This is a genomic window from Granulicatella sp. 20925_1_28 (assembly GCF_041433575.1).
Classification (GTDB): Bacteria; Bacillota; Bacilli; order Lactobacillales; family Aerococcaceae; genus Granulicatella.
Window position 1 is genome coordinate 1 of record NZ_JAPWBS010000008.1, and the last position, 57,671, is coordinate 57,671.

At 39.6% G+C, this 57,671-nt stretch carries 52 protein-coding genes, 4 pseudogenes and 1 other annotated feature (1 of these 57 running past the window's edge); of the genes and pseudogenes, 41 read left to right on the forward strand and 15 right to left on the reverse strand.

The genetic code is table 11. From position 1 onward, the window contains the following. From O3793_RS05240 to O3793_RS05250, 3 genes are all read left to right on the forward strand, one after another. Positions 1-1,512 (forward strand): Ig-like domain-containing protein (locus O3793_RS05240; protein ID WP_371446147.1); only part of this gene is annotated, 1,512 nt, incomplete at its 5' end. 145 nt (positions 1,513-1,657) lie between these two features. Continuing rightward, on the forward strand, positions 1,658-5,884 hold the full coding sequence (locus O3793_RS05245) for a GEVED domain-containing protein (RefSeq protein ID WP_371446148.1): 4,227 nt from the start codon (positions 1,658-1,660) through the stop codon (positions 5,882-5,884). Positions 5,885-6,001: 117 nt separating this feature from the next. Next, positions 6,002-7,951 carry an alpha/beta fold hydrolase gene (locus O3793_RS05250; protein ID WP_371446149.1) on the forward strand — a complete coding sequence of 650 codons (1,950 nt, stop codon included), beginning with the start codon at positions 6,002-6,004 and terminating at the stop codon, positions 7,949-7,951. A 125-nt stretch (positions 7,952-8,076) separates the two neighbouring features. Here the strand turns inward: O3793_RS05250 and O3793_RS05255 are convergent, their stop codons facing one another. Further along, positions 8,077-8,574 (reverse strand): hypothetical protein, encoded by a 498-nt coding sequence (locus O3793_RS05255; RefSeq protein WP_371446150.1) that lies wholly within the window; start codon positions 8,572-8,574, stop codon positions 8,077-8,079. 192 nt (positions 8,575-8,766) lie between these two features. Next, positions 8,767-8,895 (forward strand) — a sequence feature (ribosomal protein L20 leader region). A 44-nt stretch (positions 8,896-8,939) separates the two neighbouring features. On the opposite strand from O3793_RS05255, the gene infC reads away from it, so the two are divergent. From infC to O3793_RS05300, 9 genes are all read left to right on the forward strand, one after another. Beyond that, positions 8,940-9,443 (forward strand): translation initiation factor IF-3, encoded by a 504-nt coding sequence (gene infC, locus O3793_RS05260; RefSeq protein ID WP_005605919.1) that lies wholly within the window; start codon positions 8,940-8,942, stop codon positions 9,441-9,443. A gap of 23 nt (positions 9,444-9,466) precedes the next feature. Beyond that, positions 9,467-9,667: a 50S ribosomal protein L35 gene (gene rpmI, locus O3793_RS05265; RefSeq protein WP_005605917.1), complete on the forward strand. Its 201-nt coding sequence runs from the start codon at positions 9,467-9,469 to the stop codon at positions 9,665-9,667. Positions 9,668-9,734: 67 nt separating this feature from the next. Then, on the forward strand, positions 9,735-10,094 hold the full coding sequence (rplT, locus tag O3793_RS05270; protein ID WP_005605911.1) for a 50S ribosomal protein L20: 360 nt from the start codon (positions 9,735-9,737) through the stop codon (positions 10,092-10,094). 86 nt (positions 10,095-10,180) lie between these two features. Beyond that, the gene (rplM, locus tag O3793_RS05275; protein WP_371446151.1) at positions 10,181-10,624 is read left to right on the forward strand and encodes a 50S ribosomal protein L13; all 444 of its coding nucleotides are present in this window, start codon (positions 10,181-10,183) and stop codon (positions 10,622-10,624) included. 13 nt (positions 10,625-10,637) lie between these two features. Continuing rightward, positions 10,638-11,030 carry a 30S ribosomal protein S9 gene (rpsI, locus tag O3793_RS05280; protein ID WP_005605904.1) on the forward strand — a complete coding sequence of 131 codons (393 nt, stop codon included), beginning with the start codon at positions 10,638-10,640 and terminating at the stop codon, positions 11,028-11,030. A 353-nt stretch (positions 11,031-11,383) separates the two neighbouring features. Next, positions 11,384-11,686, forward strand: coding sequence for a TMEM175 family protein (locus O3793_RS05285; protein ID WP_006151097.1), 303 nt, complete (start codon positions 11,384-11,386; stop codon positions 11,684-11,686). 280 nt (positions 11,687-11,966) lie between these two features. Further along, positions 11,967-12,290, forward strand: a complete 324-nt coding sequence (locus O3793_RS05290) for a potassium channel family protein (RefSeq protein WP_004250850.1) — start codon at positions 11,967-11,969, stop codon at positions 12,288-12,290. Then, the gene (locus tag O3793_RS05295; RefSeq protein ID WP_371446152.1) at positions 12,287-13,336 is read left to right on the forward strand and encodes a DUF389 domain-containing protein; all 1,050 of its coding nucleotides are present in this window, start codon (positions 12,287-12,289) and stop codon (positions 13,334-13,336) included. Before O3793_RS05290 ends, O3793_RS05295 begins: the two co-directional genes overlap by 4 nt. Before the next feature lie 218 nt (positions 13,337-13,554). Then, entirely contained in the window at positions 13,555-14,631 is a 1,077-nt protein-coding gene (locus O3793_RS05300) for a VanZ family protein (RefSeq protein WP_371446153.1), read from the forward strand. 160 nt (positions 14,632-14,791) lie between these two features. On the opposite strand, the gene O3793_RS05305 is transcribed toward O3793_RS05300, so the two are convergent. Further along, on the reverse strand, positions 14,792-15,055 hold the full coding sequence (locus O3793_RS05305; RefSeq protein WP_048709611.1) for a SemiSWEET family transporter: 264 nt from the start codon (positions 15,053-15,055) through the stop codon (positions 14,792-14,794). 206 nt (positions 15,056-15,261) lie between these two features. On the opposite strand from O3793_RS05305, the gene O3793_RS05310 reads away from it, so the two are divergent. The 3 genes from O3793_RS05310 to O3793_RS05320 are packed head-to-tail and all read left to right on the forward strand — an operon-like array spanning position 15,262 to position 16,410. After that, positions 15,262-15,603, forward strand: a complete 342-nt coding sequence (locus O3793_RS05310; protein WP_371446154.1) for a hypothetical protein — start codon at positions 15,262-15,264, stop codon at positions 15,601-15,603. Next, positions 15,600-16,007: a hypothetical protein gene (locus O3793_RS05315; RefSeq protein ID WP_371446155.1), complete on the forward strand. Its 408-nt coding sequence runs from the start codon at positions 15,600-15,602 to the stop codon at positions 16,005-16,007. Before O3793_RS05310 ends, O3793_RS05315 begins: the two co-directional genes overlap by 4 nt. Positions 16,008-16,038: 31 nt before the next feature. Continuing rightward, positions 16,039-16,410 carry a PH domain-containing protein gene (locus O3793_RS05320; RefSeq protein WP_371446156.1) on the forward strand — a complete coding sequence of 124 codons (372 nt, stop codon included), beginning with the start codon at positions 16,039-16,041 and terminating at the stop codon, positions 16,408-16,410. Between the two features lie 53 nt (positions 16,411-16,463). On the opposite strand, the gene O3793_RS05325 is transcribed toward O3793_RS05320, so the two are convergent. Then, positions 16,464-16,658: a CsbD family protein gene (locus O3793_RS05325; protein ID WP_371446157.1), complete on the reverse strand. Its 195-nt coding sequence runs from the start codon at positions 16,656-16,658 to the stop codon at positions 16,464-16,466. A 156-nt stretch (positions 16,659-16,814) separates the two neighbouring features. Between O3793_RS05325 and yghU the strand changes: the two genes are divergently transcribed. Genes yghU through O3793_RS05340 form a run of 3 tightly spaced genes read left to right on the forward strand, consistent with a single transcriptional unit; the run spans position 16,815 to position 19,860 of the window. Next, positions 16,815-17,606, forward strand: coding sequence for a glutathione-dependent disulfide-bond oxidoreductase (gene yghU / locus O3793_RS05330; RefSeq protein WP_371446158.1), 792 nt, complete (start codon positions 16,815-16,817; stop codon positions 17,604-17,606). 12 nt (positions 17,607-17,618) lie between these two features. Then, complete coding sequence (locus tag O3793_RS05335) at positions 17,619-18,350, forward strand: ABC transporter ATP-binding protein (RefSeq protein WP_371446159.1); 732 nt, start codon at positions 17,619-17,621, stop codon at positions 18,348-18,350. Beyond that, the gene (locus O3793_RS05340; protein WP_371446160.1) at positions 18,343-19,860 is read left to right on the forward strand and encodes an ABC transporter permease/substrate-binding protein; all 1,518 of its coding nucleotides are present in this window, start codon (positions 18,343-18,345) and stop codon (positions 19,858-19,860) included. The genes O3793_RS05335 and O3793_RS05340 overlap by 8 nt, the downstream gene beginning before the upstream one ends. Before the next feature lie 366 nt (positions 19,861-20,226). On the opposite strand, the pseudogene O3793_RS05345 reads toward O3793_RS05340, so the two are convergent. Next, positions 20,227-20,292 (reverse strand): annotated as a pseudogene (locus O3793_RS05345) (IS3 family transposase); the annotation flags it as partial. A gap of 3 nt (positions 20,293-20,295) precedes the next feature. Continuing rightward, a pseudogene (locus tag O3793_RS05350) lies at positions 20,296-20,712 on the reverse strand (helix-turn-helix domain-containing protein); the annotation flags it as partial. 191 nt (positions 20,713-20,903) lie between these two features. On the opposite strand from O3793_RS05350, the gene abpA reads away from it, so the two are divergent. Both abpA and srtB read left to right on the forward strand, forming a co-directional pair. After that, on the forward strand, positions 20,904-21,530 hold the full coding sequence (gene abpA / locus O3793_RS05355; protein ID WP_371446161.1) for an amylase-binding adhesin AbpA: 627 nt from the start codon (positions 20,904-20,906) through the stop codon (positions 21,528-21,530). A gap of 74 nt (positions 21,531-21,604) precedes the next feature. After that, a complete protein-coding gene (gene srtB / locus O3793_RS05360) occupies positions 21,605-22,480 on the forward strand; it encodes a class B sortase, LPKTxAVK-specific (protein WP_371446162.1) in 876 nt (291 codons plus the stop codon). Between the two features lie 194 nt (positions 22,481-22,674). Here the strand turns inward: srtB and O3793_RS05365 are convergent, their stop codons facing one another. From O3793_RS05365 to O3793_RS05405, 9 genes are all read right to left on the reverse strand, one after another. After that, complete coding sequence (locus O3793_RS05365) at positions 22,675-23,733, reverse strand: DUF6287 domain-containing protein (protein ID WP_371446163.1); 1,059 nt, start codon at positions 23,731-23,733, stop codon at positions 22,675-22,677. A 172-nt stretch (positions 23,734-23,905) separates the two neighbouring features. Then, entirely contained in the window at positions 23,906-24,619 is a 714-nt protein-coding gene (locus O3793_RS05370; protein WP_371446164.1) for a hypothetical protein, read from the reverse strand. 15 nt (positions 24,620-24,634) lie between these two features. Further along, a complete protein-coding gene (locus tag O3793_RS05375; RefSeq protein WP_371446165.1) occupies positions 24,635-25,357 on the reverse strand; it encodes a hypothetical protein in 723 nt (240 codons plus the stop codon). Positions 25,358-25,657: 300 nt separating this feature from the next. Continuing rightward, positions 25,658-26,953: a hypothetical protein gene (locus O3793_RS05380; RefSeq protein WP_371446166.1), complete on the reverse strand. Its 1,296-nt coding sequence runs from the start codon at positions 26,951-26,953 to the stop codon at positions 25,658-25,660. Between the two features lie 573 nt (positions 26,954-27,526). Further along, positions 27,527-28,219 (reverse strand): hypothetical protein, encoded by a 693-nt coding sequence (locus O3793_RS05385; protein WP_371446167.1) that lies wholly within the window; start codon positions 28,217-28,219, stop codon positions 27,527-27,529. Between the two features lie 16 nt (positions 28,220-28,235). Then, a complete protein-coding gene (locus O3793_RS05390) occupies positions 28,236-28,898 on the reverse strand; it encodes a hypothetical protein (RefSeq protein WP_371446168.1) in 663 nt (220 codons plus the stop codon). Positions 28,899-29,376: 478 nt separating this feature from the next. Further along, complete coding sequence (locus O3793_RS05395; RefSeq protein ID WP_371446169.1) at positions 29,377-30,060, reverse strand: hypothetical protein; 684 nt, start codon at positions 30,058-30,060, stop codon at positions 29,377-29,379. A gap of 15 nt (positions 30,061-30,075) precedes the next feature. Then, positions 30,076-30,753 carry a hypothetical protein gene (locus tag O3793_RS05400; RefSeq protein ID WP_371446170.1) on the reverse strand — a complete coding sequence of 226 codons (678 nt, stop codon included), beginning with the start codon at positions 30,751-30,753 and terminating at the stop codon, positions 30,076-30,078. A 530-nt stretch (positions 30,754-31,283) separates the two neighbouring features. Further along, positions 31,284-33,299 carry a GH25 family lysozyme gene (locus O3793_RS05405; protein ID WP_371446171.1) on the reverse strand — a complete coding sequence of 672 codons (2,016 nt, stop codon included), beginning with the start codon at positions 33,297-33,299 and terminating at the stop codon, positions 31,284-31,286. Positions 33,300-33,526: 227 nt separating this feature from the next. Here O3793_RS05405 and O3793_RS05410 point away from each other — a divergent pair, with 227 nt between their 5' ends. From O3793_RS05410 to O3793_RS05510, 21 genes and pseudogenes are all read left to right on the forward strand, one after another. Then, positions 33,527-34,480 carry a DMT family transporter gene (locus O3793_RS05410; protein WP_371446172.1) on the forward strand — a complete coding sequence of 318 codons (954 nt, stop codon included), beginning with the start codon at positions 33,527-33,529 and terminating at the stop codon, positions 34,478-34,480. 165 nt (positions 34,481-34,645) lie between these two features. Next, entirely contained in the window at positions 34,646-35,287 is a 642-nt protein-coding gene (locus O3793_RS05415; protein WP_371446173.1) for an amino acid ABC transporter permease, read from the forward strand. A gap of 12 nt (positions 35,288-35,299) precedes the next feature. Further along, positions 35,300-35,929: an amino acid ABC transporter ATP-binding protein gene (locus O3793_RS05420; RefSeq protein ID WP_371446174.1), complete on the forward strand. Its 630-nt coding sequence runs from the start codon at positions 35,300-35,302 to the stop codon at positions 35,927-35,929. A 9-nt stretch (positions 35,930-35,938) separates the two neighbouring features. Continuing rightward, entirely contained in the window at positions 35,939-36,787 is an 849-nt protein-coding gene (locus O3793_RS05425) for an amino acid ABC transporter substrate-binding protein (protein ID WP_371446175.1), read from the forward strand. Positions 36,788-36,823: 36 nt separating this feature from the next. Next, positions 36,824-36,961, forward strand: a pseudogene (locus O3793_RS05430) (EamA family transporter); the annotation flags it as partial. Positions 36,962-37,272: 311 nt separating this feature from the next. Continuing rightward, positions 37,273-39,033, forward strand: a complete 1,761-nt coding sequence (locus O3793_RS05435) for a PTS mannitol transporter subunit IICB (protein WP_371446176.1) — start codon at positions 37,273-37,275, stop codon at positions 39,031-39,033. Positions 39,034-39,048: 15 nt separating this feature from the next. Then, a complete protein-coding gene (locus tag O3793_RS05440) occupies positions 39,049-41,025 on the forward strand; it encodes a BglG family transcription antiterminator (protein ID WP_371446213.1) in 1,977 nt (658 codons plus the stop codon). Positions 41,026-41,027: 2 nt separating this feature from the next. Beyond that, complete coding sequence (locus O3793_RS05445; RefSeq protein WP_371446177.1) at positions 41,028-41,465, forward strand: PTS sugar transporter subunit IIA; 438 nt, start codon at positions 41,028-41,030, stop codon at positions 41,463-41,465. Positions 41,466-41,478: 13 nt separating this feature from the next. Continuing rightward, complete coding sequence (locus O3793_RS05450; RefSeq protein ID WP_371446178.1) at positions 41,479-42,633, forward strand: mannitol-1-phosphate 5-dehydrogenase; 1,155 nt, start codon at positions 41,479-41,481, stop codon at positions 42,631-42,633. A 547-nt stretch (positions 42,634-43,180) separates the two neighbouring features. Then, positions 43,181-44,590: an APC family permease gene (locus tag O3793_RS05455; protein WP_371446179.1), complete on the forward strand. Its 1,410-nt coding sequence runs from the start codon at positions 43,181-43,183 to the stop codon at positions 44,588-44,590. 13 nt (positions 44,591-44,603) lie between these two features. Next, positions 44,604-45,401 (forward strand): SDR family oxidoreductase UcpA, encoded by a 798-nt coding sequence (ucpA, locus tag O3793_RS05460; protein WP_371446180.1) that lies wholly within the window; start codon positions 44,604-44,606, stop codon positions 45,399-45,401. A gap of 112 nt (positions 45,402-45,513) precedes the next feature. Further along, the gene (locus O3793_RS05465; protein WP_371446181.1) at positions 45,514-47,004 is read left to right on the forward strand and encodes a Sau3AI family type II restriction endonuclease; all 1,491 of its coding nucleotides are present in this window, start codon (positions 45,514-45,516) and stop codon (positions 47,002-47,004) included. Between the two features lie 74 nt (positions 47,005-47,078). Then, complete coding sequence (gene dcm, locus O3793_RS05470) at positions 47,079-48,413, forward strand: DNA (cytosine-5-)-methyltransferase (RefSeq protein WP_371446182.1); 1,335 nt, start codon at positions 47,079-47,081, stop codon at positions 48,411-48,413. A gap of 73 nt (positions 48,414-48,486) precedes the next feature. After that, the gene (locus tag O3793_RS05475; RefSeq protein ID WP_371446183.1) at positions 48,487-48,933 is read left to right on the forward strand and encodes a hypothetical protein; all 447 of its coding nucleotides are present in this window, start codon (positions 48,487-48,489) and stop codon (positions 48,931-48,933) included. A gap of 597 nt (positions 48,934-49,530) precedes the next feature. Then, positions 49,531-49,767: a hypothetical protein gene (locus tag O3793_RS05480; protein ID WP_371446184.1), complete on the forward strand. Its 237-nt coding sequence runs from the start codon at positions 49,531-49,533 to the stop codon at positions 49,765-49,767. Between the two features lie 111 nt (positions 49,768-49,878). After that, a complete protein-coding gene (locus tag O3793_RS05485; protein WP_371446185.1) occupies positions 49,879-51,840 on the forward strand; it encodes a hypothetical protein in 1,962 nt (653 codons plus the stop codon). Then, positions 51,824-52,690 (forward strand): hypothetical protein, encoded by an 867-nt coding sequence (locus O3793_RS05490; RefSeq protein WP_371446186.1) that lies wholly within the window; start codon positions 51,824-51,826, stop codon positions 52,688-52,690. Before O3793_RS05485 ends, O3793_RS05490 begins: the two co-directional genes overlap by 17 nt. Further along, entirely contained in the window at positions 52,687-53,463 is a 777-nt protein-coding gene (locus O3793_RS05495; RefSeq protein ID WP_371446187.1) for a DUF6339 family protein, read from the forward strand. Before O3793_RS05490 ends, O3793_RS05495 begins: the two co-directional genes overlap by 4 nt. A gap of 391 nt (positions 53,464-53,854) precedes the next feature. Continuing rightward, positions 53,855-54,112 carry a tryptophan synthase alpha chain gene (locus O3793_RS05500; protein WP_371446188.1) on the forward strand — a complete coding sequence of 86 codons (258 nt, stop codon included), beginning with the start codon at positions 53,855-53,857 and terminating at the stop codon, positions 54,110-54,112. 100 nt (positions 54,113-54,212) lie between these two features. Continuing rightward, positions 54,213-54,350, forward strand: a pseudogene (locus O3793_RS05505) (XRE family transcriptional regulator); the annotation flags it as partial. Positions 54,351-54,532: 182 nt separating this feature from the next. Further along, a complete protein-coding gene (locus tag O3793_RS05510; protein ID WP_371446189.1) occupies positions 54,533-57,454 on the forward strand; it encodes an insulinase family protein in 2,922 nt (973 codons plus the stop codon). A gap of 60 nt (positions 57,455-57,514) precedes the next feature. On the opposite strand, the gene O3793_RS05515 is transcribed toward O3793_RS05510, so the two are convergent. Next, positions 57,515-57,671 carry the 3' portion of an O-antigen ligase family protein gene (locus O3793_RS05515; RefSeq protein ID WP_371446190.1) on the reverse strand. It continues 1,040 nt past the right edge of the window, so only the last 157 of its 1,197 coding nucleotides appear in the window; its start codon lies off the right edge, out of view; it ends in the stop codon at positions 57,515-57,517.

Below are 57,671 nucleotides of genomic sequence, written 5' to 3' on the forward strand. Positions count from 1 at the left end.
ACAGGTGAACCAACTGACGCTACAGAATTACCAGCAATGAAAGATGGTAAACAAGTGGGTACTTACACAATCAATCCAACTACTGGTGAAGTAACATTTACACCAAACAAAGACTTCGTTGGAACTCCAGATGGAATTTCAGTACAAGCGAAAGATGCGAATGGTACACCAGTAACAGCTAAGTACACACCAACAGTTACACCAGTAACTCCAACTGCTGAAGATGTGACATCAACAGGTAAACAAGGTCAAGAACAAAAACAAACACCTAAGTTTACTGAAGGTGAAGAAGTAGCGCCGATTACAATTAACGCTGAACAACCAGCTAAATTCATCGATCCAGCTACAGGTGAACCAACAGATGCGACTGAATTACCAGCGATGAAAGATGGTAAACAAGTGGGTACTTACACAATCGACCCATTAACAGGTGAAGTAACATTCAAACCTAACAAAGACTTTGTTGGAACTCCAGATGGAATTACTGTTCAAGCAAAAGATGCGAACGGAACTCCAGCGACAGCTAAGTACACACCAACTGTAACTCCAGTAACTCCAACTTCAGAAGATGTAGAGTCAACTGGTAAACAAGGACAAAAACAAAAACAAACACCTAAGTTCACTGAAGGTGACCCAGTAGCACCAATCACAATTAACGCTGAACAACCAGCTAAATTCATTGATCCTTCAACTGGCGAACCAACAGATGCGACTGAATTACCAGCGATGAAAGATGGTAAACAAGTGGGTACTTACACAATCGATCCAACAACTGGTGAAGTAACATTTACACCGAATAAAGACTTTGTTGGAACTCCAGATGGAATTACTGTTCAAGCAAAAGACGCAAACGGAACTCCTGTAACAGCTAAGTACACACCAACAGTTACTCCAGTAACTCCAACTGCAGAAGATGCAGAAACAACTGATGTTCAAGGTAAGACACAAACAGCGAAACCTAAATTCACTGAAGGTGACTCTGATGTGCCACTTGATGACACAGTACCTGCAACATTCGAAGATGGATCAACTACGAAAGTAATTCCTGGTGTAGGAACATTTACAGTAGCTCCAGACGGAACTATTACATTCGTTCCAGAACCAAACTTTACTGGTGTTGCTCCAGCTGTAACAATTCAACGTGTTGACAAGAATGGTACAGTTGTGAAAGCAAACTATGTTGCAACAGTTACACCAGCTCCAGTGGAACCTGCTAAACCAGTGGAACCTGCTAAACCAGAGGAACCAACGAAGCCTGAAAAACCAGCGCAACCTGAGAAACCTGCTAAACCAGTTGAACCAGCAGAGCCTGCTAAACCAGCGGAGCCAAAACAAGAAGCTCCACAGCAAACGGTTGTAGCACCAGCTGTTGAGAAAACAACTCAAACAGAATTACCAAATACTGGTACAAGCGATGAATACGGAGTATTTAGTGCAGCAGCATTAAGTATCCTAGCATCAGTAGGTTTAGTAGCTACATCTCGTAAAAAAGATGAAGAGCAAGAAGCTTAATTTAAAACATTAAGAACAGCATGGGACTAGGGCAACCTAGCCCCATGTTTTTTTAGTAAAATAAATTGTAGAAATGCGTTGAATACGATAAAATTAAGAGATTAAGTCACTCAAATTTGAAAGAATAAAAAGGAAGGAGGTAGCTATGTTTAGTTCGAAAAACACTCAGATGAATGAGCGTAAAAATCGTTCGAAAGTAACGCGTTATGCGATTAAAAAACTCAGCATGGGAACAGCTTCTGTGGCGGTCGCATTAGGCTTTTTATTGGTGCAAGGACAAAGCGTTGTTTTAGCCGATACCGTTGAAACGACTCAAAGTACTACTGAGACTAAAGCAGAGGAAACATCTGAAAAAGTAGAAGCAACCACTGAAGAAACAACGACTACCTCTGAGGAACAAGCGCCTCGTACTCGTACAAGACGCGAAGCTGGGGACGCTCCAGCAGCAACATCTTCAGTCGGCTCGGATGTTGAAGATGCTACGGCTACTCCTAAAGTTACAAAACCTGGATTTACTAAGGAATTATCGCAAGAAGAATTGCTTAGCCAGGCAAGTTGGATTGATTTTGGTGACGTGGCGAACTGGAGTGGAACTACGACTACTTCAACAGGGCAATTAGCCTTACAAGAAGGGTCAACGTATACAAAAGAAATTAGTCCAGGCTATGTCGTGACGGTTCGCGTGAAGTCTCTGAAACCATTTAACGCAACGGAAATCTACAAGAAGAGACTTGAAGCACAAGGAGCAACGGTGGCTGAAAAGAACACTTATGATCCAAACGCGAAAAATGGATATATGAATAGCGCGGAAAGTGCAGACGGAAAACGTGAATATGGCGCAGGGAAAGAAGCGCTAATTGTCGGCGAACCACAAGACGCGTGGAGTGAAATTTATAATTCAGGAATCGATACTGGTGAAAAGAGAACAACGATTACGACGCAATATGAGGGCGGAAATGTCGGAGTTCAATTTGAAATCACTGGAACGTATAAAGGGAAAACGGTCAAACCAACTGTTCTTATGACAGAAGGAGATTCGTCTAATCTAGGGGAGTTGTCTCTCTATACAACTAACGGAACAGGCTGGCAGCATTTTGCAGAATGGTATAAATACGATAGCCCTTATACGCTGAATTATTTCCCACAAGATACAAAAGACTTATTCGATCCGAATAAAAAAGTTATTGGATTCAGACCGCTTCCGATTAATGGAGTGAACTACCACAGTGGAGAGTTGGCAGCGATTCGTGAGGCTACGCAGGTCGGGCCCGATAAGAAACCTGTGGCGTGGAAATACTACGGAAGTGCTGACCAGAAAACAGGCGGACTTGGAACGGGTGTATTTGGACCAAACCTTTCTGCCGGAATGGTGGCTGTACCGATTGTCATGACGCAAGGAGCTACAGAAGTGAGTCTGTATATGGCTTCGGCAAGTAAGCAGTCTGCCATGATTGGATTCTTACCATTTGACGAAAGTGATGCTCCGGAAAGTTACGGAAAAGCGACGCATAGTATTAACCAAGTTCACAATGTGACAGGGGAAGATGTAAAGCAACCGTATCTTGGAGATACACGTCCAGATGTCGATGAAAATGTGGACCGTACGAACTGGAAAGGCGACGATGCAGAAGGTTCTGCCGATGAAGGCATTGACCAAATCCTTCCAGCGGACCTTAAAGGGAAAACAAACGGTATTTTAGTGTTAGACCGTACGAATACAGGCGATTTAACCTTATCCGTTGAGGCGCATACAGGTGGAGCGGACGAAGCAACACTTTATGGATGGGTAGATTTTAACGGAAATGGAACTTTTGATGAGGACGAGCGCTCGGAAAAACTAACGATTACTGCAGACGGCACGGCTACTCTTGTCTTCAAAGATGCTTTCAAAAAAGTAAATGTTTCACTGAGTGAGCTTGGTGCGCGAGTGCGTATCGCAAAAAACGCCACTCAAATTGAGAAGCCAACAGGGATGGCCTTGTCAGGTGAAGTGGAAGATTTCGAAGTACATTTAACATTCTTGCCAAGAGGAAGTAAGACCGAAACGGACGGACTACAAGGAATTCCACAAACGGGAACAGTGGTCTTTACGCCAAGCGGAAAACAACGCTATTCACTAACAGACGATGCGGTGATTGACGAAGCCATCGAACCGGTTATCGTTGATAAGACGGGTGCCAAAGTGGCGCTTGACGCTGAAGGGTACTATGTGGTGGCAGGCGAAGGGAAATATAAAGTCACGGGAGCAGGAAAAGATGTGACCGTTACATTTATTCCAGAAGCTGGATTTGTCGGGACAGGCAAAGGAATCACGATTCGTCGAACGGACGATAATGGAAATGATACCGGATGGAAGCCAGTGAGCGCGAATGAGACGATCGTAAGCGACCAAACAGGGACCATGGACGGACGCTATATTCCAACGGTTGTCCCAATGTCAAAAGAACTCACAAGTACAAAAGTACAAGGGCTCGTCCACGTGGAAACACCGAAGTTCGAAGGAAAGGATGGAGCTGTTACACCTTCAAGCGAGAAGCCAATGGTCTTAGTTGATCCAAAGACTGGCAAGGCACTTGGTGCGAGTGCTCCAGCGATGAAAGATGGAAAAGAGGTTGGAACGTACACGGTCGATGAAACGACGGGGAAAGTAACGTTCACACCGAATAAAGACTTCACCGGAACGGCAGACGCAATCGTTCTTCAAGTGATTGAAAAAGCAACAGGAAAAGCAATTGCTGGCTTGAAATATACGCCGACAGTTACTCCAGTCACTCCAACCGGAGAAGATGTGACAACGACTGGTAAACAAGGGAAAGTTCAAACCGGAACACCGAAGTTTACCGAGGGAGATGCGGAAGTTCCATTGAAGGTCGATGCAGACCAACCAGCGAAATTTGTCGTAAATGGAACTGCAGTAGAAGACACAACGATTGACGCTATGAAGGATGGCGCAAAAGTTGGAACGTATACTCTTGATTCACTAACAGGTGAAGTGACATTTACGCCAAATAAAGATTTCGTAGGAACACCAGATGCGGCTACCGTTCAAGTCAAAGATGAGAATGGAACTACGGCAACTGCGAAGTATACGCCAAATGTGACGGCAGTCACTCCAACGGGAGAAGACGTAACATCTACTGGTAAACAAGGGAAAGTTCAAACCGGAACACCGAAGTTTACCGAGGGAGATGCGGAAGTTCCGTTGAAAGTAGACACAGACCAACCTGCAAAATTCGTAGTGAATGGAACTGCAGTAGAAGAAACAACGATCGACGCTGTAAAAGACGGCGCAAAAGTTGGAACTTACGCAATTGATCCATTAACAGGTGAAGTGACATTTACACCAAATAAAGATTTTGTAGGAACGCCAGACGCGGCAACTGTTCAAGTGAAAGACGAGAATGGCACTAGTGTAACGGCGAAGTACACACCAACTGTAACGGCAGTGACACCAACGGGAGAAGAAGCGACTTCGACTGGTAAACAAGGGAAAGTCCAAACAGGAACACCGAAGTTTACTGAGGGAGATGCGGAAGTTTCGTTGAAAGTAGACGCAGACCAACCAGCGAAATTTATCGTCAATGGAACTGCAGTAGAAGACACAACGATTGACGCTATGAAAGATGGCGCAAAAGTTGGTACTTATACGATTAATCCATTAACAGGCGAAGTTACGTTCACACCAAATAAAGATTTCGTAGGTACACCGGATGCGGCTATCATTCAAGTCAAAGACGAGAATGGAACTAGCGCAACGGCGAAGTATACGCCAAATGTGACGGCAGTAACGCCAACCGGAGAAGACGTAACTTCAACGGACGTTCAAGGAAAGACACAAACTGCTAAGCCAATCTTTACAGAAGGCGACGAAGAAGTGCCACTAGATGATAGCGTACCAGCTACCTTCGAAGATGGAACGACTGAGAAAGTCACTGCAGGTGTGGGAACATTTACCGTAGCAGCGGACGGAACGATTACCTTTGTTCCAGAAGCAAGCTTTACAGGAGAAGCTCCAGCGGTCACAATCCAACGAGTGGATATGAATGGGACCGTTGCAAAAGCAAGCTACACAGCAACAGTGACGCCGACTCCAGTGGATCCCGTTAAACCTGAGAAACCGACGAAGCCTGAAAATCCTGCGCAACCTGAAGAACCTACTAAACCAGCTGAACCTGCTAAACCATCGGAGCCAGAACCAGAAGCTCACAAGCAAACCGTTGTAGCACCAGCTGTTGAAAAAATAACTCAAACAGAATTACCAAATACGGGGACAACGGATGAGTTTGCAATTTTCAATGCAGCAGCTCTTAGCATTTTAGCTTCATTAGGCCTTATAGCGACTTCTCGTAAAAAAGAAGAGCAGGAAGCATAACCGATAAAAAACATAAAGCGTGAGACTAGAATTCCTAGTGTCACGCTTTTTTGACGTTGCAAAACTTTCATTATGAGAGTAGACTAGAAAGGTACACACTGAAAAGGAGTGATTTGAATGAAGAAAATCGAACAAAAAGATTTATTCGAGTTGAAAAATGTAGGGCAACCTGTTGTGTCAGGAGATGCTTTCTTTTTTACAGAAACAAAAATGAATGAAAAGAAAAATACGTACGAGACAGCCATCTATAAGTACACCGCTGACGGCAACGTGGCGTATGGAGACGAAGGGACAGTGAATTCATCGCTGAAAGTCTCTCCAGATGGGAAATGGATCAGCTTCATCAGCAATGCAGGAGAAGAAAAAACGCCTCAACTAAAAATCCAATCGGTTCAAGGTGGGAAAGCTATTGCCTTAACAGAAGAGAAAAAAGGTGTGTCTAGCTACGTGTGGGCAAAAGATAGCAAGTCTATCGTCTTTCAAACTACAAAACCAGAGGAAGAAGAGAAGAAAGAAGAATTCCCTCAACCAATCGTCGTTGAAAAAACAACGTATCGTTTTGACGGCGGAACATTCTTACCAAACGACGAAGTGACACAAATCAAAAAAGTGGACGTTGCTACAAAAGAAGTAACAACACTATTCGAATCAAAAGAATCTATCGGACTTCGCGATGTATTGCATAATGAAACAACACTTGTAGTGGACCGCGATTTATCAAATGTTCGCTGGACATTAGACAGTGCAGAAGCGTGCTACGTGGACGTTACAACAGGCGACATTCATCCGATTCTTGAAGCAGGAACAGATGAGTCTTATCGCTATGTGTTAGATGCAAAAGGCGGAGCAGTCTTGCAATATAGTTCAGGAGAGCACGGATTTGTAACGCAAGCAGACTTAATCGTGAACTTCGACAGCAAACCAGATGCGGAAGGCCATATTTTAAACTTAACAGCCGACCTTGATGTGGAATGGGGCGACTGGCTCGTGGCGGATTTCCAACAAGCCGTGACAGGAGTTGAGCCACAATGGTTTGACGAAGAAAGCTTCTTAGCGTGCGCAAGCGTTGAAGGTAGAACTGTTCTTTACCGTTTGTATTTAGACGGACGAGTGGAAAAAATCTTCGATGAACTCTTACACCTAACAGGAGCAACGATCATCTCTGAAGACGAGTTATTCATCACGTACTCAACCACAACGGTACCAAGCGTATTAGCGCGCTTAAATTTAACAACAGGAGAAATCACAGACCTATACAATCCAAACGAAGCGTACTTAGCCGAGCATATCGTTACAACGCCTGAACGCTTCACTTATAAAGGATACGACAACTGGGATATCCACGGATGGTACATGCCGCCAGTAGAAAAAGCAGACAAGCACGCGGCAATCCTCTATGTTCATGGGGGACCACAAGTGGCGTACGGCGAAAGTTTCTTCCATGAAATGCAAGCCCTTGCTGCAAAAGGTTACGGCGTGATTATGATTAACCCTCGCGGAAGTAACACATACGGACAAGACTTCGTGAAGAGTATTCTCGGCGATTACGGTAACCACGATTTCGACGACTTAATGTTGGGGGTAGACTACATCTTAAAAACACACCCTGAAGTTGACGCGGACCAATTATACGTTGCCGGAGGAAGCTATGGAGGATTCATGACAAACTGGATTGTAACGCATACCGATCGCTTCCGTGCTGCCGTGACACAACGCTCTATCAGTAACTGGATTAGCTTCTACGGTACAAGCGACATCGGCCCATTCTTCGTAGAAAAACAATTACTGGATGATATTAACCACACTAAACGCTTATGGGAAATGTCACCTGTAGCTCATGCGAAAAACGCGAAGACGCCATTACTGGTCTTACACGGACAAAGTGACTTACGTTGCCCACAAGAACAAGGGGAGCAAATGTATATGGCCATGCGTAAAAACAATGTGCCAACAAAAATGATTTTATTCCCTCAGTCTAGCCACGGACTATCTCGTCAAGGATTACCAAACCTTCGTCAAGTACGTCTAAAAGCAATTACAGACTGGTTTGAAGAATATTCAAAATAACAGCGTCCTCTCTCAGATAGCAGAGGTTGACGCACATACGAAATCAAATCAAATTAAATAGGGTGAGTCGATATCGGCTCACCCATGTTGCTTAATTAGAATAATAAAGAGTAGAGTTTATTAGCCTAATTGAACAAATTTAAATGGCGTTGCATTGTCTCCACATTAGACTGCAACTGTTGAAGAGAAGTATTAAAGTCGTTCATCCACTCGGTTGAAACGACGGATATCTTTAACCGCGCTTCGTTTGTCATGCGAAGCAATGTTTCAAGCGACTGCAAAATGTCGTCTGATTCCTTGCCGACAAGTTCCGTTCGGTAAGTTGCAATCAGCATTTCACGGTCCGTTTGAAATTGTTCATACAGTAAATTGTCACAAGACGCAGCCAAAAAGCAAGTACGAGCAGTCAGGTTTTCCGTATTACAAATCATGATAATGTTCTCTGCATTCTGAAATCGTTGTTGATGTGGATCTTGATTTTTCGGATTGTCACATAACTCCATGGTTTGTGCCTGAACTCGAAACCACTTTAAGCATTTCTCTTCGGGTATACCAAAGCGTTCGAAGGCTCGTTGTTTAAAGTGTTTTGTGAGAGAATACTGTTGAAAATTCGCAAGTCCCATAACGTACACCTCCTTTCTCAAATTTTCACCTATATTATACTCCTCACGCTAGAGAAAAACACGAAAAGAAGAGTAGATTTGTTGACGAATGTGAGGGAATACTGTATTCTACTAAAAGGAAAAATTAATAGTGACCTGTAAAGGGATATGTGTTGACAGATTCTCTATTATTTGGTAGACTATTGAAGTTGAGAAAACAAGCAGAAGCATCCCGCTTCTCGCCTAAGTTGACAAGAGTCCTTGGGCTGATAGGAAATGTTCAAGTTTTAAAAAGACATTGGCAGCGGGAGTATTCTACTACTTCCGTTGCTTTTTTGCTTTTTTTCTCTCAAAAATTCTTGGAGGTGAATATCATAGCAAAAGATATGATGGTCAATGATGGAATTCGCGCTCGTGAGTTACGTGTTATTGACAATAACGGTGAACAAATTGGTGTTCAAACGAAAAACGATGCTTTACGTTTAGCAGAACAAGCTGGACTTGATCTAGTATTAGTTTCGCCAAACGCAAAACCGCCAGTTGCCAGAATTATGGATTATGGTAAATATCGCTTTGAACAACAGAAAAAAGAACGAGAAGCTCGCAAAAACCAAAAAGTCATCAATATCAAAGAAGTGCGTTTAAGCCCTACAATTGATGAGAACGACTTTAATACGAAGTTAAAAGCGGCGATCAAGTTCCTTGAAAAAGGCGATAAAGTCAAAGCAAGCATTCGATTCAAAGGTCGTGCCATTACTCATAAAGAGATTGGTCAAAAAGTTCTCGAGCGTTTAGCAGAACAAGTTTCTGAAATCGCGACAGTTGAACAAAAGGCTAAAATGGACGGACGAAGCATGTTCTTGATGTTAGCACCTAAGAATGATAAGTAAAAAAGTAACAGGAGGAAAGTCTCATGCCAAAACAAAAAACACACCGTGGTTCAGCTAAACGTTTCAAACGTACAGGTGGTGGAGGATTAAAACGTTCTCAAGCCTTCACAAGCCACCGTTTCCATGGCAAAACTAAAAAACAACGTCGTCACTTGCGTAAACAAACAATGGTTCACGCTACTGACATCAAACGTATTAAACAACAATTAAGTCAAATGCGTTAATTCAGCACGCAAACTATTACATTTTCGAACAGTCGCAAGAGACTGATAGACCAAGGAGGAATTAATTATGCCACGTGTTAAAGGTGGAACAGTTACTCGTCGTCGTCGTAACCGCGTTTTAAAATTAGCAAAAGGTTACTACGGAGCGAAATCAAAATTATTTAAAACAGCTAAACAAGCAGTCATGAAATCATATATGTATGCTTACCGTGACCGTCGTCAAAAGAAACGTGACTTCCGTAAATTATGGATCGCACGTATCAATGCGGCAGCTCGTTTAAACGGATTAAGCTACAGCAAATTAATGCACGGCTTAAAATTAGCTGGTATCGAAATGAACCGCAAAATGTTAGCTGACTTAGCAGTTAACGATGCAGCTGCTTTCACAGTATTAGCAGACAAAGCTAAAGAAGCATTAGCAAAATAATTTTATTTTCTAGATAATAGATCCACATTTGAGCCCCGTTAAACTCAATGTGAAGAATACCAAGAAAGAAATTGGAGGAAACAATCGTGCGTACAACATACATGGCTAAAGCTAGCACTACAGAACGTAACTGGGTTGTTATCGACGCTACTGATGTGCCATTAGGACGTCTTTCAGCTGTTGCAGCAAGCATTTTACGTGGAAAAAACAAACCAACATTTACACCTAACGTTGATACAGGTGATTTCGTAATCATCATCAACGCTGACAAAGTTGCCTTAACAGGTAAAAAAGCAACTGATAAAGTTTACTATCACCACTCAAACCACCCTGGTGGATTGACAGCTCGTACAGCTGGTGAATTACGTGCTAACAACTCTCGTAAATTAGTTGAATTATCAATCAAAGGCATGTTACCTAAGAACTCATTAGGTCGTCGTCAATTTACTAAATTACATGTTTACGGTGGAGCTGAACATCCACATGCTGCACAACAAGCAGCAGTAGTAGACATCCAATCACTAATCTAAGGAGGAAAAAGCATTGGCTCAAGCACAATACCGCGGCACTGGACGCCGTAAAAACTCAACTGCCCGTGTTATCTTAGTACCAGGGACAGGAAACATTACAATTAACAAAAAATCAATCGAAGAATACATCCCATTTGCTTACTTACACGAAGTAATCAAACAACCTTTAAACTTAACTGAAACTTTAGGTTCATACGACGTTTTAGTTAACGTTAACGGTGGTGGATTCACAGGTCAATCAGGAGCTATCCGTCACGGAATCGCTCGTGCATTATTAACAGTTGACCCTGACTTCCGTGGAGTGTTAAAAGCTGCTGGCTTATTAACACGTGACCCACGTATGAAAGAACGTAAAAAACCAGGCTTGAAAAAAGCTCGTAAAGCATCACAATTTAGTAAACGTTAAAACTTATTTAAACTTATTGAAAGCATTTCGTATCAAAAATACGGGATGCTTTTTCTGTTCACCCCAAATTTTTGTAACTAGGTGATACTTGAAATTAATACAAATTTGGTTGTTTTTGATAAATCTAAGCAACACTACATGATGAAGTGAAAGGGGATGAATCTTTGATAGTATTCACTTATTGTGAAATATGATATATTTATTAATTAGATGGATGAATACTTCTAGAGTTAAATATAGTATAATAGGGACATACTTTTTGGTTTATTTTTGTTTGTAGTCGGATTATGAAAGAATATCCAATATTATGCGATAAGATAGAATGTTACAAAAAAGAAAGGGGATGCAATCCGATGAAGAAAGACAGATTAATTGTATTGACAGATGCTGTTCTAGCAATTATTATGACCATCTTGGTTTTAGAGTTAGAAAAACCAACAACACCAAGTCTTGAAGCTTTTTGGGATTTACGGCAAAATTTCTTTGCTTGTTTTCTTTCCTTTTTCTGGTTGGGATCGTTATGGATGGCACTAAACACATTATGGGAAAAGGTTGAGAAAATTTCCTCAGAAATTATTTGGTGGAATTTGTTTCTACTCTTGGAGCGGCAGGAGTTCTCTTTGGAGAATTTCATGCCATCCAAGATACCAGTCTGAATGATGTGGTGGACCGGATCTATATAAATGTCAAGGATTTACCGTTTCAGTCCTTGGGAGCTTTAGCTAATATCCTGTCTGATATTAAGAAGGGACTGATTCAAGACAGTCATATCTGGTCTTTCTTCCAGTCATTTTTCAAACAATATCAGTTGATAATCAGCTTAAATCAGATCTATCAGTTTGTCTATCTTTCTCTGATGGAGATCATGTCCTATCTTCACTTTGATTATTGGAAAAAAACGGCTCGGTCAGGAGCTAGTATGAATAAGGAGAACAAATGAAACGTTTAAAAATGTTATGGCATATTATGCAGGTTACGGGTTTTACTCGGTTTGCTCTGAGTTTTGTGACCTTTGTTTTTGGGTCAGGAGGCGTGCTTTTCCTAGTTGAACCTGCTATCACAAATTACGGAGACGGTCTTTGGTATGCTTTTGTGACTTCGACGACTGTCGGCTACGGGGATCTCCTAGCTGTGACCTTGATTGGAAGGATTACCAGTGTCTTCTTGACGCTTTATGGGCTCATATTTTTTGGCTGTTTATCAGCTGTTATTTTTAATTATTATACCAATTTAAATAAGGAAAGAGGAGAGGACAAATGACTGCCAATTATTCAACACGGGAATACCGTGAGAAATTATACGATGACCTTCATGTTCGATTGAGAGATACAGCGATTTTGATGTGTGCAATTTTTATTGCCTCTATCGGACTAAATATGAATTCAACAGCTGTCATTATAGGAGCCATGTTGATTTCACCTCTCATGACACCGATTGTTGGACTGGGATTCGGTTTAGCTATTTTTGATACGCGTTTAATCAAGCAATCTCTAGAGGTTTTATTGACTCAAGTGTTGGTCAGTTTGCTTGTCTCGACTCTGTATTTCTGGATTTCTCCCTTGTCTTATGCAAGTAGCGAGTTGATTGCACGAACCTCTCCAACCATTTGGGATGTCCTCATTGCTATTGCTGGTGGGATTGCTGGTGTGATCGGTTCAAGGAAAAAAGAAGCAAACAATATCGTGCCAGGAGTAGCCATTGCTACAGCTCTGATGCCACCTATCTGCACTGCAGGCTATGGTTTAGCTAATGGGAATGTACGATTTTTATTTGGGGCCCTTTATCTTTTCTTGATCAACTGTGTCTTTATCATGCTAATCAACATTGTTGGAACAAGAATTATGATGAGAAAGTCTCCCTTAAGTTCATTTAATGAGCTAAGCATTAAAATGAGAATTGGGTTGATATCCTTGATTGTATTATTGGTCCTTCCAGCCAGCTATTCAGCAGTCACTCTGACGATGGATCAAGCGCGAAAAGAAGGAATCAAACAGTTTGTAGGAAATGAGTTTGCCAATCATACGGTCATTAATCAAGTCTACAAGTCAAGTAATAATGAATTGGTCTTGACGGTTGTTGGAGATCCGATTTCAGAAGAAGAATTAGAAACCATTCGCCAAAAACAAGCCTCTTACGGTATTCAATCTGTTCAATTGAAAGTCAAGCAATTCAATAATTCGGCAAAATTAGATAGTGAGACGATCAAGGAATTTTACGAAAACATTGACAAGTATATCGAACAAAAACTCTCAGAAAAGGATTTACAAAACGATCGCGCAAAAGAAAATGAAGCAGACAAGGATTGAGAACGATGAACTGAATAGGTTTTTCTTTTTGTTTGTTTTCTGATAGCGGTCAATAAATGAACAAAGCAAGCCTCAAAACGTTAATACATTATGGGAATTACTTACAAGATCTCAGCACTCTGTATTTACAGGGTGCTTTTTTGTTAGTACGAATTATTTATTCACTGCACGTATTTTGGTATAATGCGGATATTAACTTTATTAGTCGAGGAGTATTTATGTCTTATATCAGCACCATTAAAATCGCACTGATTTTATTTCCTATTTTAGCGTTTGTCATTACCATTCCGTACATGATTGCAAACTATCGAAAATACGGTTCGGTGAATAAATTGCGCACGGTTATTTTTTATTCATTTATCTTATATTTACTGGCGGCATATTCATTAGTGAACTTGCCACTGCCTGACCCATCGACCATTCATACGACGTACACAGACAAGTTAAACCTTGTTCCGTTTTCATTTGTGGCGGATTTCTTCAACGATAGCCCGTTTGTACTGACGGACCCGTCGACATGGATTGATTCGATGAAATATCCATCGTTCTACATTCCAGCATTCAATGTATTGATGCTCGTACCTTTCGGGGTGTACATGCGTTATTATTTCAAATGCAGCTTCAAGAAGACGATTTTATTAACGGCGCTAGTCAGCTTATTCTTTGAGCTTACGCAATTATCTGGATTGTACTTTATTTATCCAGGTCCTTACCGCCTATGCGACATCGATGATATTATTCAAAATACGACGGGTGGCGCACTCGGGTACTTCATTGGCCAACTTGCGGTTAGGGTACTTCCTTCAAGAGATGCCATAGATGAGAAATCCTTTGAGGAGGGTACTCGCGTATCGAGCATTCGCGTCATGTTATCGCTTCTCATTGATGCGGCAATTGTCTACGTACCGTATAGCTTCTTGAATACAACCATTCCAGTTTCCGCATTGTTTGCATTGTATTTCGCTTTGGTACCACTCATTAATGGAAAAACGCTCGGAAGCGCCTTGCTTAAATTCGGAGTGGAGTTCAAAGACAACAAAGCTATTCGCACAGTGCTCAGAGGTATCCTCATCACAGCGTACTTCAACTGGATTCCGCTAGGTTTACTCACACTCATGGATGTCTTTAACTTTGAAGCAGAAACACCAGAATTCCTCGTATTATTCGCAGGCACCTTACTCGTATTCGTATTGTACTTCTTAATCATCCTTATCGTGACGCTCTTCAATCGTCGTTTCCTATTCGACCGATTAACAGGGGCGGAGTACCAAAGCACAATTGATAGAAAAGCATAATCGTTTTTCTAAAATGAAATTAACATTCTATAGCATCCCATTTATTGGGGTGCTTTTTTGTTGTAGAAATGGAGAGCATAGAAAAAGGAATTAAGTAAACATTGTACTTAATTCCTTTGTAAATAAATCTATTCAGTTTACGATTAAAATACATTTCTTACTATAAAGAGGTAAGAAAAGTAAGTCCGCCCAAAATGACTCCAGCTGCATTAGGGAAAATAAGTATCCAGTCTTTTTTTGGTTCTTTAGTCCAACCGTAAATAACCCAGATTAGACAAGAAACGGCAGCAAAAAGCGGCTGGAAAGGTTGACCTTTACTTCCTTGTAGGTTTGCGATAATTTGTGGAATATAAGCAATAAATACAAGGAAACCAATAAAAGCTCCAATAGATCCAACAAAACGGTTAATCTTTTGTTTTGACATATGTTTCCTCCAAAAAAGTTAATACGAATATACTAACACATATTTTTTATTTTATAAACTTATATTGCTTTAAAGAGTCATTTTTAAAGATTTCTTAATCGGTTAAAGAATAGTTTAAATTACAAACGGATTGGACAGAAAAGCGAGAATAAAATGCGGATATGGTATAATGGAGTAACAAGTATTTCATTAGAGGAAGTGGCCAGATGAAAATTATAGTTGATCGCAATTCGGTTTGTGCCGGAGATGATATATACAATCATGAGATGACATTCGAGGTGCCAGAAAGCCTTACCGTAGCAGAATTCTTTGACTTGGTGGAGAGTCACGGCTTCTTAGCATCGATTGTAGGAAATGATGTAGCGTGGGGGCTTCAAAATCACACAGGTAACATCGGAGAGTATTTTACAAAAACAGGAGAAGTCACTCATCCAGAAGTGAGCATTAAAGATAAAATGGACGAAGCGGGCGGAGACCCTCATTTCTTCGTGCGCTATTATAGCAATCCCGAATGGGCCAGAGAAAACAGTAATGGAGGACAAGCATGAACCGTGAAGAGTTTTTAAATAGAATCAATAAAGAAGGGTTTTCGTTTGCCATCGATATGACACGCTGGGGATTTTCGGATTGCAAGTCACTCGTTCGCAGTCGCAGGCTTTCTGAGGAACAGCTCTACCAGATGTTTGTGGAATTTTGCGAGGAGCTTGAGAACTGTCTCAAGGAAGCTGGGGACGAGCGTCGCATGCTGTTTAATAAATATCCCGTAAGCCCAGTTCATGATAAATATAAAACTAAGTTCGATGCGATTTCTCCAAACGGACGCGAATTCCGCTTCGATTTTGTATTTCGCAATGACAATCATCTGAAAGTGTACCATCTATTCGAAACGATTAATGGACGCAAGAAGGTTACATGGAAGGATATTCTTTGGGAAATTGTAGATGTATTATAACTAGAAAGTTCAACGAGATGGGGGATTGGATATGGAAATGGAAAACGAAACAACCGCACTCAAATGGGTCTTCTACCGAGAAGTGGATGTCCCACGCGATATCGAAGAGATGCTTGTGACAGGAGAGGTGGCAGACCGCGCCTTCAAAACGGTACGAGACGTAGCGGTATTCACGAATAAACGCTTGATTGTCAAAGACGTCCAAGGACTAACAGGAACGAAAGTAGAAATGTATTCCTTACCGTATAGCGCAGTAAATATGTGGTCTACAGAAAATGCGGGCATCCTCGATTACACGGCAGAGGTGGAGTTGTGGACAAGAGCAGGCCATATTAAAATTGAATTGAAACGCGGCATCAATATCCGCGAGTTCGAACGCTTACTGGCAGAGTATATTTTATAAAGAAAAAAGAGTCGCTACAATGATATGTAGCGGCTCTTATTTGTTAGGCTCTATTATTTGTTGAAAGAATTTTTAATTCCTTCTACTGCGCCTTCAACGCCTTCTTTAACGTTTTCGATAACTTCTTTGGCTTTACCTAAACCTTTTTCTACTGTACCTTCAGTTTCAGTGCTTTTATCACCAGTAACTTTACCTAATACTTCTTTTGCAGCACCTGATGCTTGTTGTAATTTATCTTCTAATGACATTTGAAGACCTCCTTTGTTATTTATACTATTAAGTCTAACATTAAAAAATTTATTTACAAAAGTTTCTGCTTGAGAAATTATTCGTAAGCAGATGTTTTAAAGAGAAGTAAAGACTCATGTTAAAATAATTCTAATGAGACTCAAGGAGGAAACCATATGACAGAATATCAATTACCACGCGTTTGGAGCGCAGCCGATTCTAACCAAGGGAAGTTCTCAGGAATTAACCGTCCAACGGCAGGATCGCGTTTTGAACAAACCTTACCAGTCGGAGAAACAGACTTACAAGTGTATTCTCTTGGGACACCAAACGGCGTTAAAGTGACGATTATGCTGGAAGAATTACTCGAAGCAGGAGTTGATAAGGCAGCCTATGATTTATTCAAAATTACGATTATGGATGGGGACCAATTCGGTAGCGACTTTGTAGCGATTAACCCGAACTCGAAGATTCCAGCACTCTTAGATCGTTCAGGGAATGAACCGATTCGTGTCTTTGAGTCAGCGAATATCTTGCTTTATTTAGCCGAAAAATTCGGAATATTCCTTCCAGAAGACACAGCTAAACGTACAGAAGTCTTAAACTGGCTCTTTTGGCAAACTGGAGCAGCACCATTCTTAGGGGGCGGATTTGGGCACTTCTTCAATTACGCACCAGAGAAAATCGAGTACGCGATTAACCGTTTCACAATGGAAGCAAAGCGCCAATTAGACTTGCTCGACAAAGAGTTAGCTAAACGCCCGTATATCGCAGGAGACGAATATACGATTGCCGATATCGCCATCTGGTCTTGGTACGGTCAACTCGTTCAAGATAAACTCTATCAAAATTCTGCAGAATTCTTAGATGCACAAAGCTATAAACATTTAAATGAATGGGCAGACCGCATTGCCCAACGTCCCGCCGTACAAAAGGGAGTAAAAGCGGAGTATAAATTAATTAAATAAAGAAGGGTTAGTATGATTGAATATAAAAACGTCGCCTTGCGTTATGATGAAAAGCTCGTTTTAAAAGACGTGAACTTAAGCATTAACGACGGCGAATTTATGGTGTTAGTGGGGCCATCCGGTTCAGGGAAAACAACCATGTTAAAGATGATTAATCAGTTGATTGAACCGACTGATGGAAATATTTATTTAAATGAAAAACGAATCAAGGAACATGACCAACGAAAATTACGTTTAGAGACAGGATATGTTCTTCAACAAATCGCGCTGTTCCCGAACTTAACGGTGGCGGAAAATATCGCGCTCATTCCTGAAATGAAAGGGTGGAAGAAGGAGCAAATCGCTGCGAAAACAAAGGAACTACTCGATAAAGTAGGCCTTCCAGCAGAAGATTATGCGAAACGACTTCCAAGCGAACTCTCTGGTGGGGAACAACAACGGGTTGGGATTATCAGAGCCATTATTGCAGAACCGATGACACTATTGATGGACGAACCGTTCTCAGCGCTTGATGCGATTTCTCGTAAGCAACTACAAGAACTCACGAAGGCATTGCATCGTGAGTTTCAAATGACGACGGTTTTCGTGACACACGATACGGATGAAGCGTTGAAGTTGGCTGACCGTATTGCGGTTTTAAAAGATGGAGCAATTCAACAAGTTGCACCACCTGAAGAAATTCTAGAGCATCCTGCAACGGAATTTGTCGCAGAATTGTTCAAAGGAGGTGCCGTTCATGCATAATCTCGTAACGACCTTCCAAGAGCGTTTTAGCGACTGGACAGTAGCATTAGGGCAACATTTACAACTCTCGCTCTTAGCCTTACTGATTTCGATTGTGGTGGCCGTTCCATTAGCGGTTGTTTTAAGCTCGTACAAGCGCTCTGCGGCATTTGTCCTTCAACTGGCAGGAATCTTCCAAACGATTCCGTCACTGGCGCTATTAGGGCTCTTTATTCCATTTATGGGCATCGGAACGGTCCCAGCCCTTACAACGCTTGTGATTTACGCGTTATTCCCGATTTTACAAAATACGATTACGGGACTCGAAGGGATTGACCCAAGTTTAGAAGAGGCAGCCATTGCCTTTGGAATGACGAAGTGGGAACGCCTGAAGAAGTTTGAGATTCCAATCGCGATGCCTGTTATCATGTCAGGGGTACGCACCTCTGCAGTCTTCATTATCGGGACAGCCACTCTTGCAGCGTTAATTGGGGCAGGGGGACTTGGCTCGTTCATCCTTCTTGGGATTGACCGTAACAATGCCAGCTTAATTTTAATTGGGGCTATCTCTTCAGCGCTTCTGGCGATTGCGTTTAGTACATTGTTGAAATGGATGGAACATGCGAAATTAAAAACGATTTTCGCAACTTTTATCGTCCTATTTGCCGGACTAGGAGCGTCTTTTGTTTCTGGGATGATGCCTTCGATGGGCCAACAAACACTGATTATTGCCGGTAAATTAGGACCGGAACCAGAAATTTTAGCGAATATGTATAAACTCCTTATTGAGGAAAATACGAAGCTGAAAGTCGAAGTGAAGCCGAACTTCGGGAAGACGAGCTTCCTATATGAAGCCTTGAAAAATGGGGACATCGACATTTACCCAGAATTCACAGGAACGATTACGGAGAGCTTGTTGAAGCCAGCACCGAAAGTGTCGCATGATCCAGAAGAAGTGTACGAAATGGCCAAAGAGGGTATCTTGAAACAAGACGGATTGGCGTTCTTGAAGCCGATGGACTATCAAAACACGTATGCCGTTGCAGTCCCAAGAGCCATCGCCGAAAAATACGGACTCAAGACGATCTCTGACTTAAAGAAAGTGGAAGGGCAATTGAAAGCCGGATTCACGCTGGAGTTCAACGACAGAGAAGACGGAAACCGTGGCCTTCAAAAAGTATATGGATTGAACTTAAACGTCGCAACGATGGAACCAAGCCTGCGTTACCAAGCGATTAAATCGGGGGACATTCAAATCACCGACGCTTATTCTACAGACGCAGAAATCACGCGTTATGACTTGGTGGTGTTGGAAGACGACAAACAATTATTCCCACCTTACCAAGGCGCACCTTTAATGAAAGAGGCGTTGTTGAAACAACATCCGGAATTGGAAGGTGTACTGAATGTGTTATCTGGAAAGATTACGGCAGAACAGATGAGTCGCATGAACTATGAAGTGGGAGTAGAAGGCAAGTCCGCCGAAACGGTTGCTCGTGAGTTTCTACAAAGCCAAGGATATATTAAGTAGGAAACGGTGTTTCCATAAAAATACTTTCGGACCTTTTGGTTGTTGTAGTAAAGATAACTGCTACACCGGGTTGAGCCTTAAGTCTCAACTCCTAGCAAGCTTCAAAGAGCGGGTAAAAGTTGAAAACTTTAACCCGCTCTAATTCACATTGCTTGTTTGTCGCGGTTATCTTTACTATAACCCAAAGGTCCTTCGTCTTTTATGGAAACACAACCAATGTAGAGATCCACTTTAAAAAAGGCAACAATTTCAGTCGATATCGATTCACAGTTCTGCCTCCATTTTAGGGGGGATAGAAGGAAAAAAGGAATGTAGTCTATAGGGACTGACCCCAAAAAGTGAGAATTTAATAAAAACAGCCTAGGGCTACCGTCTCCGGTATTCAATCGGAGACAGGTAGTCCAATTTTTGTTGGATTCTTTTTTCATTATAATACTTGGTTGAAGGAACAACTGCATCTACATGTTTGAGTCTATAGGTGTGAACAAAGGTATCCACGCTATGTATCCTTAGTTTCACTCTCATTACTTCTGTAAATTCTCTCAAAAAATCATCCGATACCCAATCCAGTTTCAGATAATAGCTAGCTTCCCTAGCAAGACGATAACGGTTATGGGTAGCGTCTGTATAATAGTGTTGGTAATAGACCTTCTGTCTATTTACTTGTTTCACCTGTTTTATTGAACCACGATTAATTTCACGAGTAATAGTAGAGCGATTTCTCCCTAGTCTACGAGCAATCTCAGCAGGTTTTAGTTCTACACTTAAATAAGCTTCAATTTCTCCTCGATCAGCTTCAGATAAGTGTTTGTATGATTGATTTGTGTTAGAATAATTAGTGGAGATATTCATCTTCCTGTATACTGTTTTTGGCAACTCTAGTATATCGGATGAACATGTCTTTTGTGTTGCACTTCATTTTACAACATGGAAATTTAAAAAAATTAAGAAAAAATCTTGACAACTTAAATATATGTGATAAAATTAAATCATTAAGGCTTATCCTTAAATCAAAAAAAAAGAAATTTGAAAGGAGATAAAACATGAAAAAAGTTTTATTTACATCAGCAGCTGTTCTTGCAGTATTAGCAGCAGGAGCTCCTGTATTTGCAGACGATATCAACGGTGGAGCTAACACTCCAGGTGCTTACGACCAACCAGTAACTGGTGGCGGTGTAGACGACGCTTACAACTCTCAATCTGAGTTTAAAAATGGTCGTAAAGCTAACGAATATGTTGGTGGCCACGAAGATAACGTTGATGCTATCGCACAAAAAGACCCAGCAGTAGTTGAGGCTAAAAAAGCATTGGATGCTGTTGAAGGTGGATCACACCTTTACGGTGAAAAGAAAGCTGCTTACGAAAGCGCATTGAACGATGCTCGTAATGCTGTTCGTAACGAGAAAATCCAAGAATCTCAAAAAACATACAACACTGCTGACAAGGCACAAGGTTCTTACTACATCTTGAACGAAACTCCAGAACAAGCTAACGCACGTTACTTGAAAGAACATGGTCTAACTGCTCAAGCAGCAACTACACCAGATGCAACTAAACCAGGTGTTGCAGACCAAGCTCAAAAAGCAGAAGAAGCTGCTAAAAAAGCTGGTGTAACTGCTAAAGCTAAAGCAAATCAAAAAGCTCTTCCAAAAACACACGCTGTTAAATAATTTTATATAAAGAGCAGCCAATCACTGAAACTTGGTTTCAGTGATTTTTTTAGTAAAAGATTAAGGAGAAAAAGATGAGTAGACGTTCTACGACAAAGAAATCACCAATTGCTAAAATAATTGCTTTTATCGTTGCAGTAGCTATCATTGCTTTAGGAGGCTTCTTTATCTATAATAGCTTCCTAGCTCCAAGTGGAGATAAGCTAAATGATGCAAAGGTTACTCAGGAGGCTCCAAAGCAAACTGATACTACTAGTCAACAGGAGGCTCCAAAGCAAACTTATACTGCTAGTCAAGAAGAAAAAGAATATCTCGCTAATAAATTTAAAGGCTTGCTTGCAACAAACTCTGAAACAGTTGGTTATGTATATATTCCTGGTACACAGTTAGATGAACCAGTCGTTCAAACAACAGATAATGCGACTTATTTGGATAAGCGCTTTGATGGCGTTATCGAACCTTTAATGGGTGCAGTCTTTATGGATGCTGATAACAAGAAGGACTTTAGTGATCGATTGACTTGGTTATTTGGTCACGCTCGTGGTAGTAAAGTGCCTGACCACCGCATGTTTAAAGATGTGAATTACTATAGCCGCCAAGAATATTTTGATGAACACCCTTATGTTGTCATTGAAACTCCAGAGAGAAAGTATTATTATGAAGCTGTTGCTATGATTATTGTCCCAGAAGAAACAGCTTTTTACCGTACTTCTTTTGATGATGATGCGGATTTTGAGAAACAGCTAAATATTATTTATGATACTGCAGAGGTTAAAAAACCAAATGTTAAGGTATCAGCTAAGGATAAATATCTTGTTCTTTCTACTTGTCGTGAAGAGGATGACACGATTCGTGCCAATCTCTATCTTCGACAAATTCCTGACTCAGAGATGAGTGATTTTGTCAAACAACATGGAGAAAGCCTTAAATATAAACCAACAAGAGAATAACCTTTAAACAAAAACTTTGTGAATCCTCTTAGAATTAAATGAAATAGTTTAATTCTGGGAGGATTTTTGGTTCTATAATTTTTATTTAACAGCTAATTTTAAACAAAAATAAAGATAAACTCCGCTTGAGTCAAATCTCAAACGGGGTTTGTCTTCAGTCTGAGGGATGTAGTTTAACCTACATTCCTTTTTGCTTAATCGACTTTATAAAGAAAATGATCAGGCTTACCTGAGTAATCTTGACCAGCATATAAGCGGTCGCGAGAATTATCGGATTGGGCTGGTTTTGTTGTTCCATCGCCGTTATTGACTTTAGGGGCTTCAGCTCCAGCAGGAATTATAAGAATGAAGTATCCACCAACGCCGCCTCCTTTAGGACGAACACCAAGTCTTAAGACTGTGCCATCTTTTTCAGGTTTCACAGTAAAGATTTCAGAATGCTCACTTACAAGACCGTTTTTATCGAAAACAATGGTATAGCCTTGTGCGTTTTTCCAAGTACCAGCTAGGCTAGAGTAGTCGCCGTTTTGGATTTCGACAATGTTAATTCCTTTTTGCGCACTGGCTTCTTTCTTCGTTACAGGTTTTGTATAAACTGATTTGTAAGTAAATTCATCTTTCTTAATCGATTCAGGTAATCCTTCCGGTACTTTTTCACCTTTAGAACGGTCAATTTTCCATTCATGGGTTTGTTCTAATTTCGTTCCAGTAGAATCAAATTTATATTGAATCATATGAATATTCTGTCCAGCACTCGAAGAAGTAGACATTAAAAGAGAGCCGTCTACGAGTGTGTCTAATAGAACGCGTTCCCCAATGGATGCCAGTTTAACCTCTGGAGAAGTTAAGCGAATAACTTGTCCATCTTTAAGAGTATAGATATCCAGTGGAATATGATTCCCGTTTTGAAGTATAAACGAAATAATGAGTTCATCGGTGCCGTTTTTGTCTAAGTCATAAAGGGCATAGTCGATACCTGTATAAATTTCTTCGTTTCGTAAAAGATAAGCAATCGTGTTAATCGATTGATCCACATCACCTTTACTGTTTTTCGTAACAGTCGCATATTTTGAAATAATCCCATCATACAAAGAGTAGTCAGGTTTTACTTCTACTGTCGTCGAAACGGTTGTTGTCGTTGTCTCCGTTGTAGTTTCTACAGCCGTCGTTTCTTCTGGTGCCTTTTGTGATTGACACGCCACCAAGAAAAGACTCGATAAAAGAAGGGTAGACAATAATTTTTTGTTTCCCATAAGATTCCTCCGCACACAAACTTTGAACTTTTTATAAAAAAATTATAACAAATAAATGAACGTATGAGAATTAAAATCATATTGGCTAACAAAAAACACCTCCACGAACTCTCTCTAGTAGAGTCGCAGAGGTGTTGTTTTTGTATAAGGATTAAAGTTCCTAGCGAAGAGATTATTCCGCTACTTTTTTGAATCTCAACGTGAAGTAGATAGAAACCGTATCTCCATTGTCAAGGTCTTGTTTTTCCTCGAATGACAGTGTTAATATCCCATCTTCAAGGGTATATTTATATGTCACTGGTCTTATGAATTTCTCTCCTGAGAATGTTACTAAATTAATGAACATTGGTGCGTTCTTGAATTCAAACGTACCGGCACTCTCGTTAATGGTAATATCTTTTAAGTTTTGATGGATTTCATACTTTTCATCATTGAATTCAAAGCTGGTAGGGCCTTTCATTCCGTTAAAAGTTTCCAGGTGCTTTTTCAAACGGTTATATTCTGATTTAATATATTCTTCTTTGGAACCCTTGACTTTTGTTGGATTTTTTGCCTTTAAGTAGTCATAGTAGTTTCCAAAAACCGCATTGGTCGTTGTCGTAATGTCGTAAACCGCAGAATCCCCAGTAATTGTTAGTGTCGGTGTCACGTCTTTGAACGCATCGGCATAAATAAGTTTTTCTGGAGTTTTATATGCAGTACTTTCATATCCTAAGCCGCGTTCGAGTGTACTTCTGAAGTCGATTTGTTCCCATTTTCCTTCGAGAGGATTAGAAGAAGCAGCTGTTGTTGCAGTAGTAGTTGTAGCGGTTTGATTTCCGCAGCCGGCAAGCATTAAAAGAGAGCAGCCAGCAATCAATAATGGTTTTAAGTATTGTTTAAACATGGTCGCGTCTCCTTTCTATTTCTTTTCTGCACTTGGTACGCGTTTGAAGTTCAGTTCAAAATGAATTGGAAGATTGTCCTTTGTCTTCATATCAGCGTAGATGGTCAAGATGCCGTCTTTCACTTCATAGTTGTAAGTCGCTGAATCAAACCAATGATCTTTAGCAGCTGATGTTAGCGGGAATGAGTGAATAATGGTGAATCCTTCATCAAATGTGACAGTTTTTGCGCTTTCATCCACAGTTCCTGTAGCCTCGTAGCTATAAATTCCTGTTGAAGTATCCATTGACACTTTGTATTTCTTATAGTTTTTTCCGAACTCTGCTAGTCCTTCTTTCTGCCAAGTTAGGAATTCCTCTTCTGTCTTTTCATTTTTGAAAGTCGAAATCGCGTAGTATGCTTTTGCGAATTTGTTCAAATCATATTGATAACTTAGTTTTACGTTTGTACCATCGACTGACAAATTCATCTTGAAGTCTTTAAAAGCTTCAATAAATTTTTTAAAAGTATAATGGTTCAAATCATAGATGCCAAAATCTTTTTGAATCGAATCAATCTCGTTTATGGATTCCCATTCACCAGCAATATTATTTGGATCTTTTTGTTCTTGTTGCGATTGCGCTTGTTGCGAGTTATTGGTATTTTGATCTGAAGCTTGGTTCTGTCCACATCCAGCAATCACAAAAACTGTGACAAGAGAGAAGAGACCAAGAAACAGTTTCTTAGTTTGTCTAATCATAGTTAGACCTCCTTCAAACAAATTGTTGTATTATGCTTATATTATACTTCTAATATTTTTGTTTTACAAGGGTTTTCACAAAAATTACCATTTTCTTCCGGCATCTCACCATTATTCAACAGGAGAAGAAGGAGCCAATCAGCTCTTCATTTATTAGACTAGCTTGGATGGAGATTCAGATAAACACACTTTACGGTTCCGCCTCTATTTAAGAAGATAACTATTAGGACATAAAAAAAGAATGTAGTAATACTACATTCTTTTTTAGTGCTGTCTGGGAAAATGTTCCTAGCGAAGAGATTATTCCGCTACTTTTTTGAATTTTGCTGAAATAATCGTATTTACATTATTCTTTGCATCGCTTTGCTCAATCGTCAACGTTAAAATATCTCCATCAATAGAGTATTTATACGTTGTTTCTTTATTTGCAGGAGCAATGGACATGATTACAAGATCCACAATATTGATCGCTTCTGGGAAGACAATCGTTTGGTTTGTTGTATCTAATTTACCATTCTTCAATACAGAATGAATTGTGGCATTATCATTATCAAATTCATAAGTTGTATTTGGGAAGTCTTTAGCGCCAGCTTGTAGATTTGATGATAATTTAGTAAATTGATTTTTAATATATTCATCTTTTGTTTGCGTCAATTTAGATGCATCTAGTTGTTTTAAGTAATCGTAGAACATTCCAAAACCATCTGCTAGAGATACAGTATAGTCAAATTCAACAGTTGTGTCAGTAATATTCAACGTTGGTTTTATATCTTTCCATGCCTCAGGATAGATATGCTTGAAAGCCGAATCATTATTTTTGAAATCTTTATAGGCTAAGCTACGTTCAATAGCTGATCTGAAGTCAATAGCTTGCCACTTTCCTTCAATTGGCACTGGTTCTTTTTGAGTAGTGCTTCCTTTACGTTTGAAGTGTAGTTCATAGTGAACGGGAAGGTTATCTCTTTTCGATTTCCCGTCAATCGTAATATAAAGCATGTCATCTTTTAGTTCGTAATAATAGGTGGTTGGCGACAAGTTGTTTTCACTAAGTGGGAAGAAGAATGAGTTTGTTACGGTAATTCCTTCTTCAAAAGTCATGGTTTTCGCATCTTGATCAATAGAACCCGTTGCTTCATAGCTAAATACGCCTGTATCTTTATTCATGCTTACTTTGTATTTCTTAAAGTCACCTGAAAATTCTTCGTGAGAGTCATATAAGGCTTTTTTGAACTCTTCTTCAGTCTTTCCTTTAGCGGATTGTGAAAACTTATAGAAAGCGTTACTAAAGTTCTCAATATTATAATCGTATTTAATAGTTGCCGTATTGTTTTCAATCTTTAAGTCCATTTTGAAGTCTTTGACAGAGTCAAGCAAGCGTGCAAAGTTGAGTGCGTTAAGGGGATAAGCTCCGATGGAGTCAGATAACGCATCGACTGCATCGACTAATTCCCAATCACCGTCAATCGTTTCAACTTTAGGTGCTTCTGTTTGAGCGGCATTTTGGGAGCTGCTTTGGTCTTGAGAACAAGAAGCCAGCACGAAGACTGAGCATAGAGCAACTAGTGTTAAAAATAATTTCTTATAATGTCTAAACATCGTTAGACCTCCTTAATAGAGTAATGCTAATATGATTAAATTATAACGATTACAATTTTTGTTTGCAACGGTATTCACGAAATTTACAAGCTTGCCCCGTAATTTCACTGATTATTCAAAATGAGAAGAGGAAGAGTCTTATTTGGCGGGGCACTAAACTTTTGAGATTTTCAAGGACTTTTCTGTGTAAAATAGCTTTCAGTTTCTATTAAAATACGAAGGAGCTTCGGGGTATAGTCATGATAACCGCGACAAACAAGCAATGTGAAATGGGAGTAAGACAGAAGAAACAGTGCTTTTCTGTTTCTTCGTAGTCTTACCCCCGCAAGGACAAATAGGATTGACCAAACTACTTGATAGTGAAGGTCAATCCATTTGTCTACTGCGTCTACATTGTTTAAGCTAACAATATGAAAATTGCAAGCTTTCTAGGGTTGAGACCAAAGGCTCAACCCGGTGTAGCAGTTATCATGACTATATCGGACCGAAGGTACCGAAGTATTTTAATTGAGCATTAACTCTATATTTTTTGCACTCAAAAACCCCTTGAGAAAAACTCAAAGGGGTAGTGAGTTAGTTTTGAACTTTCTTGAATTTCATTTGGTACACCAGATGCAAGTTTTGCTCCTTCAGTATACGCTCCGCTTTTATCGTCATCGTGTCCCCAACAATCTCATATTGATACTTTATCGGTTTTTCTTGGTCGGTGATATACAGTGGGATGACTGCAAAAATATTTGGAACTTCCGGGAAGGTAATCGTTTTTGTTTTTGTATCTAGAACGCCATTTTTCAACACAGATTTTATCGTCGATGTTTGTTCATTCCAGTCAACCGTATGGTATTTGAGATTACCATACGTCGTTTTTGCTAGACCAACAATATAGTTAATCGCATTTTCTTTGTAGCTAAATTGTTTTTTGCCAATCACATCACCATACGCATCCAAGAATTTTGACATGTTTGCGGTGTATTCAAATGTAACCTTATTTCCTTGAATCTTGAGGACTGGAACGACGTCTTTGAGGGCCTCTGTTGCCTTTAAGCGACTGGCCGCATCGTCGTATTGGAGTAGAAATACCTTCTCAAGAGTATCTCTAAAGTCGACGGCTTGCCACGTTCCTTCCACATCAACAGAAGCAGGTTTTGGAGCTTCTGTTGTTGGAGTTTGACTTTGTGTTTGTTGTACTGGTTGTTGTTCGTTTCCACATCCTGCAATGAACAGTAGAGAGAAGAGGGAAACCATCCATAAAGTAAATTTTTTCATGTTTGCCACTCCTTTCTTATTGTCCGCCTAATCGATTGAAACGAATACGCATTTCTCGAGGATAGCCTTCTTGAATATCGCCTTCAATGAAGAGTGTCATTTGATTGCCATCCACTGTGTATTTATACGTAATAGGTTTCAAAGGATCAATGCTAATTCCCATGACAAGTGTCTTTAAGAAAGTCGGTGTTTCAGGGAAAGTGATCGTATGTTTTTCCTTGTCGATTTCACCTTTTAAAGAGTAGTCATAGGCCAAGTTCGCATCGTCTGTTGTAACCTGTGCGTGTTGATATTTCTTAACAGCTTCTTTGAACCCATCAAAATTATTTTTAACATAGGTATCCATATCAGGAGTTTTCAGTTGGAGGCCCTTATATTCATCCTCATAAACTTTTTTCACGCTAAGATGGTACTTCAATTCGACCGTATTCTCATTAATATCGAGCGTCATTTTTACGTCGTTGAAGTCCTCTACCACATATGCGGCAACAAAGGTTTTGATATTCATAGCCAAGAGAATCTTCTGCATCGTTAAAGGTTGTTCAGTCCATTCCCATGATTCCTGTGGGGATGTCTTTTGTGCTTTAGAATCGGGCGTTTGACTCTGACACCCTGCAACGAAGAGTAGAGTAGCGAACGCCAAGAATCCGAAAAGCATCTTCTTTGTCTTACAAAACATAGAGTTACCTCCTAAAAGTTGTTACTTATATTTTAGCATTAACTGGAAGGATTACAAAGTGAAACTTTGAGCGAGTATCATTTGAGAGGTGGGGATAATGAACAATATCTTGGATAATCCTACTGGGTATTCGAAATGAAAAGGATAAAAAGTTTCTTTGGCCGGTTCTCTAAATGTTTGAGATTCTCAAGGCCTTTTATGTGTAAAATAGCTTTCTATTTCTATTAAAATACGAAGGAGCTTCGGGGTATGGTCATGATAACCGCGACAAACAAGCAATGTGAATAAGAGCGGGTTAAAGTTTTCAACTTTTACCCGCTCTTTGAAGCTTGCTAGGGTTGAGACCTTAGGCTCAACCCGGTGTAGCAGGTATCATGACTATACCGAACCGAAGGTTCTAGAGTATTTTAATAGATCACCAGCTCTATATTTTTTTGCACACAAAAAACCCTTGAGAAAATCTCAAAGGGGCAGTGAATTATTTTTGCACTTTCTTAAATTTCATCGGATAAACCAAATGGATTCCATTTTCTTTATAGACCTTCTCAGCGTACATCGTAAGAATATCGCCATTGATCTCATAATGATACGTAATTGGGACTTCTGTTGAAGAAATATAAAGTGGAAGAATACCAAATAGATTTGGAACATCCGGGAAGACAATCGTTTTTGCGTTTGTGTCTAGAACGCCACCTTCTTGTTTTCCTTTGAAGATATAAGTTTCATCATTATAAGTTCCAGATAAGTCTTGGGACTTCTTAATATTTTTTTGGGCAAGGGCGGCAATTAATTTAGCAGCTTGTGCCTTGTCTTTAGCAATATCTTTATGTGCTTCAGCATAGAACTCGAAGTATTTATTCATATCTACAGTGTAGGTATAAGTTACCTTTGTTCCCTCGATGGTTAACGTAGGAGAGACATCTTCGAAAGCCTCTGTTACTTTCAATCGGGTATACGCGTCCTTGTAAGTATATAAAAATGTACGTTCTAATGTATCTCTAAAGTCGATCGCTTGCCATTCACCTTCAAGAGCGACTGGTACAGGAGCCTCAGTTGTGGTTTCAGCAGTCGTTTGTTCTGGCTTTTGTTCAGCACATCCTGCAACGAATAGAAGAGTAAGAAGCGACATCATCCATAGCGAAATTTTTTTCATCGTTTTCATCATTCATCACTCCTTCTATTTAGACTCTTCCGTGTAGTTAAAGCGAAGACGCATCACAAGCTTCAAGCCTTTATCGTTTTTGCCTTCCGCAGAAAGCGTCATTTGTTTTCCGTCCACTGAATAGGTATACGTGATGGCCTCTAGTGGGTTTGTATTAGGCCCTAAGATAATTTTGCTTAGGAATGTTGGAGTTTCGGGGAAAGTGATGGTGTGATTGTCCGAGTCAATCGTTCCAGTCAGCGTATAGTCGTAAGCGTAGTTTGCTTCATCGAGTGTAATCTTTGTATGTTGAAGCGTCGCTACATAGGCTTTAAAGTCTTCTGTTTTCTGTTGTACGTATGTTTTGAAATCAGGAGTCTTCAGACCTAGGCCTTTATATTGATCTTCATAAATGCGCAGATAATCAAATCGGTACTTCAATTCAACCGTTTTGTCCTTAATCGTCATCGTCATTTTTACAATATCTAAGTCATCCAACATATATGCTGCAGCGCGGGGCTCAAGATTCGTTGCAAGGAAAACCTTTTGCAACGTCGATTGTTGTTCTGTCCACAACCACGTTCCTTGTTGGTCTTTAGTTAAATCTTGTGGAGCTTTAGGTCCTTGTTGTGTAGATGACTGACAGCCTGCGATAAGCAGTAGGCTGGCAATCGCCAACAATCCTAACATCATCTTCTTAATTTTATTAAACATGAACGTGCCTCCTAAAGTTGGTTATCTTTATTCTAACATTAAATGGAATCATTATAAAGTGAAATTTTGAGCGTATTCTCATTTGAACGGTGGGCATAATGAAAAGAGGAAAAGTCTTCAGCACAGATTGAGTAGTGTTGGAGATTCTTAAGAAAAATTGTGTGAGGAAGAATTTTTTAAGTCTATTAAAATACAAAGAACCTTTGGGTAATAGCCATGATAACCGCGACAAACAAGCAATGTGAATTAGAGCGAGTTAAAGTTTTAACTTTTACCCGCTCTTTGAAGCTTGCTAGGGTTGAGACCTTAGACTCAACCCGGTGTAGCAGTTATCATAACTATTACAAACCAAAGGTTCTAGAGTATTTTAATAGAGCACTTAAAAGCATTTATTTAGCTGTCTTATAGAAGTTGCGTAGACCAGTAACAATCCCTTCAACGAGTTTGTTATGGTATTTATCATCTTCTCCGAAAATTAAAAAGCCCCATTCGATGAATGAGACTTTTTAAGGATGCTATAAGTAGGACTATTAACGTCCGAACCACACGCTCATATCCACATTTCCAAGACCTGTGACAAATTCCTTATCGGTATATTGCCAGCCCCAGCTTGGTTGGCTGTATGGAAGTTGGTAAGTGAACTGTGGAGTATAGGCTGCCACCCAGTCCACGTATTTTAAGATTTCAGGATCGTTTAAACGATTTTGTAAGAGATATTGATAACTGTAAATACGCACGTTTGTGTATCCAGCTTTGGCCATGGTGTCACGGTAGGCTTTCCAGATTTTCACCCAAGTAGTGGTATCCGTTGGTGCAGATTTTGCACCGTTTGTATAACGCCAATCTTCTAAATCGAAGTAAATAGGGTAAGTTGGTTTAATATTGTATTTTTTGATTAACGCAATGGTTTGCTCGGCATCTTCCACACCATCTGCCTCTGTAGAAGCATAAGTGTAAAGGTAAATTCCGTAAGGAACGCCAAGGCGGTTTAATTCGCTAATGTTGTGGGCGAGATGTTTATCTTCGGCACCAGAGTAACCGATACGAACAATAACCGCATCAATATCATTGTCCTTGATGATGCCTTCCCAGTTTGAGATATGACCTTGGTGTTCACTGATGTCCATGACTTTCTTGGTTGTTTCATCCCCAAGACGTTGACTTGCACCGTTGTAGAAATAACGTTTGCCGTCTTTTTCGACCCAACCGATATCGACTGCTTTCTTGCTCAAGATATTTCCGCTCCCGTCAAATACGTATTGATAGTGGTCGATGATATGCGTACCAGTTGCCATTTTACCGTTATCGAGTACGTAATATTTATTCTCAATCCATTCTTTACGCGCGACTTTTCCGTTGCCCTTGAAGTAGTACCAGTAGCCACCGACTTTTGCCCAGTAGTTCTTCGCGAATGTTCCGTCTTCTTTGAAATAGTATGAAGAACTAGTTGATTGGTCGTATTGCATTTCGTTTTTCGCCATACGTCCATTACCCTTGATAAAGTAAGAGCCGACCCATTCATTTTTGGCTATGTAGCCACCGTCTTTAAAGTAGTACCAGTCGCCGTCGATTTCTTTCCATTGTTTGTTTAGGTATTTCCCATTTTCGTCAAAGTAGAAAGAACTATTGTACGTAGGGTCGTAGACGAGTTCGCTTGCGGCCATCGCACCGTCAGATTTGACGTAGTAAGAGCCAATCCATTTGCTCGTATCCATTTCCCCATATTTGCGGAAGTGATACCATTTACCGTCGATTTCCCTCCATTGATCGCGGACGTATTTACCAGATGCATCGAGATAATAAGTGGCTTGGTACTTGCTGTCGTAAATAAATTCGGACTTGGCCATATATCCGCCAGCCTTCAAGTAGTAGTCGCCTTTCCACTCGCGGCTTGCGTAAGTACCACCTGGTTTAATATAGAACCAGCTATTGTAGTTTCTGTCGAAAACCCATTCGTTATCGGCCATCGCACCGCTATCTTTTAAGAAATAGCTGCCGCTCCATTCGTGAGAGTACATCACACCATTATCGTGGAATGCGTACCAAACACCACCGATTTTCTTCCAGTCGCCACGGAATACTTTTCCGCCAGATAGAGCATAGTACCATTTACCACCTTGGTAGCTCCAGCCTGGACTAACGAGCATCCCTTCGATGTCCACAAGATAGCCATCTGGAGTAACAGTTGATTTTAACATCTTTCCGTCAGCGCCAAAGTAGTACCAGCGTCCTCCGTGCCATTTCCATGTATTTGTGATTGGCTTACTATCCACTTGGTAGTACGTTTCGCCATCAGCTTTGTAAAGACCAGTATATTTTGGTTCTTCACCTGGTTTATACACATGAATATCGACGTCGTTTTTAGAATCTTTCGGAAGAGAAGCTTCTGAAGTCGTTGTCGCTTCTGTCGTTGCTTGAACCGTTGTGACTTCCGCAGTCGTCGGTTGAACTGTCGTTTCAGTTTGTGTCGTCTCTGCAGCAACCGCATGTGCCGAAAGGGCGAAGAGGGCAGCCGTTAAGAGAGTGACTTTACCTGTAAGTTTCATAAAAACCTCCTTGAATAAAATTTTCCTTTATAAGTGTACCAAAAATAAGTAGAGTGCGCAATTTCCTACGATAAATTTCACAGTTTCGTCATAAGGGTGAAATGCGACTGCAACAAATGAATCTCTTAAGGGCAAACTAAATCATGCAATTCCGTGAAATCTTAATAATTATATTTTCTAGGAAATGAAGGTACAGGAAGAGGGCGGATTGTGCTATAATCGGTGGTATGAAAACGACAGAACAACAAAACCAACCAAAACAACAACTATTAAAAGGAACCTTGATGACGCTCTTTGCCGGGATTGCCTGGGGGATGAGTGGCGCGTGTGGTCAATACTTGATGGCGCACGGAATGGGCGTGCTCGCCTTGACCGACCTACGTCTGATTATCTCTGGGGTCTGTCTGTTGGCGATGAGCTATGCGTTTACCCGTGGGCAACTGGTCGCATTCTTCAAGGAGAAGAAGAATTACGCTAAGATTACGCTCTTTGCGTTTATCGGGCTCTTCATGAACCAGTTTACCTATCTGGAGGCGATTCACCTCAGTAATGCCGGAACCGCGACAGTCTTGCAGTATCTCTGTCCGGTCATTATTCTGGTGTACATGTGCTTGAAAAATCGCACGACACCGACCGCATCTGAAGTGACATCGATTGTCCTCGCAATTCTTGGGACGTTCATCATTGCCACACACGGCCAACTCAATCAACTCAGCGTGACACCACTCGGGCTCTTCTGGGGCATCTTTAGTGGCTTCACGTACGCCATTTACATCATGCTTCCGATTAAACTCATTCAAGAGTACGGAAGTCTTACGGTGATTGGAGTAGGGATGGTCATTGCAGGGGTGATTCTCTTCCCGATGAGCGGTCTTACGACGATGAATCTCGTGTATAGCGTGGATATTCTTGCAGCACTAACAGGAATTATCCTGATTGGAACGATCATTTCGTACACGATGTTTTTAAAAGGGACGAGCTATATCGGGCCAGTGAAGAGCAGTCTGATTGCCGCCGTCGAACCGATTTCTGCGGTGTTCTTCGCCTTCCTGATCATGAACGAGCAATTCTTCGCGATTGACTTTGTCGGCATGGCGATGATTCTAGCAGCCGTGGTCCTTATCTCAGTCAAAGACTTAATCAAAGAACGTCGTAAAAAAGAACAAGGCGTACTCGAATAACAAAAACGAACCGCAATTGGAGCACATCCAGTTGCGGTTTTCATTTATTTTGAAAGAAATGAAAAAACTTGAAACTGAGACCGTTCTCATGAAACTTTCATCTTTTTCAAATAAATGGTTTGTGCTATACTATGTACCATCAATTAACAGATGGAGGTCCTTAATTTGTCTTATTCACTCGAAATTTTACCAAGCTTATTACACGGAGCAGTGACGACATTAGAAGTGTTCGCACTCGTTCTTATCTTCTCGATTCCGCTGGGCATTCTCATTGCCTTTGCGATGCAGCTGAAATGGAAACCTCTCAACGGACTCATCCATATCTACATCTGGGTGATGCGCGGGACGCCTCTGTTATTACAACTAATCTTTATTTATTACGTCTTGCCAAGTGTCGGTATTCGTTTAGACCGACTCCCAGCAGCGCTTATTGCCTTCACGCTCAACTACGCGGCGTACTTTGCGGAGATTTTCCGCGGGGGGATCGATACGATTCCAAAAGGACAGTATGAAGCGGCGAAGGTGTTGAAATTCACGCCAGGAGCAACGATTCGCGATATCGTTCTTCCACAGGTGACGAAGATTGTCTTGCCAAGTGTCTTCAATGAAATCATGAGCCTTGTCAAAGATACGTCACTTGTATACGCGCTTGGAATCTCAGACCTTATTTTGGCGAGCCGTACCGCAGCCAACCGCGATGCGAGCCTTGTTCCGATGTTTCTAGCAGGAGCGATTTACCTGATCGTTATCGGAATTGTGACGCTTGTGGCGAAACGCATTGAAAAGAAATTCAGTTATTATAAATAGGAGGACAAGCAGATGTTAGAATTACGCAATATTAGTAAACGTTTCGGCGATAAACAAATCTTGTCCGATTTCAACTTAACGATTCACGAAGGAAAAATTTTGGCCATCGTCGGACCTTCAGGAGGCGGGAAAACAACCTTGCTTCGGATGTTAGCAGGGCTTGAAAAAATCGACTCTGGAGAAGTGTTCTATAACGGCGAACCTTTAGCGCTTGACGAACTCTCGAAGCGCCAATTGCTTGGATTCGTGTTCCAAGACTTCCAATTATTCCCACATTTATCCGTATTAGAAAACTTAACGATTTCACCGGTGAAAATGAACGGGGTGCCTCAAGAAGAAGCCAACATGAAGGCACGCGCGCTATTAGAACGCCTCGGACTAGCTGAACACGAGGACGCATTCCCATATTCACTCTCAGGCGGACAAAAACAACGGGTGGCCTTAGCCCGTGCGATGATGATTGACCCTGAAATCATCGGCTACGACGAACCAACGTCAGCGCTCGACCCAGCCCTTCGCCTAGAAGTAGAGAAGTTAATCCTCCAAAACAAAGAACTCGGAATGACGCAAATCGTCGTGACTCACGATTTAACCTTTGCCGAGAATATCGCGGACGAATTATTGACGTTCGAACCGAAATAGGAGGCCGCTATGAAGAAACAAAAAGGAATCCTAGGGCTTTTAGCGCTTGTAGGGGTGGCGGTCATGAGTCTTGCAGGCTGCACGCAACTAGCAAGCAATCCAAAAGTCGATAACTGGGATAAATACCAACAACAAAAGAGCATCACGGTCGGCTTCGATAATACCTTTGTTCCAATGGGGTTCGAGGAGAAGAATGGCAACTATACCGGCTTTGATATCGAACTCGCGCAGTACGTGTCGAAGAAACTCGGCATCACGGTTCACTTCCAACCGATTGACTGGGACATGAAGGAGACGGAACTCCAAAACGGCACGATTGATGCCATCTGGAATGGGTATTCCGCCACAGACGAACGCCGCGAGAAAGTCGCCTTCACGATTCCCTATATGCAAAATACGCAAATCTTAGTCGTGAAGAAATTGAGTGGCATTCACTCGGTAGAAGATATGACGGGTAAAGTCCTTGGTGCACAAAACGGCTCGTCTGGGATGTTAGATTTTGAAGAACATCCAGAAGTGTTGAAGAACCGTGTCAAAGGCGGGGACGCTGACCAATACCAAAGCGTGAACGAGGCCATTATCGACTTGAAGAATGACCGTATCGACGCCTTACTGATCGACCGTGTATACGCGGATTACTACCTCACAACAGAAGGCATCGCCGACGAGTACGACACCATTCCTTCAGGATTCGAGAGTGAGTCCTTTGCGGTAGGGGTACGACCTGCCGACAAGAAGCTCCTCGAAGCGCTGAACCAAGCCTTCAAAGAACTCTATCAAGAGGGCATCTTCCAACAAATCAGCCAGAAATGGTTTGGCGAAGATGTCGCAACGCCTGAAGTTAAAGGACAAGAATAACCAAATAACAAGGAACCATCGCTGGACGGAAGGGGCGCCTTCCTGATTATGAACGAGCAATTCTTTGCGATTGACTTTATCGGCATGGCGATGATTCTAGCAGCTGTGATGCTCATCTCGCTCAAAGACTTAATCAAAGAACGCCGTAAAAAAGAACAAGGCGTCATCGACTAGAAACAATACACTTAAACACTTGCAGTGGGAACGCTGCAGGTGTTTTTTTGTGGGAAAAGGGACTTAGTCCTGTACAATAACAAACTAAATTTTTTACTTAAAATGATTGTTTAACTTTTTGGGGTCAGTACATTGTTGCTTTATTCTTTTTTTATTAAAAAATTGTTATGACAGGATTTATTTTATGACACATTTTTTTTGCCAAAATTTGAGTTTTTTTATCTAAATGAGTATTGTATGATAAATTCATCAAATAAGGAGTGCGTTTTCAGATACTCGAAAACGTCATTCTAGAATAAAGGAGAAGAAAAATGTCAAACAAATCTTTTAAAGTGAAACTCCAAAAACTTGGAACAACACTTTCTAATATGGTCATGCCAAATATCCCAGCCTTAATCGCTTGGGGTGTATTAACGGCATTAGTAATTCCAAACGGGTACCTTCCAAATGAAGAATTAAGTAAGATGGTATCCCCAATGTTAACTTACGTAATTCCACTTCTAATTGCGTTTACAGGTGGATTCAATGTATACGGACATCGTGGAGGCGTTGTCGGTGCTGTTGCTGCATTCGGGGCAGTAGCAGGATCTACTGTACCAATGATTATTGGTGCGATGATCATGGGACCTCTTACAGCTTGGTTAATGAAGAAATTCGACCAAACAGTACAACCAAAAATCAAACCTGGTTTTGAAATGTTAGTAAATAACTTCTCTGCAGGTTTCCTTGCATTCGGTATGATGCTTCTTGCCTTCTACTCTGTTGGACCAGTTGTTGCGAACTTAACAACATTAGTAGGACAAGGGGTGGATGCATTAGTTACACTTAGATTATTACCATTAGCAAACATCATTATTGAACCAGCTAAAATCTTATTCTTAAACAATGCGTTAAACCACGGAATCTTTACTCCAATTGGAACACAACAAGTTGTAGATGCTGGTAAATCAATCCTATTCTTACTTGAAGCAAACCCTGGACCAGGTCTTGGTATCTTACTTGCATTTGCGTTCTTCGGAAAAGGTTCTGCAAAATCATCTTCATGGGGTGCAATGTTAATTCACTTCGTCGGTGGGATTCATGAAATCTACTTCCCATACGTAATGATGAAACCAGCAATGTTCCTTGCTGTTATCGCAGGTGGTGTATCTGGTACATTCACATTCCAATTATTAGGAGCTGGATTAACTTCAGCTGCTTCACCAGGTTCAATCATCGCAATCTTAGGGATGGCTCCTAAAGGATTTATGCCTCACTTAGTTGTATTAGCCGGTGTATTAGTAGCTGCTGTTGTATCATTTGTAGTAGGTGCATTTATCTTAAAACTCGACAATTCAGAAGAAGAATCACTTGAGGCTGCTCAAGCTGCTACTTCAGCTGCAAAAGCACAAGCAAAAGGACAAGTTGTCGTTGCTTCACCTGAATTTTCAACAATCTCTACTGACTCAGTAAAACGTATTATCTTTGCATGTGACGCTGGTATGGGAAGCTCTGCAATGGGTGCTTCACTTCTTCGTAACAAAATTCAAAAAGCAGGTTTTGAAAACATTCCTGTTACAAACCAAGCAATTTCAACTCTTGAAGATACAGATTACACATTAATTGTCACTCAAGAAGAATTAACAGAACGCGCTGCACAACGTACGCCAAGAGCCATTCACGTATCAGTTGATAACTTCTTAACATCACCAAAATACGATGAAATCGTAGCACAATTAACAAACGGAAACGTTCGTCCAGCTGAAACAGCTGCACCAGCACAAGAAGATGCAACAGTCGACTTAAACCATGTTGATGAAGTTGTCTTTGCCTATGACAAAGCTGAAGGTTCTGCAACAATGGGTCGTGAAACATTACAATCTATCTTCCGTTCAAATGACGTGAAGATTCCAGTTGTGACAGTTCCGTTCGAAAAATTAGCAGAACATAATGCAAAAAACATCTTGATTGTTACAACGATTGCACAACAATCACAAGTACAAGCAGCTGCACCAAATGCGCAATTATTAGTAGTCGATAGTGTTGTGACAACACCAGAGTATGATAAATTAATTGCGCGCATGCACAAATAATTAAAAGATTTCTCGATAAAAGAGTATAATGAAGATATGTTATTTACAAATCGAGAAGAACAATTGATTAAAGCCTTCCTGGAACTTGGAAAGCTTTCCGTAAAAGAAATGATGGAACTCTTAAAGGTTTCAACGAGAACGGTTTATCGGACCATCTCTGATTTAACCGTTAGCTTGGAACCTTTAGGAATCCAACTGATTAAAGAGGGGAAAAAATACTATCTAGAAGGAGACTTGCAACGTTTAGAGAGTGAGACCATCACGCTCGGCAGTACCCCGACAGATCGATTATTACACCTCACATATCTCTTACTTAGTGAAGAGAGCCCTATTACGAATGAGGAGCTTCAAGAGCGCCTCTTCGTTTCAAATGTAACGATTATTCAGGACATTGCACTGATTGAGAAGCGACTAGCGCATTTCAATCTGACACTCAACCGCCAAAAAGGATATATGATACAAGGAGACGATTGGCAAAAGAGGAGAGTGTTAGCAATCGTCCTGTCTAATGCTATTTCTATACAGGAATTTGCGAACGGGCAATGGGAAGGATTTAGTCATTTAGAAAAGAATACAGTTAGCCTGTGCAAAAAGGCCATAGAAGGACAAAATGCCGCACTTGGAACTTTAGATCCAAAAATCAAGGAGTTCTTAACCTTTTTATTAGCGTTAGCAGATAATCGGTTAAGTCCAAAAACGATTAGTGGGATTTCCAAAAACGCCCTCACTATCTCACAAACGATTTTTAAGGAGCTTAGCGATGAGGCATCACCACGATTTTATAATCTACAAGAGATTGTGTCGTTTGCAAAAATCATTGATGAAACGGTACTAAAGAGACAGGAAGTTCCTCTTTATCGCGAACGTTTTGATAGTGAGTTCTATTACAGCGTCAGTCAATTAATCGATAGTGTTTCGCGCTTTACGAAAATTGATTTTATTCGTGATAAAGCCCTCTTTACGTTTCTCTTTCACCATCTAAAGTTAGCCTTAGCCGTACCAGTCTTATATCCAGATGGTTCGTCTTATCATGTGGCATCTCTAGTGACTAAGAAGAATGCGTATCTTAATGATATCGTCAGTCTCGTTGTTCGCGATATCTTCCCAAGTTACTTGAACAGTGAGTACGAGCATTCTCTCATTACATTGCATTTTGCCTCGAGTTTAAGAAGAAGTCCGGATATCTATCCGATTCGCGTCTTACTCGTGACGGATGAACGACCACTCATGACGAGCTTATTGATTACAAAAATACAAAGTATTGCGCCATTTGTGGGACAAATCAAGGTGGTCTCCAGTAGCGAGCTTGACGGAGTTGACTTTCAAGCTTACGATTACACACTGTCGACAAAGCCAGTGGTAGGCTATCAGTTTGATACCATTTCCGCCTTTCCCTCTGCAAAGGAAATACTGGAATTACAAGAGTGCTTACAACGCGTCCAAGAAAATATCACAGTTCGTCGTACGGAACGTCCTGTTGAAACGATTACGTTTGATTTACAGGCGTATCTACAAGCATCTAGTCAGCTGCTAAAGAACTTCCGCTTGATGCACGTTCAGAATGCAGAGACCTTTGCAAAGACCGTCTTCCAACTCATCCAGGACTTACAACTGGTGAATGGAGCAGACTATTTGGCGGACAAGTTACTGAGACGTTTTGAAGAGAGTCCACTTGCTATTCCGAATACGAACCTGGCATTGCTGCATACACAGTCGCATACGGTTTTAGAAAGTCACTTTGTCGTTATTGACCTAGAACAACCTGTTGAAGCCAAATCCATGACGCACGGCAGAGAACAGGTCAAACGAATTCTAGTGATGTTAACGAAATTGGATGAGAGTGAAGAAGTGAGAAACTTGATGACGGCAATTAGTCAGTCCATCCTGGAGAATAATCTCTATACAGAAATCTATCGTACCGGGAATCAAGAAATCATCTATCACTTATTGAATACCATATTCAACGAAAAAATTAAGAAATTGGAGAATTAACCATGGAATTTGAAGAAAAATTAATTAAATTGAATCAAGCTTTTGAGAACAAAGAAGAAGCGATTCGTTACTGTGGACGCTTGCTTGTTGAAGCAGGTCATGTCAATGAAGCTTATGTGGATGCAATGGTTCAAAGAGATGCAGACTTATCTGTTTATATGGGGAACTTCATTGCAATTCCTCACGGAACAGATGCAGCTAAAAAAGAAGTGAAATCTTCAGGAGTTGCGATTGTTCAAGTCCCATCAGGAGTGAACTTTGGAACAGAAGAAAATCCAAAAGTCGTGACCGTATTATTCGGAATCGCTGGACTTGGAGACGAACACTTAGAAATCATTCAAAAAATCTCAATCTTCTGTGCAGATGTGGATAACGTTGTGAAATTAGCGGATGCACAATCGGTTGAAGAAGTTATTCGTTTATTAAATAATGTAGAGTAAGGGGGCATAAACTATGAAAAAATCAGTACATTTTGGAGCAGGAAATATCGGCCGTGGATTTATCGGAGAATTGTTATTTGAAAACAACTTTTCAATCACATTTGTCGACGTAAACGAAAGAATTATTGATGCCTTAAATGAACGTGGCGCTTACGAAATCGAAATCGCTGAAGAAGGACAACGCCATATTGCCGTATCAAACGTACGTGGGATTAATAATGCTAAAAATCCAGAAGCAGTCGTAGATGCAGTTAGTGAGGCAGACTTGGTGACAACTGCCATCGGACCAAACATCTTACCATTCATTGCGGAACTGATTGCAAAAGGAATTGAAAAACGTCGTGTCAGTGGGAATACAACTCCTGTTGATGTTCTAGCATGTGAAAACATGATTGGCGGATCTCAATTCTTATACGAAGAAGTCAAGAAATACTTGAGTGAAGAAGGCCTTGCCTATGCACAAACCTATGTCGGCTTCCCGAATGCTGCCGTAGACCGTATCGTTCCAGCACAAACACACGAAGACCCACTTTTTGTGGTGGTGGAACCTTTCAATGAATGGGTCGTTGAAACAAGCCGTATGAAGAACCCATCCCTTCAATTAGAAGGAGTGCATTACGAAGAAGACCTTGAACCATTCATCGAAAGAAAATTATTCTCAGTGAACTCAGGACATGCGACTTCAGCGTATACAGGGGCTTACTACGGTGCGAATACAATCCTTGAAGCTCTTCAAAATCCAACCGTAAAAGAAAATGTAGAAGCCGTTCTTGCAGAAATCAGAAGCCTTCTCATTGCTAAATGGGGCTTTGACGAACAAGCCTTAAAAGACTACCATAAAGTCATTATTAGTCGTTTCGAAAATCCATTTATCGTGGATGACGTTGCTCGTGTGGCAAGAACACCAATTCGTAAATTAGGATATGACGAACGCTTCATCCGTCCTATTCGTGAATTACGTGAACGTGGACTTTCATATGACAACCTATTGAAGACTGTTGCGTATGTCTATGATTACAAAGATGATAGCGATCAACAATCCGTTGAGTTGCAAGCATTACTTGCACAAAAACCTCTTGCAGAAGTGGTCAAAGAAGTAACAGGCGTAACGGAAGAAGCACTCGTTTCTCAAATTGTGACTTCTGTTGAACAAGTCCTCTCTCGCTAAGAGGAGCACCATTCATAGAACAAATAAAGGAATCAAGCACAAAATTGCTTGATTCCTTCTTTTATTGCTAGAAATATCAGTTCGATTGAGCGCTAAAAGTTGAGATACCAGTAGCTATTCTTAGGGGCCAGAGTTTATTTAACGAAAATTTATCTAGCTTATTACACGGAGTAGTAATCCTATTATAAGTGTTAGAGACTGATGAACTCGCAAAGTGCTTAACCAAGCTTTAAAGGAACTCTATCAAGAGGGCATCATCCAACAAATCAGTGAGAAATGATTTGGTGAGGATGTTGCAACGCCGGAAGTCCAAGGGTAAGAATAAAAAAACAAGAAAACATTGTCTTTAGGAAGGAATGCCTTCTGGAAGGCATTTTTTTGTCGTTGTCAAAATGTATAAAAAATCACATAATACGAATATTTCCTGAAGAAAACGTTAAATAACGGAATTTTATCTTGATAACTATTGAGCAAAGGAGTACACTTAAAGTGCAAACAGTAACAGGCGCCGTTACCAATTGTACAAAACTATAAAGAAGGGATTTATGTGTCAACCAAAGAAAATAGTAATGGATTACAGAAAAGTTTAAAAATCGTATTTGTTTACACCGTCGCAACAGGATCAATTTTCACATTTGTCAGTTATTGGGATTCAGTTTTTTATAATTATTGTGGGCCAGGTACATTTTTAGCTTTTGCACTGATGACACTGGCCATTCTCCCAATCGCGCTTGTTTATAGTGAAATCTCGCCACTGTTCAAAACGGCGGGTGGGGAACTCATCTACAACACGGTCGGCATTAATAAGCACGCTGGATTCTTAGCCTCGTGGTTAATTATGGCCGCCTGGATATCTGTTCCACCAGCTGTTGTAATGGCCATCGCCACCTTTATTAGTCGAACATTTGGACTCGCCCTCAGCTTCAACAATATCATGATGATTGCCATCGTGATTCTATTGTTTGTATTCGTGTTGAGCTTGCAGGACGTACAAATGCTCGTCAAAGCACAGGCGTTCTTCTTATTCGCCAATATTACAACAACGATTATTACAGGCATCCTCTTACTCACGTCCGGACATTGGAACATTAGTAATTTTTCAAATCTATTCCAATCAAATGTGGATAGTACCTTTATTATTCCGGGCTGGATTATCGGAATGGCGCTTCTGATTACACCGTACTTCGGTTTTGAGACCGTTCCGCAAATGGTGGAAGAAGGGGACTTCCCAATCTCGAATACGAAGAAGGCTATCTGTGGTTCCGTTTTGACTTGTGGAATCATCTATACGTTTTTCTTCTTCTGCGTGGCAGGGCTCGATACCTTCGATAACCTACTAGCCAATGATGCGTCTAACGGCTTTATGTCGATTAATGCCATGGAGAAAATCTTAGGCTGGAAAGTATGGCCACTCATCTACGGTTGCATTTCGATTTTACTTGGAATGCTCGCATCCATCTTAGGATTCTGGATGTCAACAGTACGGATGTTGTACTCAATGGGTAAGAACAACTTCCTTCCACAAGCCTTTATGAAACTCAACCGTCACCAACAACCAATTTTACCGAATATCTTCCTACTCGTGATCAGCTTGATTTTTATCTTGTTGCAAAATGCGACAACCTTCATGAATGACTTCTTCAACTTGATGTCATTTGGCTGTGCCTGCGCGTACGCCTTAACCATGATTTCCGCAGTCCGCATCCGCAACAAACATCCTGAGTGGTATGTCAATAATAAAAATACGGTCAAAGGTGGAAATGCCTTACGCATTATGGCCATGATCATCATGCTTGCCATCGCATTCTTCTGTACGCTTGGACAAGGAATCGGTTCTTGGATTTCATTTGCCGTGTACATGGGAGTCGGTGTATGCATCTGGTTATGGATGGTCCTCATTCGTTGGAAACATGTCAAAGTAACTATTGAAACCCCTGATGGAGAAAAAGAATATTAAAGGAGAGAAAACCATGAAAAAATTAGAAGGAAAAGTAGCACTTATCACTGGAGCAGCCGTTGGACTCGGAAAGGGAATTGCAACAGTCTATGCCAAATACGGCGCTAAGATGTGCCTTGTCGACTTATTACCAGAAGTTGAAGAAACGGCCAAAGAATTAAGAGAAACATACGGAGCCCAAATCGTCACTTATGTCGGAGACGTCTCCAACAAAGAGCATATGAAAGAAGCAGCCAAGGAGGCAAAAGACGCCTTCGGGGAAGTGAACGTGGCTTGTTGTAATGCTGGGGTTTGTCGCTTAGCTCCATTTGAAGAAATGAGTGACGAGATGCGCGACTTCCATATCGATGTGAATATAAAGGGCGTATGGAATACGTGTCAGGCCGTCATCCCTTATATGCTTGAACAAGGCGGTGGTAGCATCGTTATTGCCTCATCCGTCACAGGGGATATCGTAGCCGATGCCGGAGAAGCAGCCTACGCTATGACAAAAGCAGCGCTCGTTGGCTTAACGAAATGCTTGGCCGTCGAATACGCAGACCGTCATATCCGCGTGAACTGTTCACAACTTGGATATGCGCGTACACCAATGGTTGAAAAGATGGCGATTGAATCCAATCCAGAAAACCCAGAAAGTGCCATCCAAGACATCGCAGTAGGAGTGCCAATGAAGCGCTTGGCAGACCCACTCGAAGTCGGCGAACTCTTCGCGTTCCTTGGAAGTGATGAAGCCAGCTACCTCACAGGAAGCCAAATCGTCATCGACGGCGGCAGCACCTTACCAGAAACGATGAGTATTGGGACGAATTAAAGAAAATAAATTTTGAAAGAAATAATCACCAGTTTTATCTGGTGGTTATTTTTTTTATTTATGTTGATGTAGTTTTCATGTACAATAAAACTACAATAAGGGAGATAAGTGTATGGGACAAGAACTGTTTAATTATGACAATACAAATTTAGAAGAAGTAATTCAGTATTCTGAAAAAATCCTCAACCGAAAATTCGCAGATATTTTAAAAGAATATGATGAAGCGGAGTATAAGACATACGAGGACTATCAAAATCAAGAAGCCAATGAGTATGAGAAAAAAGAGATTAAGCCATCTTCAAAAGGGCAGTATGGTAATTATATTGAACGGTATTATTTTGGATACCAACCGAATAGTAATGCTGCAGCTGACTTTGAAGAAATTGGAGTAGAGCTTAAGGTGACTCCATTCAAAGTCAATAAGAATGGAACTATTTCCGCAAAAGAAAGACTAGTCTTAACGATTATTAATTATTTTGAAGAGAATCTAGATGATTTCTATCAATCTCATTTGTGGAAAAAATGCTCAAAAATGCTTTTATTATTTTATAATGGTTTGATTCCTGAACAAACGCTTTATGATTATATGATTGAAAAAGTGTTCTTGTTTGAATGGTTCGAGGAAGATATGAATGTCATTTTAGATGACTATGCTCGAATCACTCAGAAAATTAAAGAGGGACGGGCTCACGAATTATCTGAATCCGATGGAAACTATTTATCCACTTGTACAAAAGGAGCCGGTAAAGGTAAAGACTGGAAAAAACAACCGTTTAGTGATGTGATGGCGAAACAACGAGCGTGGGAATTAAAGTCTAGTTACATGACGTATTTGATTAATCATAAAATCTTTGCTAGTCATGAACAAGAGAGCGTGTTAGCTACTGCTAAAGGAACGAAGAAACCTTTTACTCAACTCATTGAAGAGAAGATTTTGAAGTATAAGGGTTGGAAAGCCGAAGACTTATATGATGAGTTCGAAGTTCCTGTTCGTTCAAAATCTAAAAATAGTTTACTAATCAGAAAAATGATTGGACTGACTGGAGACCTTGAAAATACACAAGAGTTTCAAAAAGCAAATATGAATCTAAGGGTTATTCGAGTAAATAAGGATGACCTCCCTAAAGAAGACTCTCCATTTAAGGTTTATGACTTTATTGAGTTAGCACAAAATGATAATTGGGAAGAGTCCCATGTTTTCCAAGAGATTTGTGATAAACGTTATATGTTTGTCGTGTTTAAGGAAGAAGCTCCAGGAGAGTATGTTTTAAACCAAGTGAAGTTCTGGGGATTTCCTGAACGTTTACTGGATGAAGCACAACGAGTATGGAATGAAACACGTACCATTATTTCTGACGGAGTACAGTTAACGCAGTCCGATAAGGGAGTATCGACTAATTTCCCTCAGAGTCAAGTGAATCAATTTTTATTTACAAAAATTCATGCTTCAAATTCTTATTACGAGATTGAAAAAGATGTCTTTGTTGGAAAAGGAAAACTCTCAGATACGAATCCACTTCCAGATGACCGAAGAATTACGAAGCATTCGTTCTGGATGCCTAAGAAGTTCCTACAAGAAATTTTACGTGGTGAGTGGGATTAGCAAATCAGTTGATCAAATATTGAATTCATGATATAGTAATAGAGAAATTTTGGATGAAAATGAAAGAGGTAATCATGTCAAAAATTAAAGTATTCTCAATGTTTGATGGCGTTGGGGGATTTATCGTTGGTCTTCATGAGGCTAACAAAAAATTAAATAAAAAATTTTTCCAAGTGACTGATACGAATCAATTTGAACCTAGTCGAAAAGCGCAAGATGCGTTTGAAGTTGGAGTATACAACTACCCAAAAATCAATCATAGTAATGAAGACATCATGCAAGTTTCATCAGAGTATTTTGATGAAATGAAGGCAAATGGTGTGAATATGATTGTTGGCGGATTTCCATGCCAAGATTACTCAGTAGCGCGCAGTAAAAAGCATGAAATGGGTATCGAAGGTAAAAAAGGGGTTCTTTTCTGGGAGATTATTCGCGCGGTGAATCATATCAAACCAGAATATCTTATTCTTGAAAATGTGGACCGACTATTGAAATCACCGTCTAAACAACGTGGACGTGATTTTGCAATTATGCTCGGAGCATTCAATCAATTGGGGTATACCGTTGAATGGCGTGTGATTAATGCGGCAGATTATGGAGCACCTCAAAGACGTCGTCGCGTGTTCTTCTTTATTTATAAAAATGACTCAGCTTTTGCCAAGAAACATGGTATTAAAGATTTATCACCAGAATCATTCGAGTCGTATATTTATAAAAAAGGTCTTTTTGCAACGCAGTTTCCAGTAGAAAATAGTGCGAATAAGAATCGTGTCTATACAGAAAAACTTAGTGAACTAGATGCGCATTCTGAAGAATATATTGTAGATATTTCGAATAACTTTACTGGAAAAGTTTGGAACACAGGTTTGATGAAAGATGGTATTTATTACACAATCGATACAACTCCTGTATTCGAAAAAGCAATGACTTTAGGAGAAGTAGTTCAAAAGGCTAAAGAGTATTATGTCGAAAAACATGATGAGGAAGCTTATCAAGAGTATATTCAAAAGTATGTGATTCAGGACGAAGATAAGATTAAGAAATTCCAATACTTGCGTGGACCAAAGAAAATTGAACGTACGACAGAAGAAGGATTTACTTATATCTTCTCTGAAGGTGGAATGAGCGAAACGGATGATTTTTCATTACCAGGACGTACAATGCTTACAAGTGAGGGTAGTGTAAACCGTTCAACGCACTTCTTAAAAGAAGGCAATCAGTTCCGACTATTAACACCAAACGAAGCAGAGTTATTACAATGTTTCCCTTGTGATTGGACAAAATACAAAAAACAATCCGATGGGACAGTTAGCGAAGTTAACGACCGTATGCGTTATTTCTTTATGGGGAATGCGCTAGTTACAACCATTGTGGAACGTATCGGTATCGGAATTGCAAAAATGATTTAATCCCAAATAATTATTTAGACTTACGAAGGAACGTGATATAATTCCTTTGTAAGTCTTTTTTTGGAGGGAGAATATGATTGAATCAAATCGGAATGTCGATATCGAAAATGAAAGTGTAATTAATGATTTGATTATTGAACATTTAACCAATAGTGGGGTGTTTGAAAAAGTTAAACGATCTACTAAGGAAGAAAATAATAAAGGTTCAGATATACAATTAGCTTCTGAAAGTTTTTTTAAGGATAATTTACTTCATCATGTCGACTTAAAAACAGCAACGAATTATAGACAAGTAGATGGTAAAGAGTCTATTCCTACATTTGCTTTTGAGTTACTATTTAGTAATAGAGGGATTAAGAGAGATGGATGGGTATTCGGTGAGAAATACGCTTTAACAGAATGGTATTTGATGTCTTGGATTTGGGTCTATGATGAAGGAAAACGGGATCGAAAAGTTAAACTGTCAAAGGAGGATATATCCCAGATTGAGTTCATTTTGATAAAAAAAAGAAGTTATTAAAAAATATTTGAGGTACTATAAAGTCAACAAAAAGAACTACCAGAAAGTTATAGATAGATTTAACTCATTATTAGAAAAAGAACGCCATAAGAAAAACTCAGGACTAGCTTTTATAATAAGGGAGGATGATCAAGGATTAATCTATGCTACTCTTTCTTTATATAAACCAACTGAATACAGGCTAACAAAGACCTCAGAGACTACTAATGAAGAAGATAGAAAACTGTATCTACCGCAAATTTACTATACAGCACGGTTGGCAGAACAACCATATAATATTCTAATTTCAAAAAAGAGTCTGATTGATATAGTTAATGATAGAAGGTATAAGGGTATTCATAGAATTATAGATTTTAAATTATAGCACTAAATGATTGTTATAATTTTTCAAAGACAACGTAAAATTATATAGACATCATTCGATTTAGAATACGTTTAAGTACAATTATTTAAATGAGTTATACACTTTTGTGTATAACTTTTTTATTTCTTTAAAAGAAAAAAATATTTTAATATAACAAAAATATAATTTAACTATTGACTAGATTTTAAAAATGTAGTACAATAAATTCAAATAATAAAACAGAGGTGTTTAAAATGGAATCTAAAAACGAGAAATTTATCCGTCTTGCAGAAGCTAGAGTAAATTCTGTGATTCAAAAAATACAGTTAATAGGCAATCTCTCAAACAGAAGAAATTATGATTATTCTGAAAAAGAGGTAAATGAGTTATTTAAAGCGATTGAACTTGAACTTCAAAGGGCTAAAAAATTGTTTGAAGTAGAAGTTTCGAAAGAAAATTCTAAATTCAGATTTTCGAAGAAGGGAGAGTAGTTATAGAAAACAATTATTAGTTTCAGTTTAATGTAATAAACTGAGTTGGGGAACAAAGACATTATCTTTTAGAAGTAAAAAATAAACGATTAGAAAAGAGAGGTAAATAAGATGAATGTAAAATGGAATTTTCCACATGGGAAAAAACTAACTCCTATGGGCGTAAATGACCCGGCAATTAATTCATTCAAAAGTAATATTATTGATTCACTAGCAAGAGAAACCATTCAAAATTCTTTGGATGCTAGAGATTCTGAGAAAAAAGAACCTGTAAAAGTAACATTTAGTTTTTCGGATATTGAAACGAAAACATTACCTGGATTCAATGAACTGAAAGAAATTGCTTTAGAAAATGCTATTAAATTCTGGAAGAAAAAAGGTAATGATGACACTGTAAAATTTCTAGAAAGATTTAAAAGTGTAATTGAGGCAGATAAAGTTAAAATACTTAAAATTAGTGACTATAATACTTGTGGTTTAGATGATACTAGTTATGATGCATTAGTTTTAGGAAATGGGTATTCGGAGAAAGCGAATGAGAATGCTGCTGGGTCAAAAGGAATCGGTAAAGCTGCACCGTTTGCGGCTTCAGATTTAAGATTAGTGTTTTATAATACAGTTCCTAAAGATGGTATTGTTAGACACGCAGGGGTGTTAAACTTTGTTTCCTTTAACCCTCCTGAAACAGAGCCAGATATTATAACACAGTCTAGAGCATTGTATCAGGATGAAACAACTGAATACGTTCCAGGACAGATTAATTTTGGGTTCGAAGAACGAGAAAAAACTGAATACGGCACAGATTTATTTGTTGTAGGATTACGAAATAGTGATGAAGACTGGGAAAATAAGATTATCTTTTCGACAGTTAATAATTTTCTAGTTTCAATTCTGGAAAATAAATTAGTAGTTGTTGTGAATGATAGAATTATTAATAAAGAGACTATTCAAGAAGTACTTATTGATTTAAAAAATGTGAATTGGAATTCTGATGAAAAGAGATTACTTGAAAGTACTGAAAATTATTATGAAGCCTATACTAGTCCAGATAGTATTACATTTGATTTAGACGAATCATTTAAAGCAAAATATAGTTTTATCGAGGATGTTACAGATGGTAAATTGATTTTATTGAAAAAGGATAGAGCTAACAGAGCTATTTTACAAACAAGAATTTCTGGGATGAAAATCTATGATAGACGTAGTATTAGTAGAAGTATAAACTTCACAGGAATTTTTAGAGCTACAGGGAAAGAACTAGATAAATTCTTAAGAGCTTTAGAAAATACAAATCATGATAATTGGAGCCCGGATCAACTTTCAGACAATAGAAAAGAAGCTAAGGCGTTCTTAGATGATTTGTATCGCTGGTTTAAAGACAAAGTTATAGATTCTTTTGTATCAGATAGTGCAGATTCTATTGATGCAATAGGATTAAGTAGCTTCTTGCCTGCTCGTTCTAGACAACAAGGTGGAAATTCTGAAAGCAAAGAAAGAGGTATCAAAAATAAAATAGATAAAGTTGAGATTAGAAGACAGTCGCAAATCATTAATCTAACTAACTCAGCAGAAGAACAAGAAAAATCATTAGAAGAATTAATAAATGAAGTAGATGGTAGTGGTAATGAGTCAAGTGGCAACATCGGAAACGGAAGAGGAAATGGAAGCGGGGATGGCTTTGGTACAAATCCTGGAGCAGGTCATGGGCACTTGCCAAGCGTTGGAGAGGATGGACCAAAAACTGGAGAAAAGAATATGTTTAAGAAAGTGAATGAATTATTTGCTTCTAAGTGTATCTTATTGGATAAAAAATCGGGCAAATATAAATTTATCTTAAAACCAAAAAAATCAATGAGGTTAGTTGAATTAGAGTTTAAGTATGTTGGTGAGGATGGTAGTGTAACAAAAGCAAAAATTAAGGGTAGTAATTCTGGTACAAATAATATAACTTACAATACTTCTCGAATTCGAATGGAGAATGTGAAAAAGGATAGCTTGGCAATAGTCGAAGTTGAGTTTGATACAGTTTTACTCGTTAAATGGGAGGTAAATGTTTATGAAATTAAAGGCTGATGTATTTCCTTATCCAGTATTAAGTAAAGAGACAGACGATTTTTCTTCTGGATTATTTAGTATGGACGTAGAGGTAAAAGAAAGAAATGATTCCTTTTTAAAGTTATTATGCAAATGTACTATTGAAAATAATGATATTGAAAAGTTATTGAAAAACAATAAAGCGAAGATTGCTATGCTTTTAGAAGGACAATCATCATCATATAGAAAATTAGTAGTTTTTGAATTTGGTGAAGTTGAAAAAGAAATAGTCATTGAGGCCAAAGATGTCTCAAGGAAAGTTTTTGTAAATTCCTTTATTTTAGCGAGTGAAGATTTGGTTGACTATAACAATACTGGATTTAATCAAGAGTATTATGGTGAGGATTTTAAAATTCCATTGATTGAAAAAGGAAGTATGCTTGCCTTTGATATTCCGTTAGAAATTGATATGACCTTTTCTAATTCAGAAAAAGCCAGTCTCGAATCGATTATCCGAGTGTCTAGAAATGATGCTATTGAGCAAATGATTGTTAACTGTGATGAATCTGATACTATTAAACTGGAGCTTCCTGGGGTAGCATATGATGTTTACTTGTCGCTTTCTCAAAGCGATAAAGCGTTAGAATCAATCTTAATGACTGCTCTTATTTTGCCAGCGTTAACATACACAATTGAAAGAATACAATCAAATACTACAAGTTATGAAAGTAGCAATTGGTATATGGATTTAGTGAAGATTCTTGAATTGAAAGGATTAAAAATTGATGAAGACTCAGAAGCAATTAAAATTGCTCAAGAGTTATTAAATAATCCTGTGGCAAAATCTTTAGTGAGTTTTAAAAATTATTTTGAAGGTGATGAGAAATGAAGAAACTAGTGTATTATGTATCAGATGATTTTCTAGATGAATTCAAAACGAATTTTAATTCCAATTATCTTCCTCTCTATTTAGATGGAGATAAAGAGAAAATCAAAGAAATTTTTTCAAATCCTGAGAATGTAATAGAATCTAGCATTGAATTTGATTATGCTGATTTGTTTCTGGAGTCTGAAGATCCCGATGCAAATAAAAAAAACATGAAAATAATTTGGGAATCATTGAAGCATTTGAGCATTTCAGAAGCTTCAAATGAAAAATTATGGATTGCGCTAGAAAACACATTCTATTTAGATTATCACTTAGATCAATTAAAATTGATTAGTGGAAAAACGAGAGAAGCAAGTGTTATTTCAAGAACCATATTTAATCGAGGGAATAAACGTTCTCTGATGATTAATAACATCGCGTCGCTCTGGTGGATTGCTTATTATACAATAAATCCAGAAGCGGAAGATCCATTCTATCTAACGAATCGATTTATGGAGGGGACTTATCGTGGGAATGCTATTGCGTATTTCTCAAGTAATCTTGTTTCAAATAAGAACATTGTATTGGGAACATTAGAGGCAATCTATGAATTGATAGATGAAGGGAAAATGATTGAAAATCGATATTCATATTCGTCTGCGAACAAGTTATTAAATTTAACTGGCGGTGTTGTTATTTTGGACTTATTATCTAAAGATGAAATCAAAAAAATAGTTAAAGATAATTTGTTGAAAATGGAGAACGTAGAAACGGTATCTGAAAAAACTATTTAATATATAGAATAAAAGCTATCTAAGAGATACTTGAAAGGAGTGGATTTTAAACCACTCCTTTTTTGATAAGTTTTTCTTTTAGAGTTAAATTTTATAAAAAGTTATCGGGAGTTAGAAATTATTTTTTTGAAAAAAAATATCAAAAAAGTTTCTTATTGCAAAAAGCCTATTGCAACAAGGGTTTTTGCAGGATATAATTAAGTGTAAACGCTTTTATAAAAATGCCTTACCAGGGAGGGGCAGAAGAATTCAATCAGGTATAAGAGTATGTTTTAGGCTTAAGAATAAGAATTCTGGGAGAATGTTTTTTTGAAAACAAAGGAGATGCTTTGCTGCCCGAAATTCACTTATAAGTGAATTTTGGGATTCTGCATAATTGGGAGGTGTTTTTATGGCAAAATATCGAGTAACAAAAAAGATGATTGACGAAGTAGAAGGCTTAACGTACGAGGAACAAGTCAAAGTTTTTGCAGTATTAATGATATTACAAGAAGAAGGACTTTCTCCAGAAGTACGTGAAAAATGCGGATACCATTATAAAGGAAAACGCTGTTTAAAAATACCTGTATCAAGGACTAAAGAAGGGATGAATGGTAGTGACTTCTTATTTAACACGAAAGTTTATGAAGTTCTCATCGATTTATCCTAATTTCGAATAAGACTTACTTAGAGAAGTTTCTCTTCAAAAAGTAGCTTTGAGGACGATTCAATTACGGGTAAATCATCAATTGACATAGGAAGAATTTGCTGAGAAGTTAGATGAAAAGAGAGCCTTTTTAGCAAGATTGGAAGCAGGGCATCATAATCCAACTGTTATGACGTTTGTGGAATTAGCTCGACAAAACGGATATGAGATTGAGATAAAGTTGAAAGAGAAGACATTTTAGTTAATAACTTTAAAAAATCACAATATCCAGTTGTATAAGATTATTAGTTCAAAATGCCTAAAACTCAAAATTCATATAAGTGAATTTTGAGTTTTTTACTTTATATACGAAGTAGCCCCCTTATCTTCTTTTTTTGCGCTAAAAGTGGTAGAATGGGTGAAAACCCTTGAAGGAGGAATTTTATGACAAAGAATTTTAAAGGGTACTCTTTAGTTGAAAAAAGAGACTTGCCAGATATTCGTTCTGTCGGTTATTTGTACAAACATGATAAGACTGGCGCAGAGGTCTTATACCTTGAAAACGAAGACGATAATAAGGCGTTCAATATTGCGTTCCGTACGCCACCGTATAATGATAACGGGATTGCGCATATTATCGAGCACTCTGTGTTAAATGGTTCGAAGAAATATCCATCGAAAGAACCATTCGTAGAGTTATTAAAAGGCTCACTGAATACATTCTTAAATGCGATGACTTACTCTGATAAGACGGTTTATCCAGTATCGTCTCGTAACCAAAAAGACTTCAACAACTTGATGTCTGTGTACTTAGATGCGGTATTCTATCCAAACTTTAAGCATGATCCACAAATCTTAATGCAAGAAGGATGGCACTATCACTTAGAAAACGCCGATGATGAATTGATTTATAAAGGTGTGGTATATAACGAAATGCGTGGGGCGTTCTCACAAGCGGACTCTGAATTATACCGTCTGTTTGAACCAACGTTATTCCCAGATACGGTCTACAAACATATTTCTGGTGGGATGCCAGCTGCGATTCCTTCGTTAACGCAAGAAGAGTTCGTGGCGTTCCATGACAAGTACTACCACCCAAGCAATGCGCGTGTGACGCTTTACGGAAACTTAGACTTAGACACTGCGTTCGCGCAATTGACAGAATACTTCGATGCGTTTGATGCTAAAGACTACGAATTCGAGTCTGTGGAACAAACACCTTTCAGCGAGCGTCATGAATTAGAAGCGAAATTCTCAATTTCTAAAGACGAGCCAACTGAAAATAAATCGCTCTTAGCGTATATTTGGGCCGCTGGTAAGGGGACAAACTCTGAAGAACTCATCGCGCTTGGCGTATTAGATGAACTCCTTCTTGGATCTAACACGGCTCCAATTAAGAAAGCTCTCTTGAAATCAGGCCTTGGTTCAGATGTGTCTGGTGGATTTGGTGCAGCAACCTATTCACCAATCTTTGAAATCGTCTTAAAAGATACAAACCCGCAAGCGAAAGACCAATTCGTATCCATCATCGAAAACGAGTTGAAACGTTTAGTGGCTGAAGGCATTCCGCAAAAAGCGATTCAAGCAGCCCTCAATAAAGCAGCGTTCCGTTATAAAGAATTAACAGCGCTAGAAGGGGCAACTCCAAAAGGAATCTTGTATTCACTCAACTCACTTACAAGCTGGTTATACGGCGGGGATGTATTCGCAACGTTTGAATACCAACGTGTGTTAGATAAGATGCAAGAAGAAATGGCAAACGGCTATTTTGAACGTTTAATCCAAACGACATTACTCGACAATACGCATGCAGCGGTTATCACTTTAGCTCCAGAACCTGGACTTGGGGACCGCAAAGACGAAGCGTTGAAAGAAGAGTTAGCGGCCTATAAAGCGTCATTATCTGACGAAGAAGTGGCAGCTCTTGTGGAACAAACGCAACAGCTTCTAGAACGTCAAACGACTCCAGATAAGGAAGAGGATTTGGCGAAATTACCAAAACTCTCGATTGAAGATATCGACCGCGAAGTGAAGCCACTCCCATTAACAGTGGAAGCATCGGAAGGCAAACCAACCTTCTTACACTATGAAGACTTCACAGCCGGCATTTCTTACGTGAAATATTACTTCGATTTATCAGGCGTGAAGACAGAAGATATTCCAGTCGTAGCCTTCTTAACGGAAGTACTAGGGGAAGTTGGAACCGAAAATTTCACAGACGAAGCCCTCAGCACAGAAATCGACTTCTACACTGGTGGCATCGGCACAAACGCGACAGTCATCACTGAATCAGTAGCGGACAACCTCTACTATCCTAAATTCACTGTGAGCGGGAAGGCCTTGTCTGAATACCAACCACAACTCTTAAGCTTGATTGAAGAAGTAGTTCACCGTTCAAACTTAGATGATGTTGAGAAGATTAAAGAGCTCTTACTCAATGTGAAAGCTGACTTAGAGATGAACTTCAACTATGGGTCACACGTGGCATCCCTTCGTCGTTTAGAATCTTACTACTACGAAGGCGCGAAATACTTACAATCGCTTGAAGGAATCGACTACTACGACTTCATTTGCGATGTGGTGGCTGGTTTTGATGCCGCCCCTCAAGCCTTTATCGACCGCTTGAAAGCTGTGTTAGAAACCATTTTAACAACAGACCAATTAGTGGCAACTTTTGTCGGAAGCAAAGTTGACTTCGAGCACTTCAAACAAGTGTCCGAGGACTTCTTCAAGCATCTTGGGACTCACAAGGTTGAAAAACAAGCCTTCACGAATCCAGTGGAAGTGTTAAACGAAGGATTCAAGACAGCCCAAGAAATCAACTATGTCGCAAAAGGATATAACCAAACGCTTCTTGGTGTTCCAGTGAACGGGATGAACTTATTCTTGAAATCCGTTCTAGGACTCGATTACTTATGGAATACGGTTCGTGTTCAAGGTGGGGCATACGGCGGTATGAGTGTCATCACCGATAAAGGGGACGTCGCAGGTCTTTCTTACCGCGATCCGAATATCGTTGAAACGCTCGAACGTTATGATGGACAAGTGGAATACTTAGAAAACTTCAACTTATCTCAGGCTGAGTTTGAGAAGAACTTGATTGGTACATTCAGTACGATTGACCGTCCACTTTCAGCCGCTCAAAAAGGGGCAGTAGCCTTCACGCGTTACTTCACGCATCTAACGCAAGAGAAAGTGCAACAGTTCCGCGATGAAATCTTAGCGGCAACTCCTGAAAAGGTACGCGCATACGCTCCAACGATGAAAGCCATCATGGACCAAAACGCGTTTGTCGTAATCGGAAATGATACGAAGATTGAAAACCATAAAGACATCTTCAAAAACATCCGTAACTTAACGAAATAAAAGCAACCAAAAAATCCCAAGGTTCACAGCCGTGAATCTTGGGATTTTGTTTTTTGTCGTTTATTTATGTGGCATGACGTTTTCTTCTTGTTTCATCCACATTGGAATACTTGTCATCACTAGTAAGAATAGGAATGCACTTTGTACCCAAAGGATGGCTACGTCGAAGATACCGTGAACGAAGAGTACAACGATAAACGAAACGTAGAGTCCAACG

Excerpts from the sequence above, each read along its gene's own strand:
- O3793_RS05380 (WP_371446166.1), bottom strand. The coding sequence starts at position 26,953 with ATGTTTAGACATTATAAGAAATTATTTTTAACACTAGTTGCTCTATGC.
- O3793_RS05300 (WP_371446153.1), top strand. The coding sequence starts at position 13,555 with ATGTCTTATATCAGCACCATTAAAATCGCACTGATTTTATTTCCTATT.
- O3793_RS05390 (WP_371446168.1), bottom strand. The coding sequence starts at position 28,898 with ATGTTTTGTAAGACAAAGAAGATGCTTTTCGGATTCTTGGCGTTCGCT.
- O3793_RS05250 (WP_371446149.1), top strand. The coding sequence starts at position 6,002 with ATGAAGAAAATCGAACAAAAAGATTTATTCGAGTTGAAAAATGTAGGG.
- O3793_RS05425 (WP_371446175.1), top strand. The coding sequence starts at position 35,939 with ATGAAGAAACAAAAAGGAATCCTAGGGCTTTTAGCGCTTGTAGGGGTG.
- O3793_RS05245 (WP_371446148.1), top strand. The coding sequence starts at position 1,658 with ATGTTTAGTTCGAAAAACACTCAGATGAATGAGCGTAAAAATCGTTCG.
- O3793_RS05465 (WP_371446181.1), top strand. The coding sequence starts at position 45,514 with ATGGGACAAGAACTGTTTAATTATGACAATACAAATTTAGAAGAAGTA.
- O3793_RS05255 (WP_371446150.1), bottom strand. The coding sequence starts at position 8,574 with ATGGGACTTGCGAATTTTCAACAGTATTCTCTCACAAAACACTTTAAA.
- O3793_RS05365 (WP_371446163.1), bottom strand. The coding sequence starts at position 23,733 with ATGGGAAACAAAAAATTATTGTCTACCCTTCTTTTATCGAGTCTTTTC.
- O3793_RS05385 (WP_371446167.1), bottom strand. The coding sequence starts at position 28,219 with ATGAAAAAATTTACTTTATGGATGGTTTCCCTCTTCTCTCTACTGTTC.
- O3793_RS05340 (WP_371446160.1), top strand. The coding sequence starts at position 18,343 with ATGCATAATCTCGTAACGACCTTCCAAGAGCGTTTTAGCGACTGGACA.
- rpmI (WP_005605917.1), top strand. The coding sequence starts at position 9,467 with ATGCCAAAACAAAAAACACACCGTGGTTCAGCTAAACGTTTCAAACGT.
- O3793_RS05310 (WP_371446154.1), top strand. The coding sequence starts at position 15,262 with ATGAAAATTATAGTTGATCGCAATTCGGTTTGTGCCGGAGATGATATA.
- infC (WP_005605919.1), top strand. The coding sequence starts at position 8,940 with ATGATGGTCAATGATGGAATTCGCGCTCGTGAGTTACGTGTTATTGAC.
- O3793_RS05335 (WP_371446159.1), top strand. The coding sequence starts at position 17,619 with ATGATTGAATATAAAAACGTCGCCTTGCGTTATGATGAAAAGCTCGTT.
- O3793_RS05500 (WP_371446188.1), top strand. The coding sequence starts at position 53,855 with ATGGCAAAATATCGAGTAACAAAAAAGATGATTGACGAAGTAGAAGGC.
- srtB (WP_371446162.1), top strand. The coding sequence starts at position 21,605 with ATGAGTAGACGTTCTACGACAAAGAAATCACCAATTGCTAAAATAATT.
- O3793_RS05405 (WP_371446171.1), bottom strand. The coding sequence starts at position 33,299 with ATGAAACTTACAGGTAAAGTCACTCTCTTAACGGCTGCCCTCTTCGCC.
- O3793_RS05370 (WP_371446164.1), bottom strand. The coding sequence starts at position 24,619 with ATGTTTAAACAATACTTAAAACCATTATTGATTGCTGGCTGCTCTCTT.
- O3793_RS05375 (WP_371446165.1), bottom strand. The coding sequence starts at position 25,357 with ATGATTAGACAAACTAAGAAACTGTTTCTTGGTCTCTTCTCTCTTGTC.
- dcm (WP_371446182.1), top strand. The coding sequence starts at position 47,079 with ATGTCAAAAATTAAAGTATTCTCAATGTTTGATGGCGTTGGGGGATTT.
- O3793_RS05315 (WP_371446155.1), top strand. The coding sequence starts at position 15,600 with ATGAACCGTGAAGAGTTTTTAAATAGAATCAATAAAGAAGGGTTTTCG.
- O3793_RS05420 (WP_371446174.1), top strand. The coding sequence starts at position 35,300 with ATGTTAGAATTACGCAATATTAGTAAACGTTTCGGCGATAAACAAATC.
- O3793_RS05485 (WP_371446185.1), top strand. The coding sequence starts at position 49,879 with ATGAATGTAAAATGGAATTTTCCACATGGGAAAAAACTAACTCCTATG.
- ucpA (WP_371446180.1), top strand. The coding sequence starts at position 44,604 with ATGAAAAAATTAGAAGGAAAAGTAGCACTTATCACTGGAGCAGCCGTT.
- rplT (WP_005605911.1), top strand. The coding sequence starts at position 9,735 with ATGCCACGTGTTAAAGGTGGAACAGTTACTCGTCGTCGTCGTAACCGC.
- O3793_RS05445 (WP_371446177.1), top strand. The coding sequence starts at position 41,028 with ATGGAATTTGAAGAAAAATTAATTAAATTGAATCAAGCTTTTGAGAAC.
- O3793_RS05285 (WP_006151097.1), top strand. The coding sequence starts at position 11,384 with ATGAAGAAAGACAGATTAATTGTATTGACAGATGCTGTTCTAGCAATT.
- yghU (WP_371446158.1), top strand. The coding sequence starts at position 16,815 with ATGACAGAATATCAATTACCACGCGTTTGGAGCGCAGCCGATTCTAAC.
- O3793_RS05325 (WP_371446157.1), bottom strand. The coding sequence starts at position 16,658 with ATGTCATTAGAAGATAAATTACAACAAGCATCAGGTGCTGCAAAAGAA.
- O3793_RS05480 (WP_371446184.1), top strand. The coding sequence starts at position 49,531 with ATGGAATCTAAAAACGAGAAATTTATCCGTCTTGCAGAAGCTAGAGTA.
- O3793_RS05295 (WP_371446152.1), top strand. The coding sequence starts at position 12,287 with ATGACTGCCAATTATTCAACACGGGAATACCGTGAGAAATTATACGAT.
- O3793_RS05475 (WP_371446183.1), top strand. The coding sequence starts at position 48,487 with ATGATTGAATCAAATCGGAATGTCGATATCGAAAATGAAAGTGTAATT.
- O3793_RS05290 (WP_004250850.1), top strand. The coding sequence starts at position 11,967 with ATGAAACGTTTAAAAATGTTATGGCATATTATGCAGGTTACGGGTTTT.
- O3793_RS05305 (WP_048709611.1), bottom strand. The coding sequence starts at position 15,055 with ATGTCAAAACAAAAGATTAACCGTTTTGTTGGATCTATTGGAGCTTTT.
- O3793_RS05510 (WP_371446189.1), top strand. The coding sequence starts at position 54,533 with ATGACAAAGAATTTTAAAGGGTACTCTTTAGTTGAAAAAAGAGACTTG.
- O3793_RS05495 (WP_371446187.1), top strand. The coding sequence starts at position 52,687 with ATGAAGAAACTAGTGTATTATGTATCAGATGATTTTCTAGATGAATTC.
- O3793_RS05410 (WP_371446172.1), top strand. The coding sequence starts at position 33,527 with ATGAAAACGACAGAACAACAAAACCAACCAAAACAACAACTATTAAAA.
- O3793_RS05490 (WP_371446186.1), top strand. The coding sequence starts at position 51,824 with ATGAAATTAAAGGCTGATGTATTTCCTTATCCAGTATTAAGTAAAGAG.
- O3793_RS05450 (WP_371446178.1), top strand. The coding sequence starts at position 41,479 with ATGAAAAAATCAGTACATTTTGGAGCAGGAAATATCGGCCGTGGATTT.
- abpA (WP_371446161.1), top strand. The coding sequence starts at position 20,904 with ATGAAAAAAGTTTTATTTACATCAGCAGCTGTTCTTGCAGTATTAGCA.
- O3793_RS05400 (WP_371446170.1), bottom strand. The coding sequence starts at position 30,753 with ATGTTTAATAAAATTAAGAAGATGATGTTAGGATTGTTGGCGATTGCC.
- O3793_RS05435 (WP_371446176.1), top strand. The coding sequence starts at position 37,273 with ATGTCAAACAAATCTTTTAAAGTGAAACTCCAAAAACTTGGAACAACA.
- O3793_RS05320 (WP_371446156.1), top strand. The coding sequence starts at position 16,039 with ATGGAAATGGAAAACGAAACAACCGCACTCAAATGGGTCTTCTACCGA.
- O3793_RS05395 (WP_371446169.1), bottom strand. The coding sequence starts at position 30,060 with ATGAAAACGATGAAAAAAATTTCGCTATGGATGATGTCGCTTCTTACT.